The 57,671-nt window shown below is 35.9% G+C and carries 47 protein-coding genes (2 of these 47 cut by a window edge); 29 read left to right on the top strand and 18 right to left on the bottom strand.

The genetic code is table 11. From position 1 onward, the window contains the following. The 4 genes from LQV47_RS01870 to LQV47_RS01855 form a co-directional block, all read right to left on the bottom strand. On the bottom strand, window positions 1–6,970 hold the beginning of the coding sequence (locus tag LQV47_RS01870; protein WP_230033193.1) for a non-ribosomal peptide synthase/polyketide synthase. It extends 37,283 nt beyond the left edge of the window; 6,970 of the gene's 44,253 nt are visible here — the first part of the coding sequence; its start codon is at window positions 6,968–6,970; its stop codon lies beyond the left edge, outside the window. A gap of 257 nt (window positions 6,971–7,227) precedes the next feature. Next, complete coding sequence (locus tag LQV47_RS01865; protein WP_230033188.1) at window positions 7,228–8,991, bottom strand: fibrobacter succinogenes major paralogous domain-containing protein; 1,764 nt, start codon at window positions 8,989–8,991, stop codon at window positions 7,228–7,230. Window positions 8,992–9,432: 441 nt separating this feature from the next. Next, window positions 9,433–9,852 (bottom strand): hypothetical protein, encoded by a 420-nt coding sequence (locus LQV47_RS01860; RefSeq protein WP_230033187.1) that lies wholly within the window; start codon window positions 9,850–9,852, stop codon window positions 9,433–9,435. A gap of 181 nt (window positions 9,853–10,033) precedes the next feature. Beyond that, window positions 10,034–10,672 (bottom strand): 4'-phosphopantetheinyl transferase superfamily protein, encoded by a 639-nt coding sequence (locus LQV47_RS01855; RefSeq protein ID WP_230033186.1) that lies wholly within the window; start codon window positions 10,670–10,672, stop codon window positions 10,034–10,036. 213 nt (window positions 10,673–10,885) lie between these two features. Here LQV47_RS01855 and LQV47_RS01850 point away from each other — a divergent pair, with 213 nt between their 5' ends. Further along, the gene (locus LQV47_RS01850) at window positions 10,886–11,389 is read left to right on the top strand and encodes a superoxide dismutase family protein (RefSeq protein WP_230033179.1); all 504 of its coding nucleotides are present in this window, start codon (window positions 10,886–10,888) and stop codon (window positions 11,387–11,389) included. Between the two features lie 52 nt (window positions 11,390–11,441). Here the strand turns inward: LQV47_RS01850 and LQV47_RS01845 are convergent, their stop codons facing one another. After that, window positions 11,442–13,571 (bottom strand): carboxy terminal-processing peptidase, encoded by a 2,130-nt coding sequence (locus LQV47_RS01845; RefSeq protein WP_230033177.1) that lies wholly within the window; start codon window positions 13,569–13,571, stop codon window positions 11,442–11,444. 352 nt (window positions 13,572–13,923) lie between these two features. On the opposite strand from LQV47_RS01845, the gene LQV47_RS01840 reads away from it, so the two are divergent. Beyond that, window positions 13,924–14,094: a lmo0937 family membrane protein gene (locus tag LQV47_RS01840; protein ID WP_230033175.1), complete on the top strand. Its 171-nt coding sequence runs from the start codon at window positions 13,924–13,926 to the stop codon at window positions 14,092–14,094. Between the two features lie 320 nt (window positions 14,095–14,414). Further along, window positions 14,415–15,203, top strand: coding sequence for a 5'/3'-nucleotidase SurE (gene surE, locus LQV47_RS01835; RefSeq protein WP_230033173.1), 789 nt, complete (start codon window positions 14,415–14,417; stop codon window positions 15,201–15,203). Between the two features lie 81 nt (window positions 15,204–15,284). On the opposite strand, the gene LQV47_RS01830 is transcribed toward surE, so the two are convergent. From LQV47_RS01830 to LQV47_RS01820, 3 genes are read right to left on the bottom strand one after another with little or no spacing between them, the layout of a single operon-like run. After that, the gene (locus LQV47_RS01830) at window positions 15,285–16,688 is read right to left on the bottom strand and encodes a radical SAM protein (RefSeq protein ID WP_230033172.1); all 1,404 of its coding nucleotides are present in this window, start codon (window positions 16,686–16,688) and stop codon (window positions 15,285–15,287) included. Between the two features lie 9 nt (window positions 16,689–16,697). After that, complete coding sequence (locus LQV47_RS01825; protein WP_230033162.1) at window positions 16,698–16,931, bottom strand: hypothetical protein; 234 nt, start codon at window positions 16,929–16,931, stop codon at window positions 16,698–16,700. 11 nt (window positions 16,932–16,942) lie between these two features. Beyond that, entirely contained in the window at window positions 16,943–17,683 is a 741-nt protein-coding gene (locus tag LQV47_RS01820) for a prolipoprotein diacylglyceryl transferase family protein (RefSeq protein ID WP_230033159.1), read from the bottom strand. 61 nt (window positions 17,684–17,744) lie between these two features. Between LQV47_RS01820 and LQV47_RS01815 the strand changes: the two genes are divergently transcribed. After that, entirely contained in the window at window positions 17,745–18,785 is a 1,041-nt protein-coding gene (locus LQV47_RS01815) for a GMP reductase (protein WP_230033157.1), read from the top strand. 83 nt (window positions 18,786–18,868) lie between these two features. Here LQV47_RS01815 and fabG read toward each other — a convergent pair whose 3' ends face one another. The 4 genes from fabG to LQV47_RS01795 all read right to left on the bottom strand — a co-directional run bounded on the left by fabG (window position 18,869) and on the right by LQV47_RS01795 (window position 23,445). Beyond that, a complete protein-coding gene (gene fabG, locus LQV47_RS01810; RefSeq protein WP_230033155.1) occupies window positions 18,869–19,612 on the bottom strand; it encodes a 3-oxoacyl-[acyl-carrier-protein] reductase in 744 nt (247 codons plus the stop codon). Window positions 19,613–19,780: 168 nt separating this feature from the next. Further along, window positions 19,781–21,292 (bottom strand): WG repeat-containing protein, encoded by a 1,512-nt coding sequence (locus LQV47_RS01805; protein WP_230033154.1) that lies wholly within the window; start codon window positions 21,290–21,292, stop codon window positions 19,781–19,783. Then, complete coding sequence (gene rsmI, locus LQV47_RS01800) at window positions 21,293–21,967, bottom strand: 16S rRNA (cytidine(1402)-2'-O)-methyltransferase (protein ID WP_230033152.1); 675 nt, start codon at window positions 21,965–21,967, stop codon at window positions 21,293–21,295. It abuts the gene before it with no gap. Window positions 21,968–21,969: 2 nt separating this feature from the next. Continuing rightward, complete coding sequence (locus tag LQV47_RS01795; protein WP_230033150.1) at window positions 21,970–23,445, bottom strand: hypothetical protein; 1,476 nt, start codon at window positions 23,443–23,445, stop codon at window positions 21,970–21,972. Between the two features lie 61 nt (window positions 23,446–23,506). Between LQV47_RS01795 and LQV47_RS01790 the strand changes: the two genes are divergently transcribed. The 6 genes from LQV47_RS01790 (at window position 23,507) to LQV47_RS01765 (ending at window position 32,142) form a co-directional block, all read left to right on the top strand. Continuing rightward, complete coding sequence (locus LQV47_RS01790) at window positions 23,507–24,106, top strand: thymidine kinase (protein WP_230033148.1); 600 nt, start codon at window positions 23,507–23,509, stop codon at window positions 24,104–24,106. A gap of 58 nt (window positions 24,107–24,164) precedes the next feature. Further along, entirely contained in the window at window positions 24,165–26,612 is a 2,448-nt protein-coding gene (locus LQV47_RS01785) for a bifunctional UDP-N-acetylmuramoyl-tripeptide:D-alanyl-D-alanine ligase/alanine racemase (RefSeq protein WP_230033146.1), read from the top strand. 2 nt (window positions 26,613–26,614) lie between these two features. Next, window positions 26,615–28,771: a patatin-like phospholipase family protein gene (locus LQV47_RS01780; RefSeq protein ID WP_230033144.1), complete on the top strand. Its 2,157-nt coding sequence runs from the start codon at window positions 26,615–26,617 to the stop codon at window positions 28,769–28,771. Window positions 28,772–28,775: 4 nt separating this feature from the next. Then, a complete protein-coding gene (ybeY, locus tag LQV47_RS01775) occupies window positions 28,776–29,195 on the top strand; it encodes an rRNA maturation RNase YbeY (protein WP_230033142.1) in 420 nt (139 codons plus the stop codon). Between the two features lie 147 nt (window positions 29,196–29,342). After that, window positions 29,343–31,205: a tRNA uridine-5-carboxymethylaminomethyl(34) synthesis enzyme MnmG gene (mnmG, locus tag LQV47_RS01770; RefSeq protein WP_230033133.1), complete on the top strand. Its 1,863-nt coding sequence runs from the start codon at window positions 29,343–29,345 to the stop codon at window positions 31,203–31,205. Between the two features lie 115 nt (window positions 31,206–31,320). Then, window positions 31,321–32,142 carry a class I SAM-dependent methyltransferase gene (locus tag LQV47_RS01765; protein ID WP_230033131.1) on the top strand — a complete coding sequence of 274 codons (822 nt, stop codon included), beginning with the start codon at window positions 31,321–31,323 and terminating at the stop codon, window positions 32,140–32,142. 1,568 nt (window positions 32,143–33,710) lie between these two features. Here the strand turns inward: LQV47_RS01765 and LQV47_RS01760 are convergent. Next, a complete protein-coding gene (locus LQV47_RS01760; RefSeq protein WP_230033129.1) occupies window positions 33,711–34,901 on the bottom strand; it encodes a phosphoglycerate kinase in 1,191 nt (396 codons plus the stop codon). A gap of 554 nt (window positions 34,902–35,455) precedes the next feature. On the opposite strand from LQV47_RS01760, the gene rpiB reads away from it, so the two are divergent. From rpiB to tsaB, 7 genes are all read left to right on the top strand, one after another. Next, a complete protein-coding gene (gene rpiB / locus LQV47_RS01755; RefSeq protein WP_230033127.1) occupies window positions 35,456–35,890 on the top strand; it encodes a ribose 5-phosphate isomerase B in 435 nt (144 codons plus the stop codon). 334 nt (window positions 35,891–36,224) lie between these two features. Then, window positions 36,225–38,375 (top strand): ribonuclease R, encoded by a 2,151-nt coding sequence (gene rnr / locus LQV47_RS01750; RefSeq protein ID WP_230033125.1) that lies wholly within the window; start codon window positions 36,225–36,227, stop codon window positions 38,373–38,375. Window positions 38,376–38,643: 268 nt separating this feature from the next. Next, window positions 38,644–39,330, top strand: coding sequence for a LysE family transporter (locus LQV47_RS01745; protein ID WP_230033116.1), 687 nt, complete (start codon window positions 38,644–38,646; stop codon window positions 39,328–39,330). After that, window positions 39,327–40,256, top strand: coding sequence for an LD-carboxypeptidase (locus LQV47_RS01740; RefSeq protein WP_230033114.1), 930 nt, complete (start codon window positions 39,327–39,329; stop codon window positions 40,254–40,256). Before LQV47_RS01745 ends, LQV47_RS01740 begins: the two co-directional genes overlap by 4 nt. 27 nt (window positions 40,257–40,283) lie before the next feature. Then, complete coding sequence (locus tag LQV47_RS01735) at window positions 40,284–40,655, top strand: YraN family protein (protein WP_230033112.1); 372 nt, start codon at window positions 40,284–40,286, stop codon at window positions 40,653–40,655. Window positions 40,656–40,756: 101 nt separating this feature from the next. Next, window positions 40,757–41,506, top strand: a complete 750-nt coding sequence (locus tag LQV47_RS01730; protein ID WP_230033110.1) for an SDR family NAD(P)-dependent oxidoreductase — start codon at window positions 40,757–40,759, stop codon at window positions 41,504–41,506. 70 nt (window positions 41,507–41,576) lie between these two features. Beyond that, window positions 41,577–42,263: a tRNA (adenosine(37)-N6)-threonylcarbamoyltransferase complex dimerization subunit type 1 TsaB gene (gene tsaB, locus LQV47_RS01725; RefSeq protein WP_230033108.1), complete on the top strand. Its 687-nt coding sequence runs from the start codon at window positions 41,577–41,579 to the stop codon at window positions 42,261–42,263. A 58-nt stretch (window positions 42,264–42,321) separates the two neighbouring features. Here tsaB and LQV47_RS01720 read toward each other — a convergent pair whose 3' ends face one another. The 4 genes from LQV47_RS01720 to LQV47_RS01705 all read right to left on the bottom strand — a co-directional run bounded on the left by LQV47_RS01720 (window position 42,322) and on the right by LQV47_RS01705 (window position 46,811). Beyond that, window positions 42,322–44,907, bottom strand: a complete 2,586-nt coding sequence (locus LQV47_RS01720) for a tetratricopeptide repeat protein (RefSeq protein WP_230033102.1) — start codon at window positions 44,905–44,907, stop codon at window positions 42,322–42,324. A gap of 86 nt (window positions 44,908–44,993) precedes the next feature. Then, entirely contained in the window at window positions 44,994–45,548 is a 555-nt protein-coding gene (locus tag LQV47_RS01715; RefSeq protein ID WP_230033101.1) for a Maf family protein, read from the bottom strand. A 5-nt stretch (window positions 45,549–45,553) separates the two neighbouring features. Further along, window positions 45,554–46,072 carry an HAD hydrolase family protein gene (locus LQV47_RS01710; protein ID WP_230033100.1) on the bottom strand — a complete coding sequence of 173 codons (519 nt, stop codon included), beginning with the start codon at window positions 46,070–46,072 and terminating at the stop codon, window positions 45,554–45,556. Further along, window positions 46,062–46,811: a Rossmann-like and DUF2520 domain-containing protein gene (locus tag LQV47_RS01705; RefSeq protein ID WP_230033099.1), complete on the bottom strand. Its 750-nt coding sequence runs from the start codon at window positions 46,809–46,811 to the stop codon at window positions 46,062–46,064. The genes LQV47_RS01710 and LQV47_RS01705 overlap by 11 nt, the downstream gene beginning before the upstream one ends. 202 nt (window positions 46,812–47,013) lie before the next feature. On the opposite strand from LQV47_RS01705, the gene LQV47_RS01700 reads away from it, so the two are divergent. The 6 genes from LQV47_RS01700 to dinD all read left to right on the top strand — a co-directional run bounded on the left by LQV47_RS01700 (window position 47,014) and on the right by dinD (window position 52,630). Then, window positions 47,014–47,565 (top strand): sigma-70 family RNA polymerase sigma factor, encoded by a 552-nt coding sequence (locus tag LQV47_RS01700; RefSeq protein ID WP_047489920.1) that lies wholly within the window; start codon window positions 47,014–47,016, stop codon window positions 47,563–47,565. Window positions 47,566–47,582: 17 nt separating this feature from the next. After that, window positions 47,583–48,119, top strand: a complete 537-nt coding sequence (locus LQV47_RS01695; RefSeq protein ID WP_230033098.1) for a hypothetical protein — start codon at window positions 47,583–47,585, stop codon at window positions 48,117–48,119. Between the two features lie 5 nt (window positions 48,120–48,124). Continuing rightward, on the top strand, window positions 48,125–48,631 hold the full coding sequence (locus LQV47_RS01690; RefSeq protein ID WP_230033097.1) for a hypothetical protein: 507 nt from the start codon (window positions 48,125–48,127) through the stop codon (window positions 48,629–48,631). A 102-nt stretch (window positions 48,632–48,733) separates the two neighbouring features. After that, complete coding sequence (locus LQV47_RS01685; RefSeq protein ID WP_230033095.1) at window positions 48,734–49,759, top strand: hypothetical protein; 1,026 nt, start codon at window positions 48,734–48,736, stop codon at window positions 49,757–49,759. A gap of 127 nt (window positions 49,760–49,886) precedes the next feature. Further along, on the top strand, window positions 49,887–51,683 hold the full coding sequence (lepA, locus tag LQV47_RS01680) for a translation elongation factor 4 (protein WP_047489911.1): 1,797 nt from the start codon (window positions 49,887–49,889) through the stop codon (window positions 51,681–51,683). Window positions 51,684–51,787: 104 nt separating this feature from the next. After that, window positions 51,788–52,630 (top strand): DNA damage-inducible protein D, encoded by an 843-nt coding sequence (gene dinD / locus LQV47_RS01675; protein ID WP_230033093.1) that lies wholly within the window; start codon window positions 51,788–51,790, stop codon window positions 52,628–52,630. Window positions 52,631–52,664: 34 nt separating this feature from the next. Here dinD and LQV47_RS01670 read toward each other — a convergent pair whose 3' ends face one another. After that, the gene (locus LQV47_RS01670) at window positions 52,665–53,309 is read right to left on the bottom strand and encodes a DUF1579 domain-containing protein (RefSeq protein WP_230033091.1); all 645 of its coding nucleotides are present in this window, start codon (window positions 53,307–53,309) and stop codon (window positions 52,665–52,667) included. 119 nt (window positions 53,310–53,428) lie between these two features. Here LQV47_RS01670 and LQV47_RS01665 point away from each other — a divergent pair, with 119 nt between their 5' ends. The 6 genes from LQV47_RS01665 to LQV47_RS01640 form a co-directional block, all read left to right on the top strand. Further along, window positions 53,429–54,124, top strand: coding sequence for an NUDIX domain-containing protein (locus LQV47_RS01665; protein WP_230033089.1), 696 nt, complete (start codon window positions 53,429–53,431; stop codon window positions 54,122–54,124). 347 nt (window positions 54,125–54,471) lie between these two features. Then, on the top strand, window positions 54,472–55,014 hold the full coding sequence (locus tag LQV47_RS01660; RefSeq protein ID WP_230033087.1) for an NADAR family protein: 543 nt from the start codon (window positions 54,472–54,474) through the stop codon (window positions 55,012–55,014). A 31-nt stretch (window positions 55,015–55,045) separates the two neighbouring features. Then, the gene (locus LQV47_RS01655) at window positions 55,046–55,591 is read left to right on the top strand and encodes a 2OG-Fe(II) oxygenase (RefSeq protein ID WP_230033085.1); all 546 of its coding nucleotides are present in this window, start codon (window positions 55,046–55,048) and stop codon (window positions 55,589–55,591) included. Window positions 55,592–55,660: 69 nt separating this feature from the next. Further along, window positions 55,661–55,996 (top strand): hypothetical protein, encoded by a 336-nt coding sequence (locus tag LQV47_RS01650; protein WP_230033075.1) that lies wholly within the window; start codon window positions 55,661–55,663, stop codon window positions 55,994–55,996. Between the two features lie 2 nt (window positions 55,997–55,998). Beyond that, window positions 55,999–56,886 (top strand): hypothetical protein, encoded by an 888-nt coding sequence (locus LQV47_RS01645; protein ID WP_230033073.1) that lies wholly within the window; start codon window positions 55,999–56,001, stop codon window positions 56,884–56,886. A gap of 42 nt (window positions 56,887–56,928) precedes the next feature. Next, window positions 56,929–57,671, top strand: partial view of an adenylosuccinate synthetase gene (locus LQV47_RS01640; RefSeq protein WP_230033071.1) — the 5' portion only. It continues 334 nt past the right edge of the window; the window shows 743 of its 1,077 coding nt (coding positions 1–743); its start codon is at window positions 56,929–56,931; its stop codon lies beyond the right edge, outside the window.

Genomic DNA, 57,671 nt, shown 5'->3' with positions numbered 1-57,671 from the left:
GCCTTTTATGATCTAAAGGCAGATTGAGAGATTCAAAACCGTCAAGGGTATTTTTCCAGTACTTGATCTGCTTTTCCAATACCTCTCCGGCAAGATAGTTACGCTGCCATAGCGCAAAGTCTTTGTACTGAATCTTTAAGCCTGGCAATTGAGAGTCCTTACCTGCTTCAAAAGCTTCATAAGCTGCCTGTATTTCCTTTAAAAATACATCTATTGACCAGCCGTCAAAAGCAATATGATGAACAACTACAGACAGGTAATAATGCTCTTTCAGCTTGAAAACATTAATATCGACAGGGAGTTCTTGCTCCAAACGGAAAATCTTGTTGGCCGATCTGTTTATATTCTCTTCCAATGCTTCCCTGGTCTCTACTTCTGTAATTGTAAACTCAGGAATAAGGTCTGTAACCACCTGGTAGCCCATTCCTTTCTCAGTAGTCCGAATTACAGAACGAAGCACTTCGTGGCGCTTTACCACCGCTTCTATAGACTTTTGAAGAAAATCTAATTTTATTTTTTCTCCCAGGCTGAAAGCCATCGGAATATTATAGGCACTACTTCCTCCTTCAAAAGCTTCTATAAACCACAGTCTTTCCTGGGCAAATGACAGACGCTGCTCTTCGGGTGAAGAAAATACTATCGGTATAATAATTAGCTGCTCATTCACTTTGGAGTCTGATTCCAGCACCGAGCTCAAAGATGCAATGGTTTTATGGCTGAATACGGAAGCCACCTGAATCTGGAATTCCAACTGATTCCTGATTTTACTGATCAGCTTGATCGCCATGATACTGTTACCACCCAACTTGAAGAAATCATCATGAATACCAATAGTATCACTATTTAATCCCAATACCTCTCCATAAATATGACATAATTTTTCCTGCAACTCATTCTCTGGCGCTGCATATTCCATACTTGCTGTAAACTCTGGCTCAGGAAGCTGTTTTCTATCGAGTTTTCCATTTATAGTCAATGGAAGATATTCAAGATGTACATAAGCATGGGGAACCATATATTCAGGCAATGATTCTGCCAGAAATTCCGAAAGCAAAGAAGATTCTATAGGAGTATCAGATACATAATATCCGGCAAGATACTTCACGCCGGCGGTGTTTTCTTTGGCTAGTACAACTGCCTGGCGAATTCCGGGATACCCCAGCAATGCGGTTTCAATTTCTCCCAGCTCAATTCTATAGCCACGGATTTTCACCTGGAAGTCATTACGTCCCAGATATTCCAGGTCACCATTGGGAAGATAGCGAACAAGGTCCCCGGTTTTGTATACTCTATTATTCTTTCCTCTGATTTTCTGTACTTCCGTTTGGAAAGGATTCGAAATAAATCGCTCAGCAGTCAGTTCCGGTCTGTTCAGGTATCCGCGGGCAATTCCGTCTCCACCGATATAAAGCTCTCCTACGGCTCCTGGAGGAACCGGACGATACAGGTTATCCAGTACATAGACAGAGGTATTTCCAACAGGACGTCCAATCAAATGTACATCTCCATGATATACCTGTTTATAAGTAGCATAAATTGTAGCTTCGGTAGGTCCATAAAGATTGTAAAGGGTGGTGTGCTCAGACCAGTATTTTCCGGTTTCATAATCGCACGGTTCTCCTGCATAGAGCAATCCTTTTAGGTTCGGATATTGTATTTTTGGAAGTACGGATAGCATTACCGGTGGTAAATAAGCATAAGCTATCTGATGATCCAGAAGATAGCTGCTTATTAAATCTGCATCCTTTTTAGTAGCCTCATCTAGCAAATGCAGCTCATTTCCAAACAATAAAGTATTGAAAAATTCTGATACAGATACATCAAAAACATAGGAAGTATAAGCTGTTATTTTCTTTCCTTCACTGAATCCGTATGCATCTCTTACCTGGCTCATCACATTCACTACATTTCTGTGCTCTATCATTACTCCTTTAGGCATTCCGGTCGTTCCACTGGTGTAGATGACATAGGCTAGATTGTTTGCCCCGGTTGTGGTCACCGGATTTTTTGCATCTATTTTACCGATAAAGGTTTTGAATGTTTCCTCATCAATAGATATTCCTGCTACCTGGTCTAATCTTCTTACCTTTTCTAATGTTCTTTCCTGGGTAAGGACTATTTTTGCTCCGGTATCATCAAGAATATGTTTTATTCTGTCTGCAGGGTATGCCGGATCCATAGGCACATAAGCTGCACCTGCCTTTAATACGGCTAAAATTGCAATCAGCATGTCTTCTGAACGCTCTAAACAAAGAGGAACAAGATCATCTGATGTAAGCTTATAATTTTCAATAAGATAATGAGCAAGTTGGTTTGCTTTCTGATTCAGTTCACGATAAGAAAGCTTACTATCCTGATATACTAAAGCTATATGATCAGGTGTTTTTTCTACCTGATCTTCAAATAACTGATGTATTGTCTTTTCTTCAGGATATGCCACCCCAGCCGTATTCCATTCTCCCGTTATTTTTTGATGATCCTCTTTTGTTATAAGGGTCAGATTCTTTACAGTATTGTTTTCTGTTCTATTTACAATGTTAACAAGCTGCTTCAGGAAAAACAAGTACGAATCTATCATGCGCATAATCGTTTCTCTGCTGAAAAGAGATGCCGCATAATTGAAAATTCCCTGGATATTGTCTCCATGATCATCAATCATCATGGTCAGGTCAAACTTGGCCGACTGATAGTCTATATTCCCATCAAAAGGCTGGAGAACGGCTTCATGATTTTTAAAAGAGGTTCCGCCATCAAAGCTTTGAAGCCCAAACATGACCTGAAAAACAGGGTGTCGGGACATATCCTGTTCTACTCCTAATTCTTCTACCAGTTTCTCAAAAGGAAGATCCTGATGAGACTGAGCTTCTGTAACCGACTGGGCCACCTGTAGAATAAAGTCTTCAATCGTCTGGTCAGGATTAATTTTTTCTCTTAAAGCCAGCGTGTTTACAAAGAACCCTATGATGTCCTCAAGACCCACATGGTGACGGTTTGCAACAGGGCTTCCCACTACAATATCATCCTGCCCGGAATAGGCAGATAACATCAGATAGTAGCCACTTAGCATCATACTGTATAAACTCACTCCGAGATCTTTTGAAAGATTTCTCAGTTCTGATACCAGATCTGCCGGCAGGTCAAAGTATTGTGTCGCCCCTGCATAAGAAATATGGGCGGGCCTTTTAAGATCCAGAGGAATATCCAGTGTTTGGAAACCAGCAAGCTTATTTCTCCAGTAAACGATTTGTTGATCGAGTCTTTCCCCTGTCAAATAATCTCTCTGCCATAATGCAAAGTCTTTGTATTGTATTTTTAATTCAGGGAGATCAGGATTTTTCCCTTCAGAAAGAGACTGATAAATACTGCATAATTCTTTGATAAAAATATCAGTAGACCATCCGTCAAAAGCAATATGATGAATTACAACTGACAGATAATTACGGTTTTCGAGATTGAAAACATTGATACTCATTGGGAGCTCTTCTTCCAGGCGGAAAACTTTATTTGCTGCATAGTTAATGGCTTCATCAAGCTCTTCTCTGGAGTTTAATTTTCTCGTATAGATGGGAGGTTCCTGGCTGGTTATAACCTGATATCCCTCTCCGTCTTTTGTGGTACGAATAAGGCTTCGCAGCACTTCGTGGCGCTGAGTCAGTGTTTTAAAAGATTCCTGAAGAAGCTCAGTTTGAACATTTTCACCCAACATGAAGATCATGGGGATATTGTATGCATTGCTTCCTCCTTCATAGGTTTCTATAAACCAAAGTCTTTCCTGAGCAAAAGATAAGCGTTGCTCTTCGGGTGAAGATACCAGTACAGGATTGATTACAATCTCTTCAGCCTGACTGCTTTCTCCATTGAGTATATGAGACAATGATGCGACTGTTTTATGGCTGAATACCATGGCCACATTCACCTGAACATTCATCTCTTGTTTGATCTTGCTGATCAGTTTGATCGCCATGATGCTGTTTCCTCCCAATCGGAAGAAATCATCGTGGACACTGATGTTTTCAGCGGCAAGCCCCAACACTTCACCGTAGATTCGGGATAATGTTCTCTGTAACTCATTTTCTACGGCTACATATTCTCTGTCTCCGCTGAATTCCGGTTCAGGAAGCTGTTTTCTGTCCAGCTTTCCATTGATCGTTAATGGTAAAGAGGTTAAATGAACAAAAACATTCGGTACCATATATTCCGGTAAAGATTCTGACAGGTATTCCGTAAGAATTTCATTATCAATATCTTCTTCTGATACATAATATCCGGCAAGGTATTTCATCCCTGCACTGTTCTCTTTGGCTAAGACTACCGACTGTTTTACTTCAGGATATTGAGACAAACGGTTTTCGATCTCTCCCAATTCTATTCTGTAACCCCGGATCTTTACCTGGAAGTCATTTCTCCCAATGTATTCTATATTGCCATCCGGAAGCCAGCGTACTAAATCTCCTGTACTGTACAGTCTGCCATTTTCTCCCTTCCCTTTCTGTTCTTCCGTTTGGAATGGATTGACAATGAAACGTTCTTCGGTCAGATCAGGTCTGTTTAAATAGCCTCTTGCTATTCCGACTCCGCCAAGGTAAAGCTCGCCTACGGCTCCCACAGGAACTAAATGAAGATTTCCATCCAGCACATAAGCGGAACTGTTTCCTACAGGACGGCCGATCAGATGTACATCGCCATGTTCTACCTGTTTGTAAGTGGCATAGATCGTTGCTTCGGTTGGTCCGTAAAGGTTATACAACACTTTTTCTTCTGACCAGTATTTTCCCGTTTCATAATCACACGGTTCTCCTGCGTATAATAACCCTTTTAATGAAGGATAATCCACGCGGGGTAGAACCGACAGCATGACCGGTGGTAAATAGGTGTAAGCAATATCATTAGAGATTAGGTATCTGCTGATGGCATCGGCATCTTTCTTCGTTTCTTCATCCAGCAGGTGAAGTTCGTTGCCATACAGTAAACTGTTGAAAAACTCGGATACGGATACGTCAAAAACATACGACGTATAAGCCGTTATTTTCTCTCCTTCACTGAAACCATAAGCCTCTCTTACCTGAGAAACTACATTCACTACATTTCCGTGTTCCACCATCACTCCTTTTGGCAGTCCCGTGGTACCACTGGTATAAATAACATACGCCAGATTATCACCTTTAGCTTCGGTAACCGGGTTCAATATTTCCTGTGTTGCCAGAATGGTTTGGAAAACAGAATCGTTTATAGAAATTGGTGTCACTGAAGGTGTCACTTTTTCTATAGTACTTTCTTCGGCAATAACAATTTTGCTGCCTGTATCTTTAAGAATATGTTCTATTCTGTCTGAAGGATAAGAGGGATCCATAGGAACATAGGCTGCTCCGGATTTTAATACTCCTAAAATAGCAATCAGCATATGTTCTGAACGTTCCAAACATAATGGAACCAGATCATCCGGTTGAAGTGCATAAGTTTTTATCAGGTAATTTGCCAAACGGTTCGAACGCTCATTAAGCTCTTTATAGCTCAGTTTAGCATCTCCATAAACCAACGCAATCGCTTCAGGCGTCCTTGATGCCTGAGATTCAAATAACTCATGAAGGGTTTTATCAGATTCAACAGGATCTATCACATTCCAGAAAGTAACTGTATTTTGGTAAGAATCATGGTTTAACAGTTCATAGTTTGTGATCTGTTTTTCTACTTTCCCTTCCAGTAAATCTTCCAGTATTTCAATAAACAGCCCCTTATAAATGTCTACAAATCCTGTAACCAGTCTGACATCAAGTTTTTGATTGGCATAACGGACTTTAAAATTAACCTGTCCATCTCTTACCTCCTGCTCAAATGATAATTTTCCTACTAAATCAACATTCAGGTCACTATTAATAATTACATTGCTGGCTCCTTCATAATGAATAACCACATCCTTAAGACTGGTCTGAACAAATCCAAATTCCAATATATTTGATGTAGGTGCGTGGCTGATAAGCTCTTCAATAGGAAGATACCTGGCCTTACTTTTCTTCAGCAGATGGGTATACTCTAAATTTTGCTCTACAAGATCCTGAAGAGAAGATTCTTTATGAAATCTATACCCCTTCACAATAGTATTGATGTGGGCTCCAAAAATAAAATCCTGCCCCTCGGTAATACCAACAGGATAGTTGATCACCAGGTTATCTATTCCGGAAATTCTATGAAGCAAAACAGCTAACACCAATTGCCCAAATGTATAGGGCGTAAGTTTATATTTTGATGTTAGTTGTCTTACCTTAAGAAATACAGGCTCAGGAAAATTAAACCGGAGTTCACTTACCGGATTGGTAAGAACCGGAACTTTCTGTTCAAGATCTGAACGAACTAATTCTGAGGTCTGTAAAAATTTAAATCCAATATTTTCTACATCTTTCAGACTATTCTCCCAGAAATTAGACATTTCGGCTTTCCCACCTGTCAATATATCATCAAACTGACTTCTCAGTTTTTCATATAATTTTTTCTGCTCTGCAAGGCTAATCGGGTTTACATAGCTAAGATCATTGTAGAAGGTACTGAGTTCTGCATAAATACTGTTAGCACTTAGACCATCAACAAGAATATGAGAAAATATATGAATAATCCTATATCCTCCATTATCAAGTTTAATCGCATAAAATCTTGCCAGCTGGTCTTTCTCAAGATCAAACGGCTGTAGGGCAAGCTTTAGTACCTCTTCAGAGCTGGGCTCTTTGGCAATAAACGTTAATATCTGAGCATCTTCAGAGAGCAGCGGTCTGTGTTTCCAGACTAAGTTTCCCGATTCACCAATAACATTACTGTTGAGCAGTAAATTGTTGTTGACAAACCGGACTAAGCTTGAATTCAGTCTCTGAATATCTATATATCCGGACATTGACTGGTCAAAAATAATGTTGTAGTCACTTCTGGATGGATTCAGGATCCATTCATTGTAAAAGGTAGATTGGTAAGGTGTTAAATTCATGGGGATTATATCCTTTCGGATATGGTGTTAGGTTAGGATTTTTTTTCAGATTTTCTTCAAATATTTCTTGGTTTTCAAAAGTTGTCATTAGGTTTTCATGATGAGAAGTATGTGTTTTTTAATTGTCTTGCTATTTTTGTAATAACAGGGCTACTTTTATTGCTAATAATTCCAATTATAGGGAAGTATTTTAACCACGTTGGGTAGCTGTTAACAAAGTCGACAACTACCCTAGTGATTATTTAAAATTTATTTTTTTACTCTTTAATACAACGAACTGAGATGCCTTGTGCTTTACTTGGGAAAAAAGTAGCACTTGGAGCTCCAAATTGAGAAATCTGTAAAGCTGCGGCAGCTGGGCTGGATATTGATCCGGCTGTACTGCTCCAGTAAAGTCCGGAAGTTCCTGTTGTAACAGTTGAGATATTTCCTAGACCCGCATCTCTGGTTCCTGCTGCAGTAAGACCTAATTTACTTGCTGCTGCCCCATTAATACCATTGGTAATATTAGAAGCGCTTAGATAAGTTTGTATCTGTGCCTGTGTAGGAACTTTAAATCCTATAGGACACGGATTATTTGCAGAAGTGCTGGTTTGCCATAGCGTAGTACTGCCGGTTACTCTCCAGTCGCTTCCTGTAGCAATGAATCTGGTATCTGTGGGGTTATCATTCGCGGTACCGGTAATAATAGGGTTAACCGGTGTTCCTGTATTAGAAGCTGACCATTTAATCAGGTCATGGCCATCCGGTTTCCTTCCCCATTGGAATAGCGAACCATAAGCACGATAATCTGATGCAGAAGTCGGTCTTTTTCCAAGATTGAAGTTCGGATCATTTACATTCGTGTAATCTGCTCCTAAGTTATGATTCAGCCATACGTTACCATCTTCGGCCTGTATCGGAAGATAAAGGAAGTTGTGGCTAAAGTTTTTATCAATATCAGGCTGATTAAACATTCTGTCAGGAATTGCCGCTATTATACGGACATCATATCCTTTCTGAGCCCCGGCATTAGGCATAAGAAATCTTCCCAACAGCACACCAAGGTAATCATTTCCTATTCCTGCATTCACGTCCAGCTTGCGGGCATTCAATGTACCTCCTTCAGCTTTAAGGGTGGCTGTAATTGATTTAGTGGTACTGTTATAGGACTGGGAACTCCAGGAAAGTGTAATATTTCTGGAAATACCATCTTCGGTAAGATTAGCCGGAACATTTATTGTTTGACTGAAAGAGCCAATGCTTCCACTTCCTGTAGCTGTTGCAGGGATATAGACTGTTAATCCTGAAGTAGGAATCACTCCCTGAAGATCAACCAGTGTTTCATTTACTCCATCCGCAGCAACAGGTCTGGCAGTAGTAGCAGGTCCTGTAGGTGTTGTAAACGGAGAATAATCCTGATCATACACAGAAGCAATAAAGTATCTTCCTTCTAATGTAATATTTGGTGGAATTACCGGAGTTCCGGGATTTACAGGAAGACTAATAGAAGTACATGTACTTCCATTAACAGTAATACTGAATACAGCACTTCCTGAAGTGATAGGAAAGCCGGCAACAGAAAACTGTAAACTTCCGGCCCCGGTAGCAAAAGTACCTGGCGCCAATGTAGCAGTCAATCCATTAGACTGAATAGTCTGTCCCGGATATGCACTTCCATCTCCACCAGTATAAGGAATTGTTAAGGTTCCTGTGTAAGCTTGTCCCTGAGTTGCTGTAGCGGGAGCAAATACCGCAGAAGCACATGTTAAAGCAAAAGAATTGTTCTCTTGCCAGAAACATGACGACCACGCACCTCCCTGGAAAGCTTTTACACACTGTTCTGCTACATCGTATATTAACATGCCGTTAACCGGGTTAGCAATAGCTCCTGTATTGGGAACCCTGTTTAATAATAAGCTTTTGTTTGTGGATCCCAATTCCAGATCAGCACTTAAATGGGGATTTGCAGTATTAATCCCTACCTGTCCGAAGGATAAAGAACTGATACAGAAATAAATCGATAATAATAGTTTTTTCATCTTAAAATATTCGTTTTTAATAAATGAATTTGGGTTATATAAATGTGCTTATTTTTTGAAATTGTGAAAAATCAAGTAATGGTAGGCCCGGGCACCGAGATTCAGAATATGGTTGAGAGACAATGAAAACAATAGACAATCTAAATAATTAATTAACAGTAACTTAATATAATAATTAACCTTTGCGTTTTAGGCACAGTCTTCTTACAACAGTTACTATTTACATCATTATAAAGTAATTATTGAATCTAATATAATTCTCAGGAAATTTTTGCCTGAAACTCATTTTCAAGGAAGGGAAAGAATCGTACTATTCAGGTCAAAAATTGTTGTATGCCAATGAAACCCTAATTGTCAGAATATATGCTTTGGCTGAAATACTGTACTGAATAATATAAGCTTCTTTTACCTGCCGGGAAAATTATCGCGGGAATGCTATCACTAATTCATTGATCTCAATATCTCGTCTTTCACAAAAGTTCTCCTCCCTTGTGTATACGTAATGTCTTGTTCGCGATAAAATTGCCAAGCAATAAAATCGTGGGGCAGGTCTACAGAACCTTTTGATAAAGATAGTGGGTCAGAAGCCTGTTTGGCTCTTAGATTTTTGCCTAAACATTTCGACCATTTTCCAGATTGGTATGCTTTTACACATTCCTCTGAAAGATCATAAATCATCATTCCATTGGCAGGATTTGGAATTGCACTTGTGTTTGGGACTCTGTTCAAAATTAAAGCCTTGTTGTTCGAACCAAGCTCAAGATCTGTACTAAGATGGGGACTCTCTTTTTTAATACCTACTTGTGCAAATGTAAGTACGCTGAAGCAAATGCTGATTTGCAGCAATAACTTTTTTCTCATTGTGAATTTTTAGTGTTGAAATAATTTTTTTCTCTGCGTAAAGATATATGTTAATTTTGAAATCACAAAGTAAATTTTGCAAAAAAATCTTATTTTATCCCCTATAAATGATTTATTTGGTGTATTTTTTATGAAAAAAAAATAATAAAATAGGGCACACAACGCTTTTAAAAAGGGTTAATCAGTTTTGGAACAATTCAAAACAAATAGATTTATTTACGACTGTAAATTCCTCAGATGCTATGCAACAATGATATCTTTTATCTATAAAAAATTCTTTCGTGAAGAATTTTTTTCCTTCAATAAGACATTCATTATTTAAAATTTCAAATGAATCAAGAGGAATCATCATCCCACTACCTTCTGCTTTTAAGACCGCTTCTTTTTTTGTCCAATAGGTAAAAAAACTATTTATTTTGTCTTCGGATTGATGAATTTCCTCAAATTCACCCGCCGTCATCTGGAATTGAAAATCCAAATAATTGATGGAATCATCTGAAAACTCAATATCAATTCCAATAGGATAATCAGCTATAGCACAAGCCACAAGATTTTTGGAATGAGATATATTAAAATGAACGGTATGCCCTTTTAGAAAAGGTTTATTGTTGGATAATCTTCCAATTTCTGCGCCTCTGATTCCATAATGAGCATTTAACCCATGCTCTAAAAGAACTCTTCCCAACAGAGAAAGCTGGGCATCTTGCCATCTCCTGTACTTCAGAATATCTTTCTTAAAATCTTCCGGAAAAGCATTCAAATACCTGTCCATCAGAAATTTGTGTCTGTTTTCATCAATAAACGAATATAGAATAATCATCAAAAATAAATTACATTAAAAATAGTCATTTTCTTTTTCAAACCTATTTTAAAGCTTATTATTTATTTTCGATTAGGAAACTGTATCTGCTCATCAATCAATATGGATACAGGGCATCATTAAGTGGCTTTTCAGAAAAAAAGACTGGAATCATAAAGCATTTTGGAAAATGTTTTTTAATTTTAACCTATAATCACTATAAATCATTTAAAAATGAAAGTACAAACATTAGCAGTATTGGCTGGATGTGCATTTTTAGCTGCTTCTTGTGGCACTGTAAAAACGTACGAAGTAAATGCCAAGAGCGGAACACAAACAGGAGGAACGGCAAAGTTTACCCAACAGGGAAGCGATGTAATTATGAAGCTTGATGTCAATCACCTGACCCCTGGAATCCATGCAGTACACATTCATGAAAAAGGAGACTGTTCTGCAGCGGATGGAACATCTACCGGAGGACACTGGAATCCCGGTAAAGATGACCATGGAAAATGGGGTGCTGAACATTTCCATATGGGAGATATAGGCAACCTGATTGCAGACGAGAGTGGAAATGCCACTTTAACCTTTAAGACAGACAAATGGTGTCTTTCCTGTACAGATGAGTCTAAAAATATCATTGGAAAAGGTCTTATCGTACACGCTGCGGCTGATGATTTCCATACTCAGCCTACAGGGAATGCAGGAGGAAGAGTTGGATGTGTAGAAATCAAATAACCCGTTTATTTCAATAAAAAACCGCTAATTTTCATTAGCGGTTTTTTTATGATTATGATTTTGTTTCCATATCTGCTACAATATTCATTGCCTCCTGCAGGTAGAGATCTTTTTTCAGATTTTTGATCCACATTTCAGATTTTTTCTTGAATGCTTCATCTTTTTTCTCTCTTTCAACTTCACTTGGATACATAATAAACTGAAGTCCGTTCTCAAATTTAGTCAGCACCTTAAACTTCTCAATCTGAGACTTCCTATGCTTCATCAATTCATTAAATTTATTGATATTCAGCGTGATATTTTCTTCTTTATCCAATTTTTCTCTCCATTGAGCTGATTCTAATAACAATTGGTAATTGCTGTTTTTAGCCATTCTTTCAGAGCTTTCTTTTTCAAGAGCCTGAATGTTGAAATAGTTCAGCTTTTCAAATTTTGTAGGTGGAATTTTATCCCAGGCCAATGCGTAATCATCATATCTCTCTCCTACTTCAGCATAGGTAAAGAAGTCTTTCATTTGAATATCAGAAACAATTCCTTTTCTCTGAGTAGATTCACCGGTAATTTTGTAAAACTTTTGAATCGTCAGTTTTAAAGATCCGAAATCATCCTCAGTATTTAAAAATCTATTCAGGTCAACAAAAGTCTGTACGGTACCTTTTCCAAAAGACTGTGGTGATCCGATGATCATTGCTCTTCCATAATCCTGCATTACTCCTGCTAAAATTTCTGAAGCTGAAGCTGAAAGTTCATTTTGCATAATGACTAAAGGTCCCGTCCATATAGGAGCTTCATATTTGTTCTTTAAGGTCTGGATTTTCCCGTTTCCATCTTTTACCTGAACATAAGGACCAGCATCCATGAAAAGGCCCATAATATCCCCAACTTCCGTTAAAGATCCTCCACCATTATTTCTCAGATCAAGAATAATTCCTTCAATATTCTGAGCTTTAAGTTTTACAATTTCATTTTTAATATCGTCAGAAGCATTTCTTCCTTTTGCATTTTCAAAATCAGCATTAAAGCTTGGAAGGTTAATGAATCCGTATTTCTTTCCATTCGGTGTATTCACCACAATACTTCTTGCAAAAGTATCTTCAATAGCTACCTCTTCACGGATCATAGTAACGTCCTTTATAGATCCGTCCTTTTTCTGAACCGTTAGTGTTACCGGCGTTCCTTTTTCCCCTCTGATCAGCCTTACCGCTTCATCAGAAAGCATTCCCACAACGTTTACTGCATCATCTTTAGGTTTAGATTTTACTTTTAAAATCTTATCTCCTTCAGAAAGCTGCTTAGATTTCCATGCCGGGGCTCCAATAGTAAGAGCTCCCAGGAAAAGATTTCCTTTTTTCTCCTGAATAATGGCTCCGATACCGATTACTTTTCCGGTAAACTGGCTGTCAAAATCCTCTTTATCTTTTGGTGAATAATAATTCGTGTGTGGATCAAATACTTCCGTATATGCATTCATATACACTGTAAACCAATCCATTTTCTTTCTCTTTTTGAATCTTGTAAAGGTATCTTTCACAAGGTCTTTTACCTCATCTGTAGCCTTCTTAATCTTTTCATCCTGAGTAAGAACCTTAAAATTGATCGTATCCTTAAGTTTGTACTTCTGAACAGAATCTTTTTTCTCTTTCTGAGCTTCCTCTTTACTGTTCATGGATTCAATCTCCTGAAGGATATTATATTTAATGAACTTCTTCCACTCGTTATACTGTTCCTGCTTATTGGCAGGAATTTTTTTAAGCTTGGGTTCTAGAGTAAGCGCTTCATCTTCCTGAAGATTAATCGGTTTACTGAAAATATCCTGGGTAATCTTATCAATGTCATCCACTCTTTGGTAGAGTCTGTCTATCGTAAGTTTATAAAAGCTAAGATCGCCCTGGCTGATATAGTCATCAAGCTTTGTCTCATGCTTGCTGAATTCATCCATGTCAGATTGCAGGAAATATCTTTTTGCAGGGTCTACCAATTCGAAATAATGCTTATAAACGTCCTTAGAATAGGCATCATTAATAGTTTTTGGGCTATAATGAAGATAAGAAAGTGTATTTTTTACGCTCACCATTATTGTTTGCATCTTTTCATCGTCATTCTTTGGCGAGTTGAAACAAAACATTAGACTGGTTAATGGAATTAGGAGTAAAAATTTATTCAGTTTGAAATTTTTCCACATAAACTGTCTTGTATTTATTAATTTTTTTAAAAATAAGTATATCAATTAGTAACATAAAATACCCGTATTGTTACAAACGATCAAATTTAATACCTTATTTACAAATATCGTATAGTTTTAGTGTTTTTTATCAAAAGAGCTATGCAAATAATAAATCCGCTTCTCTATATTTCTACGAAAAGAAATTTTTCTTATATGGTAAAAATATCTTAAACTTCCTTTTCTATAAGTGCTTTTAAACATGGTTTTGCCTATTTAATAAAAAAAAACAGGTACCACAAAAAGTAATTTTAAGACATAAAGGCACAAATTATGCTGATATTTAATCAGATAACTTTAAAAATGTAACGTTATGAGAAGTATATTATGGTTAGTAGCAGTCATTTGTATCGTTGTTTGGCTTTTAGGAATGTTAGGAGTGGTTCCGGGAATCAGTACCGGATATTTATTTCATGTTCTCTTGGTCATTGCTATTATTGTTATTCTTTACAATATTATATCAGGGAGAAAACCTCTTGATTAAGCCTTACTCAAATTATTAAACTTTAAAAAGATGTAAATTTCGGTGAGATTGTATGGATATTATTTTCAAAGATAAAATCTGTTACAGTTTCACTGAAAGGCATCCCTTCGTACTGACCCTTTTCTGATATTTCCTGTCAGAAAACACCCCATTTTATGACTATTTTTAATTTTTTCTTAAAAATATGATGTATTTATAACTCGGCAGATATTTTATAACAGGTTATTTTTAACTACATTTGATGTGTTGAAATTTCTTTTTGTCCTGATTAAATAATTGGACAAACTGCACTTCATATTATTAAAAAATTAAAATATTTTATGGAAAGACCACTTATTCTGGTTACTAATGATGATGGAATTACAGCTCCTGGTATCAGAAATCTTGTAAATTTTATGAATGAAATCGGAGAAGTTGTTGTTGTAGCCCCTAATTCTCCCCAAAGTGGAAAAGGCCACGCTATTACCATTAATTCTACCCTAAGCTACGAAGAAGTTACCCTTGAAGGCCCACAGAAAGATTTTTCCTGTAGTGGAACTCCTGTAGACTGTGTAAAAATGGCTCTTGACAAAATTTTGATAAGAAGGCCGGACATTGTTGTTTCAGGAATTAATCACGGGGCTAATTCTTCTATTAATGTGATCTATTCGGGGACGATGTCTGCTGCTGTGGAAGCCGGAGTGGAGGGAATCCCTGCAATTGGATTTTCATTACTGGATTTCAGCTGGGAGGCAGATTTTACCCAGGCTAAAGAATTTATTCAGAATATAGTCAGAAGGACTCTTGAAAAGCCTATGCCTAAAGGAATTGTACTGAATGTCAATATTCCCAAACTGCCGGCGGAAGAAATAAAAGGCATAAAAGTCTGCAAACAGGCTCATGCGAAATGGGAAGAAAGCTTTGATGAAAGAGTAAATCCACACGGAAAAAAATATTACTGGCTTACAGGATATTTCAATAATATGGATGAATCTGAAGATGCCGATGAGACAGCTTTGGCCAACGGATATATTTCTATTGTACCGGTGAAATTTGACATGACAGCCTATGAGTATATGAATACACTCGGAGAGGTAATGACTTTTGACCCTATTCCGGAAGTTAAATAACAGTTTCTATTACGAACAGTTTTAAAAACATATAAAAGAGACGTAAAATGATTTTACGTCTCTTATTTTTTTCCGATTCAGTTAAAACAATACTTTATCCTCTTTTCTCAGCTCTTCCAGATAATTTTTCTTATCATCTCGGTAGAAAAGATTCATTGTTTCAAATGGGATCAATTTCAGATCCTTATTGACAATATGTACACAGGATTTTTTTACCGCACGGACGTCGAAATCATGGGCATCCATAAAATTCATAATGATAATTCTGAACAGGTTATCATAATCAAAATTGGGAGCACATACTTCCGGAAGGCAGCAGAGTAGCTGGTTCACTTTAGGCTTTACTTTATCTACTGAAATTCCCGTACTGAATATATCCAGCAGCTGCATCTGAAGTCCTTCATCCTGTTCGTAAACAATGGTGTTTTTAGATTCATTATTCAGAAGATCAGCAGGATTGATATATCGGGTTAAAGGGATTGTCTCTCCTTCTAATTTTAAAATATATCCCATGGCCAGAGCATCCGGATTACAGGGAACAGGGATGATATCATCAGAATTTAATAGCGGGAACTGATTGAGAATTTCCTGTCTTACCTCTGTTAAGGTAATTTTCTCATGGGAAGAATCTTCCCTGTTTCTTCCTGCAATTTCTACAGGTTGGAAAGTAATTCCTCGTACACATTTCTGTTTCAGAGCAAACTCAATGATCTTACCGATCTCATCTATATTTTTATCTTTTTGAAGTACAATAACCAGTGTGGTGGAAAGGTTAAGTGCATTGAGTTTCTCCAGGGCTTTCATTCTTACCGCCGTAAGGTCTTTTCCCCTGAAGTCCTCCAACACTTCAGGCTTAAATGAATCAAACTGAAGATATACCTCAAATTCCGGAGCATAGGTCGCCAGTTTTTCGGCAAACCCCGGATCATTGGCTATTCTTATCCCATTGGTATTTAACATTAAATGTTTTATGGGTTTCGATTTGGCAATATCCATAATTTTAAAAAACTCAGGATGTATGGTGGGTTCTCCTCCACTAATCTGAACAACATCCGGTTCGCCTTCATTTTTAACGATAATATCAAACATCGCTTCTATTTCCTCCAGACTTCTGTGGCTTCCATAGTGAGGAGAAGACATGGCATAACATGTAGGACAGGTTAAATTACACCGGTCCGTAACTTCTACTATAGAAAGACAGCTATGCTGCTCGTGATCTACACAAAGTCCGCAGTCATAAGGACATCCGTACTCCACATCTGTTCCGAAATGATGGGGCATTTCCGAAGCTTTGTTATAGTTTCTTATGTTTTTATAATACTGCACATCCGAGGCTATTTTTGTCTTAAAGAAGCCATGGTCAGGACATCTTTTCGTCATAAAAACAGTTTCATCCTCAATAATAATCTTAGCTCCTACTCTTTTAAGACATTCGGGGCAAAGGCTTATCGTATAATCGTAATACGTATAGTTTCTTACTGGCATATTTTAATGTTAAAGTCCTCCGCAGATATATCCGCTAATCAAACCGCAGATTAAAATACAGATTACCATAGTTTGTATAAATTGTTTTTTACTGAATTTCCGGTCTCCTTTCCATTCATAGATTACTTTCGTGATCAAAGTGACTACCAGAGAAATAAACAAAGCACCCAAAATAATCATTCCAATGATCATGATGACGACACCGGCCATATTGCCCACTTCTAAAATTGTTAAAGATTTCATCGTGAATATTTTTAATATAAGGATTTGGTATTTTTGATAATATAAATGTAATAAATAATTACACATACACACACAATTTGTATTGTTCCCAAATTTCCGGCAATTTCTACTCTGGGCTTAATAAAATCCAGCAGCAATCTGAAAGTAAAATAACTCAGCATAAAAACCTGAAAAACAAATCCTGAAGGGTATTTCTTCAAGCGCTGAATATAGTGTAAAGCTATCCATAAAATAAATAGAAATGCAATCTCATAAAGCGCTACAGGATGCCTTAGATATTGGTCTCCCAAATGCATTCCAAAGATTGAATCGGTAGGAATTCCATAGGTTTCTTCATGAATTCCCGTAAGGAAGCAACCGATTCTTCCGATCATTATGGCAAGCATTAAAGGAAAAACAATTAAGTCTCCGGTGCTTTCTTTATGTTTTATTATTTTTTTTGCCAGCTCCACCCCTATTAACCCAAAAGCAAGGCCACCCACAATCGTATTGTTGGACCAAAATCTTTTAAAGCTGAAATTTTCGAATAATGTATAAGGATTTTCGAGGTTTCCTATCAGCTTGGAACCTATTAAAGCTCCTGCTGTTGCCCCTATTAATACAGCAGCGGAAATATTGAAACTAAGCTTTTCTTTAGACTTTCTTTTAAGGTAAAAATAATACCGCATACCCAAAAACATCCCGGCGGTCTCAAAAAGAGGATGTGCAAGGATTGTTGTACCGAAAATATGAAAAGTTACAGGAAAATCCATTGCTTCAAAAATAATCTATTTGAGATTATTTACTACCTTTATTCTGACAAATAATTATAAAATGCGTATAGAATATGAAATAAAACTGGGGTTCAAGGATGTAATGTTCCGTCCCAAACGTTCTACCTTAAAGTCCCGGTCAGAAGTTAATCTGGAAAGAGAATTTATTTTCCGGCATTCTCAGAAAAAATGGAATGGAGTTCCCGTTATCGCAGCTAATATGGATACGGTTGGTACTTTTGAAATGGCTGTGGAACTGGCAAAAGAAAAAATAATTACAGCCATTCATAAACACTATACCACTGAAGAATGGAGTGAGTTTCTTGTAAACCAGCCTGAAAGTATTTATCAGTATATCGCATTAAGTACCGGTACGGGAAAAGCAGATGAAGAAAAAATCAGACAGATTCTTGAAAAGCATCCAAAAATTGAGTTTCTCTGCATCGATGTAGCTAATGGTTATTCGGAGCATTTCGTTGGATTTGTGAAGAAAGCAAGAGCCAATTTTCCGGACAAAATTATTATAGCGGGAAATGTGGTCACCGGAGAGATGGTGGAAGAGCTTCTTTTGGTAGGGGCAGATATCATTAAAGTAGGAATAGGCCCCGGTTCAGTTTGTACAACAAGAGTAAAAACAGGGGTAGGATATCCTCAGCTTTCAGCTATCATTGAGTGCGCAGATGCGGCTCACGGTCTGGGAGGACACATTATAGCAGACGGAGGCTGTAAGGTTCCCGGCGATGTGGCTAAAGCCTTTGGTGGCGGAGCAGATTTTGTGATGCTTGGAGGTATGTTTGCCGGACATGATGAAAGCGGTGGCGAAATGGTAGAGGAAAATGGTAAGAAATTCCGTTTGTTTTATGGTATGAGTTCAAAAACAGCTATGGATAAACATTCTGGAGGGGTTGCAGAGTATCGTGCTTCTGAAGGAAAAACGGTGAAAGTAGCCTATAAAGGTCCTGTATCAGAAACCGTAAAAGATATTTTAGGAGGGGTAAGATCTACCTGTACTTATGTGGGGGCTTCCAAACTTAAGCAGCTTTCCAAAAGAACTACTTTTATCAGAGTTCAGGAACAGGAAAACCAGGTTTTTAAAGACTGATCCTTATCATTTTTAGAGACTGCCGGATGAGCAGTGGAAGAATAAAAAAAGGCTGCACATGATGTGCAGCCTTTTTACTATTTTTAAGTTAACATACCCCCGTCAACGTTTAGCGTCTGTCCGGATATATAAGAAGCCATGTCACTTCCTAAAAATACACAGGCATTAGCAACATCTGCAGGCTGTCCTCCTCTTTTCATTGGAATACCTTCTCTCCATTCCTGGACTATTTTCTCGTCTAAAACAGCCGTCATTTCCGTTTCAATGAATCCCGGAGCAATAGCATTACATCTGATATTTCTGGATCCCAGTTCCAGAGCAACAGATTTTGTGAATCCGATTACACCCGCTTTAGAAGCGGCATAGTTTGCCTGTCCTGCATGTCCTTTTATTCCGACTACGGAAGTCATATTGATAATAGATCCTGTTCTTGCCTTCATCATTGGTTTAATCACTGCTTTTGTAAGGTTAAAAACTGAATCTAAATTTACTCTCAACACCTGATCCCAATCTTCTTTAGACATTCTCAACAGCAGGTTATCTTTTGTAATCCCGGCATTGTTTATCAAAATATCAATTTGCCCAAACTCCTTCATTACATCATCTACCAATTGCTGGGCAGCATCATAATCCGATGCATCAGACTGATATCCTTTAATTTGGGTTACAGAACTTAAAGATGCTTCTAATTCTTTAGCTTTGTCTACAGAGCCGGCGTAAGTAAATGCTACTTTTGCACCATGCTGTGCAAATACTTCAGCAATCCCTTTCCCGATTCCTCTTGTAGCTCCGGTAATTAGTGCTACTTTTCCTTCTAATAGTTTCATATTTATTGACAATTATTTTCTTTATAACTCATTCAGCTTATGAATGCTGACTCATTTTCAATCTATAATTCTTTTCCAGAATTAAACGGTTTGCAAAGATATTATAAATTGTCATGCAACGCATTCAAATCATTAAATTACTGTCTTTTTTTATCAGTTTTCAGTTTATTAAAGTTGGGTAGCCGTATTTTTGAACCTTGTAAAATAGATAAAGTCAGATTTTTTGTTTCTATCTAACCTCAATACTTCTTTTTCCCAAAAATAAGTATCATAAATAATTTCCCGGAGAGGTTCATTTTGAAAATTCAGAACACCGTATCTGCCGTCTTTCTTCACAACAATTTCATTTTCATAGTTTTCAAATACTACAATATCTTCATATATAAAAGGAACAATTTCTTTGCCTGCTTCATCTAAAATACCAAACAGATTATCTTTATTCTTGCATACAAGCGGTTTTGAATATTGATTAAGCAGATTAAAATAATCTGTAGCCAAGCCTTTGATCATGGTAATATCCTTTAATTCTGTCATCGATTGGTTGCCCAATGAAAACCTGTAATACTTATCCTGCTTTCTGATCATTAAGCTATTAGGATAAAAACCAAGGATCTGATCACCATCATGTAGCATATTCTTAAGGTCCTTATCCAGCAGTTTTTCTTCATTTCCTTTTTTAAGATAAATAAAATCATTTCCAGAGATGACAAAACTTTTGATAAAGTCATATTCCTGAGGAATAATCACATTACCTTCTACATCAACAATTCCTGATTTCTTTGATTGATCATTATACACACTGAAAAGACGATCAAATAAAGGAGCCAGATCCCTGAAACTGCTGGGATAGAGTTTCTGGTCCTTCTTAAAAAAAATAGTTGCTTTATTGCTCTTTCTAAGATAGATATATTCTTTCTTTCCAAAATATTCAGGGGTAATATCAGAGTAAATCTCTTCAGCAATGGTATTTTCATCGAGATCGATTAAACCATATTTTCCTGTATTTTTGTTCTTTGTAATAAGATAGGGATACGCGTTGATATCTGTTATATTCTTTGAAAACCGATGGAGCGTATTTCCATCTAATCCAATAATTTCACTTTGCCCCTCTTCGTTCACAATCAAAGCTTTATCCTCTTCAAAGTGGTAATCTTCTCTGAATTCTCTTTCAGTGACCTGCCTGCCATTAAAATCATAAAGCAGCCATTTCTTATTCTGTAAAACAAAAAACCTGTTCCTGGCTGCAAATCTTATTTTATCAGAATAAGGAATAATCTGTTTCCCATTATAATCATAAACAGCTTCCTTATCCTTTCCGGAAGAAATAATCCGTTCTCTGCTGAACCACGGCGTATTAAATTCCTGTTCATCCAAAGAAATCAGCTCATTCCCTTTTTCATCAATAATTCCTGATGTAGCTTTACTTCCTTCTTCAGACCGCAGAACGAATCTGTTTTTGAAAATATGATAAATACTGCCTCTGTAAGGAGATTCAAATGTAATTGTTCCCAACGAGTCTACAATTCCCTGTTTCCTGGTAGCAGCATCATATACCGTTCCGTATCCTTCCGAATAGGAGCTAACCTCTTTTCCAATCTTTTTTGATAAAAGAACTTTAGTGTACTGATGAGACTGTGCTGCACAAATAGTGGAGCACAATACGAAAACTAATTTTTTCAATTAAATAGAATTATTGACGATAAGAACGATCTCCCCTTTTAAGGTTTTACTCTTGGAAAATTCAATTAATTCATTGATAGTCCCCCGTTTAGTTTCTTCAAATTTTTTAGAGATTTCACGGCTTAAGCTTGCTTTGGTTTCTTCTCCAAAGAATTCTTTGATCTGTTCTAATGTAGTATTGATCTTGTGAGGACTCTCATACAGAACAATCGTTTTCTTTTCTTCAGCAAGCTGTTTCAGCTTTGTTTGTCTCCCTTTTTTCTGGGGCAGGAACCCTGCAAAGAGAAATTCATTATTGGGAAGTCCTGAAACCACCAAAGCAGGAATCAGAGCCGTAGCTCCCGGCAGACAGATCATTTCTATGCCATTATCTGCTCCGGCTTTTGCCAGTAAATAGCCGGGATCTGAAATTCCCGGAGTTCCTGCATCTGTAATAATGGCGATATTCTGACCGCTTTTAAGATCGGCAATCACTTTTTCAGTTGCCTGATGTTCATTATGCAAATGATAAGATTTCAAAGGTTTTGAGATCTCAAAATGTTTTAAAAGTATACCGGAAGTCCTAGTATCTTCACATAAAATATAATCAACTTCTTTCAAAACATTCACTGCCCTAAAAGTCATGTCTTCCAAATTTCCTACAGGAGTAGGAACAAAATATAAGATTCCGCTCAAAATTATAAGAATTTATTTTCCACCAATATCCAAAGTCTCTGAGCATATTCATCCACCTTACTCCATTTTCTGGCATAATAAAGATCACTCAGATATTCCTTTGCTTCTTCAATGCTTCTAAACTGGTTGAGCTGGGCTACCGTTTCATTAAGGTCTGTCTGACTTCCATCAAACAGCATCTTTGAAAAAGCAATTCTGTCATTCAAATCCAGCTTGAATTCCGGTTTTTGTTTGTCAGCTTCCATAAAATTGGTAGGAATATTGGATTTCAAAATGCTTCCTGTTTCCTCCTTCACTACCGGAGCCTGGTCTTCTTTAGGTATTTCTCTTTCTAACGGGTCATCGTCAAAAAGAGACTGAACGGCTTTTAGTCCTTTGATATTGGCTAATTTTATTTTTTTCTCCTGATGATAAGCATCTAAATTTTCAAAACTTTCATCAGAAGGATGTTTTTCTGTTTCCTCAGGGATAGGCTTGTCTATTTCAACAATTTTTCTTCTGTCATAAACTTCTGCAAGTATTTGCTCCTCCTTTTCTTCTTCAGGATGTTCGTTTTTTATCTCACTTATAATATTCTCTACATTGGAAGTTTCTGTAGCCATTTCTCCCTGTTCTATTGAAGTCTTTGAGGAAATAAACTCTTCTTCAGTTTCTTCAATCAACATTTCGTCTTCCAGGGTTTCGGTATCAAAAATACTTGGGATCCTTTCTGTAGTCCCTTTTGACTCCTCCAGAAATACTTCATCCTTTATCTCGTCTTCCTGTTGAGCATCCTCCTCTTCAGAACGTTCTATTTCATTCAGCTCATTAGTAAACCGTACTTCTTCTTCCGTAATGTTTTCATTAAAGATGCTATCATCAATATCCTCATCATAGTCCGGAATAGCATTAGCAAGTACTTTTTCTTCATCTATAAAACTTAAAACTGCCGCTTCACTTCCTGAGATCTCATTATCGTCAATTTCATTCAATTGATTGTTAAAAACAGTTTCCTCTTCTGTTACTCCATGCTGTGAGGTTTCCTGCTGATCTGCATTTTTGTATTCATAGCTTTCATCCACAAAGCTGATGATATTTTCATGGAATTCATTTTCCATGATTTCATTCAGCTGGTTATTGAATACTGCTTCTTCTTCAATTCCAGCGGCAAAGTTATCATTTTCATTTTCATCAATCTCATTCAGTTCATTATTAAAAATAGCTTCTTCTTCCGTTACCTCATTTCCGGAATCATGAGATTCCATATCTCCGGATGTAAAGGAATGATGCTTATTTTCAAAATGGTGAACAGGATCTTCAGTAATGAAATATTCTATATTTTTTTCCATTAATTTCAAAAAAGAAATCCTGTTAGCAAGCTCATCCACAAGATCTTGCTTGGAAAGTAATTCGTCTACGTTATTTATTTTGTCCAGATTATCAATGATATTCTTGGATTCAAAAAAAAATTTTTCCTTTAAATCTTGGATATTCTGCATAATAAGATTCTTATTAAAATTGCTTACTTTTGATGTTAAAAATATACGGCTAATTTAACAAATGTTTTTAGAAAATACAATTAATCATTCCAAACAAAGCGGTTGGATGGAAGTTATCTGTGGCTCTATGTTTTCCGGTAAAACTGAGGAATTAATCCGAAGATTGCGGAGAGCAGAAATGGCGGGACAGAATGTAGAAATTTTTAAACCGAAACTGGATATCCGGTATTCTGAAGATGATGTAGTATCTCATAATCAGAATAAAATACGAAGTACAGCAGTAGAAAATCCTAATGAAATTCTTTTGTTGGCTTCCAACTGTGATGTGGTAGGAATAGATGAAGCTCAGTTTTTTGATGAAAGCATTGTAGAGATTGCCAATCAGCTTGCCAATAGTGGTGTAAGAGTAGTTATTGCAGGGCTGGATATGGACTTCCTGGGACGTCCCTTCGGTCCTATGCCTAATTTGATGGCTACTGCCGAGTATGTAACAAAAGTGCATGCTATTTGTAAGAGAACAGGTAATCTTGCCAATTATTCCATGAGGATTTCTCAGGGCAATAACCTGGTGGAATTGGGTGAAACAGAAAGTTATGAAGCAGTAAGCCGCCGTGTTTTTATGGATGAAGTTCTTGCAAAGAAAAATAATATAAAAAACTAACAGGCAAATTCTAAAATAAACAGATTTGCCTTTACATAAATAAGCAGAAAGGGTACCAATGAACTATACAGTACAACAAATTGCAAAAATCACCAATGCACAGGTTATTGGAGACGGAGATGTAATGATCAAAAATATAGCTTTTGACAGCAGAATTATATATTCTACAAAGAATACTGCTTTTATTGCTATAAATACCCATAAAAACTCTGGTGAAAAATTTATTGAATCTGCTATAGACAGAGGTATCCATGTAATTATTTCTGAACATCCATATCCACAGTTTGAAAATATAACCTGGATTATTGTTGAGAATTCTGTGGATTTTCTTCAAAAACTGGCAAAGTATCATTTCGAACATTCCCATTTACAATCCATCGGAATTACAGGAAGTAATGGGAAAACTATTTTAAAAGAATGGCTGTATCAATGTCTGTGGAATGAATTTCCAACAGTAAAAAGCCCTAAAAGTTTTAATTCCCAAATTGGCCTTCCTCTTTCCCTCCTTCAAATCAATGCTTCCCATAAGCTTGGGATTTTTGAAGTGGGAATTTCCCAACCGGACGAAATGGAAAATTTAGAAAATATTTTTCATCCTCAAATCGGATTGTTAACCCATATAGGAACAGCTCATGCTGCCAACTTTTCTTCGGAAGAAGAACTTATTGATGAAAAGCTCAAACTTTTTAAAGATTCTGAGGTGATCATTTATAATGGTGACCATTCTTTGGTAAGTAAAAAAATAAAAGAGCTGTACTCAGATAAAAAATTAATCTCTTACGGGTTTAAAAAAGAAAATCAGGTCTTCATTAAAAACAATATTTCGAAGGGTGAAAACATCATTGTGGAATATTTTGGTGAAGAAATCAGTTTTCCGGCCCATCAAAGAGATGAAGCCACGTTAACCAACGCTCTGGCGCTTATCACAGTCCTAAAGGAGCTGAACATCGGAAATCAAAAGATCGTTGAAAAAATCAACACTTTAAAGGCCGTTGAAATGAGGCTTGAAGCTATTGAAGGAATTAAGGGCAATATCGTAATCAACGACTCTTTCAATCTGGATCTGGACTCACTGAAGACTGCCCTACAGTTTTTAAAAGAATACAATAAGCCTAAAAAATCTTTGGTATTAACGGATATTGTAGGGGTGAATACGAATTCACAGGAGCTGTATGAAGAAGTTTCAGAACTGGTTAATGAGCAGCATTTCGATTCTGTATTCTTAATTGGTGATGAAATATCAAAATTCAGTGAATTATTTAAATCTAAAGTATATACTTTCATAGACACAAAAGAACTTATTGAAAGTAAACGACTTACAGATTTAGAAAATCAAATCATTCTTTTAAAAGGAGCCAGAAAATTTGAAATTGAAAGGCTTAAAGATATCCTTGAACTGAGAAAGCATGATACCGTTTTGGAGATCAACCTGAACGCAATTCTTCATAATATCAATTATCATAAATCTCTGCTGAAGCCGGGAACGAAAATGATGGCCATGGTGAAAGCCAATGCTTATGGTCTGGGAAGCTATGAAATTTCAGAATTTCTACAGCACCATCATATTGATTATCTGGGGGTAGCTTTCGCCGATGAAGGTGCAGAACTCCGTAAAAAAGGAATTACCACCCCAATCGTGGTGATGAATCCTGAACAGCACAGTTATCAGACTATTATAGATTATAATCTGGAACCTGAAATTTACAGTTTCAGGGTGTTGGACCTTTTCTATGAAGCAGTTCAGAAGTCCGGGTATGATCAGAAATATCCTATTCATATCAAACTGGAAACAGGAATGCATCGTCTTGGATTTAAAGATTTTGAATTAGATCGGTTAAGTGAAACCTTACAACATAAAAATCTTAAGGTTCAAAGTATGTTCAGCCATTTATCTTCCTCTGATGTGCCGGAAGAAAAAGAATTTACCATGAGCCAATTAGAGATTTTTGAAAAAAACTCAGGCTATTTAACAGAAAAGCTTGGCTATACTCCTATCCGTCATATTTTAAATTCTTCCGGAATTACAAACTATACCCATTATCAGTATGATATGGTAAGAATTGGAATTGGAATGCTGGGAGAGTCACCATATAGTGAAATACAAAAAAAATTACAATCTGTAGTAAGTTTTAAAACAGTGATTTCACAGATATCATTGGTTGAAAACGGTGAATCTGTGGGCTACAGCAGAAAATATAAAACAGATCATCAGACAAATATTGCTACTATTCCGGTAGGATACGCTGACGGTATTCCCAGATTAATAGGAAATCAAATCGGAAAATTGGGAGTTCATAAAACTCTTGCTCCTATTGTAGGAAATATATGCATGGATATGATGATGCTCAATGTAGATAATATCCCTAATGTAAAAGAGGGGGATACAGTAACCATTTTCAACGCTCACCCCAGTTTAAAAGAATTCGCAGCTTACTGCAAAACTATTACCTATGAAGTATTAACCTCCATTTCCCCTCGGGTGAAACGGATTTATATTAAAGATTAACTATGAGAAAACTCCTGATCATTCTCTTCGTATTCCAATTACTTTTAATCCAGTCACAAGTAAAAAAGGATTTGGTAATTCCCAAAAACCCAAGAATAGGACTATCGCTGGCCGGTGGTGGTGCCAAAGGTTTTTCACATGTCGGAGTACTTAAAGTTTTAGATTCACTGGGAGTCAAAGTAGATTATATTGGCGGAACAAGTATGGGAGCCATTGTCGGCGGCCTTTATGCTGCCGGATATTCCGGAAAGGAAATAGAAAAAATTGTTATGGATACGGATTTCTATTCTCTGATTATGGATCCCAAATCCCGGCAGGAATCTACATTTTTCAATAAATCCGTGGATAAATATCTTTTATCTATCCCGTTAAAAAATGGAAAAATAACACTTCCTTCTTCTATAAGTACAGGACAAAGGAATGTCTATCTTCTTAAAGAGCTTTTCAAAAATGTTTCCAACATTGATGATTTTTCTAAACTTCCTATTCCCTTTTTTTGTGTGGCCACCAATCTGGAAAGTGGAAATATGCAGATCTTTGAAAAAGGAGACCTCGTACAGTCAATCATGGCAAGTTCAGCATTTCCTTCTTTAATGGATCCTGTGAAAATAGGTGACAGTATTTATATTGATGGAGCCATGACCGTAAATTACCCCTCAAAACCTTTAAAGGACAAAGGGATTGACATCGTCATTGGAGTGGACCTGAACCAGGACCTTTCAAAAAGAGAAGATTTAAACAATATTATTTCAATCCTGAACCAGGTGATCGACTTTGGAATAAAAAGAGATACCAGAAAACAATATAAATATACTGATATTAACATCAAGCCCAATCTAAAGGGAATGACAGCCACCAGCTATGATGAGAAAAAAAAGATTCTTGATAGCGGCTATGTAGAGGGAATGAAATATGTCAATGTCCTGGATCAATTACCCAAACGGTCCTTTGACCGCCTCAGACAACGTGTAAACCCAATATATTCCAACGTCTACAAAATAGATAGTCTTGCGATAGAAGGAGGCAAAATATATGGTAAAAACTATGTTTTAGGAAAATTGGGACTACGCCTTCCCTCTTTACAAACGTATGGAAATATTAACAAGATGATTGATAAGCTTGTTGCCACCAATAACTACAGATTCATCAACTATGATATTATTCAGCAGAATGACACTAATTATCTGAAGTTATACGTTACCGAAGATGATGCACGGCATTTTGTAAAATTTGGACTTCATTATGATGAAATTTTCAAAACAGGACTCCTATTAAATTATTCCGCAAAAAGACTTTTATTTAAAAATTCAAACCTTTCAGTAGATGTTGTTGTTGGGGATAAGCTCAGATACTACCTTAATTATTTTATTGATAACGGATATATTCCCGGATTTGGTATTTATTCTTCCGGAATGAGCTTTGATCTTAAGAATATGGATAATAACATCGTAGATAAATGGGAATGGATCAGAAACGAAGCCTACATCCAATCGATATGGAAGGATAAATTTGCAATTGGAGGTGGTATAAGCCATGATTACTTCAAGGCTGAACTTAATGGCGAAAACAGGCGTTACAGCCGTTTTTTGAACCCCTATGCTTTTTTGAAGACCGATACCCAGGATGACAAAGAATTCCCTACAAAAGGGGTCTATTTCGCTGCAGAAGGAAAGGTGGTAGATCTGTTAAAATCTGAAGTTGAGAAGAGAATTATCCAGATAAAAGCAGATCTAAGAATTAATATTCCGTTGGGTAAACAATTTACCTATCGTCTTAATCTGTTTGGTGGACTTACCATTGGTGAAAATCTTCCTCAGTATTATCAGTACAGACTTGGTGGGGTTTTTGAACAGAATATCATCAACTTTAAAAGTTTTGGAGGTTTTTATTTCGCACAGCTTCATAGCAATAATGTGATATTAGCCTCAAATGATATACAGTTTAAATTCAACAAAAGCTATTTTGTTAGTGGAAATTTCAGCTTTGCCAATCTTTCTAATGATCTTAAATTCGAAGATGCAGTGAAAGTAAATTTTAGCTCATTGGGAATAACAGCAGGATATAAATCTCCATTTGGACAAATTAAAGTAAACTTTAGCCACTCACTTAAAAATAATCAAAAAGGCATATTCAGTGTTATTTTAGGACACTGGTTTTAAAACAATGATACAATTCTTTTACGAAAACTTACCGCAAAGCGTAAGTACAGATTACAAACAATGGCTGGAAGATATTATTCTTTCAGAAGGAAAAAAACAGGGAGAAATCAATTACATTTTTTGTGACGATGAATATCTTCTTAAGATCAATCAGGACTATTTGCAACATGATTATTATACAGATATCATCACTTTTGATTATGTAAAAGGGAAAACAATAAGCGGAGAGATTTTCGTATCTTTGCAGCGCATTTCCGACAACTCCTCTACCCTATCCCGAGATTATGAAGAAGAAGTAAGAAGGGTTCTGGCCCATGGCATTCTTCATCTTTCAGGTTATAAAGATAAGACTGAGGAAGAGGAAAAAGAGATGCGGAGAATGGAAGATTTGTACTTATCCAGATATAAGGATTTAAAGAATTAAAATTAAAGAATTACTTAAAGCTATATATCTAAAGTGCTCTATTCTAGCTGTAATATACATTTACCTAGAGTGCATTCTCCAAAAATGTTTCACGTGAAACATTGGTAATAAGAACAAAGTGTAAAGCTTAAAATAAGCGAGATAAAAATGATTTCAGAAATATATGATGTAATAGTAGTAGGTGCCGGACACGCAGGTTGTGAAGCCGCAGCCGCAGCCGCGAACCTGGGTTCAAAGACCCTACTCGTTACTATGAATATGCAGACCATCGGACAGATGAGTTGCAACCCGGCAATGGGTGGAATCGCAAAAGGACAGATCGTAAGAGAGATTGATGCAATGGGAGGATACTCCGGAATTGTAGCAGATAAATCAGCTATCCAATTCAAAATGCTGAATCTTTCAAAGGGTCCCGCAATGTGGTCTCCAAGAACCCAAAATGACAGAATGCTTTTCGCAGAAGAATGGCGATTAGCATTAGAGAATACTCCCAATCTTGATTTCTTTCAGGATATGGTAAAACAACTTATTGTAGAAAACAATAAAGTAACAGGAGTGGTTACTTCTTTAGGAATAGAAGTAAAAGGAAAATCTGTAGTCTTAACGAACGGAACATTTCTTAACGGATTAATTCACGTTGGTGATAAACAATTAGGCGGAGGAAGAATGGGAGAACCGAGAGCATTTGGTATTACCGAACAACTCGTCTCTTTAGGATTTGAAGCAGGAAGAATGAAGACCGGTACTCCACCAAGAGTAGATGGAAGAAGTTTGGATTATTCCAAAATGGAAGAACAGAAAGGAGATGAAAATCCTCAAAAATTCAGCTATCTTGATACCCCAAAATTAACAAAACAACTAAGCTGTCATATTGTATATACCAACGAAACAGTACATGATATTTTGCGTGAAGGTTTTGACAGGAGCCCAATGTTCAATGGTACGATTCAAAGTTTAGGTCCAAGATACTGTCCAAGTATCGAAGATAAAATCAACCGTTTTGCAGAAAGAAACAGACATCAGCTTTTTGTAGAACCTGAAGGATGGAAAACAGTAGAAATCTATGTAAATGGATTCAGCTCTTCCCTTCCTGAAGATGTACAGATTAAAGCGATGAAACATATTCCAGGATTCGAAAACGTAAAAGTATTCCGTCCGGGTTATGCTATTGAATATGACTACTTCCCTCCTACCCAATTGAAACATACTTTAGAAACAAAATTAATTGATAATTTATATTTCGCAGGACAGATCAATGGTACTACAGGATATGAAGAGGCAGCAGGTCAAGGTTTAATGGCAGGTATTAATGCACACAATAAAGTTCACGAAAAAGATGAATTCATCCTTAACAGAGATGAAGCGTATATTGGGGTATTAATAGATGATCTGATTACAAAAGGAACTGAAGAACCATACAGAATGTTTACTTCACGTGCCGAGTACAGACTTCTTTTGAGACAGGACAATGCAGATATCAGATTGACAGAAAAAGCATATCAATTAGGACTGGCAAAAGAAGAAAGATTAAAGAAAGTAGAAGCCAAAATAACTGACAGTCAATCACTTGAAGGATTCTTACGAGAAACTTCTTTAAAACCAGGAATGATCAACCCTATTCTGGAATCTATAGAAAGTAATCCTGTAGATCAGGCTTACAGAGCAGCTCAGATCCTTACCAGACCGAATATGACGCTACATAAACTGGATGAAATTGAAGCCATCAAGGAGTTTTCTTCTCAATATAACGAAGAGGTAAGAGAGCAGGCGGAGATCAATATCAAGTACAAAGGATATATAGAAAAAGAAAAGGAAAATGTAGCGAAGCTAAACCGACTGGAAAACATTAAAATCCCAGAAGATTTTGATTATTCAAAGCTATCCAGCCTTTCTACAGAAGCCAAACAGAAGATGACCAACGTCCGCCCTAAGACTATAGCGCAAGCTGGAAGAATAAGCGGAGTATCTCCATCCGATATAAACGTTTTACTGGTGTATTTAGGACGTTAAAAAAATAAATGTTTCACGTGAAACATTTAAAAAGTTAAAGCTAAAATTAAGGTATTTAAGAGCGTATTTCAGCTTTTAGATATCTTAATTTTCAAATATAAAGATAACGACTTCAATGAAAATAAAAGATCATTTTCTTTCACAGGAAATATTTGAAATTAAAGAAACACAAACCAAGGGAGTATTTAAAACCACCCCTATTCCATCCCATATTTCCAAATATTATGAAAGCGAAGATTATATCTCCCATCATCAGGATTCCGGAAGTCTGAAAGAAAAATTATATAAATTTCTTCAGTATTTTAATCTTCAGTATAAAAAAAACATCCTCGTTGATAGAATCAAAAAAGGATCGAAAGTTTTGGATTATGGATGCGGTGCAGGAGAATTTGTAAAGTATGTAGAAAATGATTTTGAAACTTTCGGTTTCGAGCCTGATGTTGATGCAAGAAAAGCAGCGGAAAGTAAAATAACCAAAGCCAAAATTCTGGACGATATCCATGCAATTGAAGATCGAAGCCTAGATGCAATTACATTATGGCATGTATTTGAGCATATAGAGAACCAGGATGAAATGCTGGATATATTTCACGGGAAATTGAAAGAAAAAGGTCTTTTAATAATTGCTGTTCCCAACCCTACTTCTTATGATGCAAAACATTATAAAGAACATTGGGCAGCTTATGATGTACCAAGACATATCTATCATTTTTCTAAAAATGGAATGCAAAATTTAATTTCAAAGAAATCAGATTGGAAAATGAGAAAAATAAAACCACTCGTCCTGGATTCATATTATATCTCCATGCTAAGCGAAAAATACAAAAAATCTTCGCTTTTTTGGCTAAAAGCAACGATCTACGGAACGATTTCGAACGTAAAAGCCCTTTTTTCAAACGAATTTTCAAGTTTGATATACATTATCGAAAAAAAGTAGAAAATCGATTTTTAAGCTATTTATGAAGGTCGATTTTAAGCATTTTTACCTAAAAAATAAAAAACTCAGGAAATTTTCCTGAGTTTTTCAATTTATACCACTATCAGTTTATATTATGATTTTCAATTTTTAGTTCAAAAGAGATAAAAAAATTTCATACCGTAAGATTTTTTAAAAATTCTTCTCTCTACTTTTAATTTCAAAATATTCAAGTTTTCCTTAAATGATCTAAAAAAAGATACTTACCTCTCTATTCAAAAAAAGACCGAAAGATACCTATCATGTTTTATAGGATTAACAATCCAATTACTTATAAAATTTACATTTCCTTGAATAATAAAAATTGTTGTGCTGCCACGTTAAATTTCACATCTGAAACTCCACCCGCACAAAAGTATGAAAAGTTCAGGAACCTAATACATCGGCTGAATAGTATACACCCCTACTCTCTTCTAATTATTGGAAAGTACAAGGCTGATTAAAACTAATGATCCTCCATTGACAACAGGCAAAGGTATTTTTACCAGTAAAACATATTGAGCTTATGGATCCGCTAAAAATACAGATAAAGAAGTACATTCAACTTTAGGTTAATTAGAAATATACAGAACATCATAGTACTCGATTGAAAATAGTATTTTTAATACCTCACCAATTTTATCAGAAATTGAAATATTGGTGATATTTCTTTTTTCTTTTTGAACTCAGCTACAAAATTCATTCTCGTATAATTGTAAACTTGTTACTGGAGAATAAAGAATTACTCCCATGAATTATTATTTCCTCTGAACGATAAATAATTTCATCTTTTAACACTCTACTATCAATCGGAAGTAAGAAAGTTCATCAATCCATCTGCTTACTTTTTGAAAGGTGACACTCTCCACTAAAGTTATCAATAAACTAACCGAGATTATCATTATGAGCAGAATTTCCTACTGTAAAAAATTCATTTATATACATCATACTATTTCAATTTGGTACTAAAAATGTATCTCCCGCTGCCGTCAAAAATTGACGCAAATAAAAATATAGCCAGAAAAAAATAACATAACACAAACATAATTTGCTTAAAAAAGCATGTAGAATAAAGGCAAAATATTCATTTTAAGTTATAACTTTTTATTATAACTATAAGTAATATCTATTAGTCAATCCATGCAAAAAAGCTTTGATAAGAATAAAGCAAACATTGAAAAAATATAGCTTTTAAGCAGAATATTCAAACAAATATACTCACTGGACAACAGTTTATTTACTATATATTTTATTATATTCACTAATTATAACAACATTCAATATATATTTAATATCCAATCAATTCAATTAGGTATTAACATAATCATAAAAATGAATCTTCATACATAGAAATAACGTAAAAAATATAACAAGCATTAAGATTTTTTACAAGCTCAATTGTACTAAAAACACGTTAAATAAATTGTTATTTTAGTCTTTCTTTGCTCATAAAAATAGCACTACATCCTAAAATTATAGAGCCAAAAAAATAATTCGGATCCAAAAAACCTGCTAATAGAATTAGCAGGTTTAGTATTTTAAAACTTAAATTAATTGTTAATTGCAGCTACGCCTGGAAGCTCAAGACCTTCAAGACTTTCAAGCATTGCTCCACCACCGGTAGAAACATAGCTTACTTTCTCACCGTATCCGAATTGTTTAACAAAAGCAACACTGTCACCTCCTCCAACTAAAGAAAAAGCACCAAGTCTTGTTGCTTCAGCAATACTGTCACCAAGTGCAATAGTTCCTCCGGCAAAGTTTGACATTTCAAAAACTCCAATTGGACCGTTCCAAAGAATAGTTCTTGAATTTAAAAGTACATCATTAAACTGATCTCTTGATTTATGGCCTGCATCAAGTCCCATCCATCCTTCCGGAATAGCATAAATATCAGCTTCCTTTCTTTCAGCATCATTGCTAAAACTCTCAGCGATAATAGCATCCGAAGGAAGATACACTTTTACCTTATGTTCTTTTGCTTTACCTAAAATTTCTAAAGCCAATGGAAGCTTATCTTCTTCTACTAAAGAATTACCTATTTTTCCTCCAAGAGCTTTAATAAAAGTAAATGCCATACCTCCACCGATAATCAAATTATCTACTGCAGGAAGAATATTTTCTATAATGGTGATTTTAGTTGAAACTTTAGAACCTCCTAAAATAGCAGTTACAGGTCTCTCACCATTTTTTAATACCTTATCAATCGCTTTAAGCTCATTAGCCATTAAAAAACCGAAGAATTTAGTCGAATGAAAGAATTTTGCAATTACAGCAGTAGAAGCATGTGCTCTATGTGCCGTCCCAAAAGCATCATTTACAAAAGCATCCCCTAATTTTGAAAGTTGCTCAGCAAAACCTTCATCCCCTTTTTCCTCTTCATTATGAAAACGTACATTTTCTAATAATAAGATCTCCCCAGGTCTCAATTCTGAAGCTGCTTTTTCTGCTTTCTCACCAATAGATTCATCAACAAATTTAACTTCCTGCCCAAGAACATTGGAAATTTCACCTACAATATGCTTTAGAGAAAACTCATCTTTCACCTCTCCTTTAGGTCTTCCAAGATGTGTGATCAAGATGACAGATCCGCCATCGTTAAGAATCTTCTCTACTGTCGGTTTCACCGCAACAATTCTTGTGTTATCTGTTACCTGAAGCTGGTCATCCTGTGGAACATTGAAATCCACTCTTACCAGTGCCTTCTTATCTTTAAAATTGAAATCATTGATTGTTTTCATAAATATCGTTGAATTTTCGTTTCACAAATGTAAGGTTTTAAACTTTTTCAACAGATCCATTGAAATAAAAGTTTTCAAAAACTTTCCCCATCCCCATTCACTCACTAATCAACAATTTTTTCTCTTATAAAGAAAAGAATAATGTAGTTGTTGTTGAGTGTTGTTAGTTTCGGGGATAAGTTTTAGGCTAAAAGTTTATAACAAATAGCTTTTGTTAAATTCATATTTAATTCACATTATAAATCATTGTAAACCTGCTTATTCTGGTACTTATTAACAGATGTTGATAACTTCAGTAAATATCAATTATTAGTAATTTTTTTATGGAAAAAGTTTGGATTAACTGAAGAAAACAATCGGAAAGTTGTGGTTGAAATTTCCGGAAAGGTTTTCTATTACGAAATAAATTCATCTTTAAAAATAGAAAGTTGATGAAAGTTTTCCACACTTATTAACATACCTTTTCACAATTAATCCCCGGTTTACTAACACTATTTGTTATTATTCTTACCTTTGTAAGGAAATAGAATCTAATAAAGCTTAATACAAGTACTATGAAAAGAAAAATTGCTATTGCAGCAGACCATGCAGGCTATGAATATAAGGAGATTGTTAAGAACTATCTCTCAGAACGGTTTGAAGTTCAGGATTTTGGCACGTTTTCCACAAACAGTGTGGATTATCCGGACTTTGTACATCCTGCAGCCACCTCTGTAGAAAATGGGGAAAATGAATTGGGAATTTTGATCTGTGGAAGCGGAAATGGAGTTCAGATCACTGCAAACAAACACCAGAAGATCAGATGTGCACTTTGCTGGATGCCGGAGATTGCAACACTGGCAAGACAGCATAATGATGCTAATATGATATCCATGCCAGCAAGGTTTATATCCAAAGAAGTGGCTATTGATATCGTAGAAAAATTTCTTACAACAGATTTTGAAGGTGGAAGACACCAAAATAGAGTTGATAAAATAGCAGTTTGCTAAGTATACCGAGGCTTGTAAATTCATTTGCAAGCCTTATTTATTTTTTATTCGTACATTTGCAATATTCAATAGAAATTACATTCTATTATTCTTCGGAACCTTTTTTGATATATAAAAAGATATTTAACAAAAGGTTTTCTCTTTTCTTCTCCATATTTGTATTAAATTTATACAAAACTAAAAATTCCGTTATAGCTGATTTAAAAAGGAAATTACTGTTGATTGACTAAAAGAAATTGAATAGTAAAATTGGTTACCTTTATAGTAAGTATAATGGAAACTTAGAAAAAGGTTTTAATTGAATTAAAGCCAAGAACAATTAAAAAAAAATAAAATGCCAAAAAAAGGAAAATATATAAGTCATAAAAATGATTTGAAAATGATGGAAATCGGGAGACTGATCCTTCGTTTTATGAATGCTAATGCATCAAAAATTTATAATTATAAACAGATTGCTGACGGGATAGATTATAAAAACCCGAGACAGCGTGAACTTGTCATTCAGGCACTCCATAAACTTCAGGCATCGGAAAAGATTCAGGAAGTGGAAAAAGGTAAATATATTGTGAATTTGAAAATTGCAGGAACAATGTCCGGAATTATCGATTTCAACCAAAGTGGAAATGCCTATGTAAGTGTAGAAGGTGTGGATGATGATATTTTTGTTCATGCCAAAAATGTGAAAGATGCTTTGCAGGGTGATAAGGTTCTTATTATAACTTACCATTATAAAGGAAAGAAACTGGAAGGTTCTGTATTGGAAGTTCTGGAAAGAAGCAGAACAGAATTTGTAGGAACTTTTCAAAAGGTGGCCCATAAAGATTTTGGATTTGTAGTCTGTGATAAAAAATCTATCAATACCGATATTTTTATCCCGAAAACAAAATTCAATGATGCCCAGGATGGAGATAAGGTTGTTGTTAAAATGACCGAATGGAAACCTGGAGATAAAAATCCTGAGGGTGAAATCATTCAGGTATTGGGTGCTCCTGGAGAACATGAGACAGAGATCCACTCTATTCTTGCAGAATACGGACTTCCATATGAATTTGCACCGGAAGTTGAAGCCGATGCAGATAAGATTGACAGAAGTATTACGGATGAAGAGGTTTCAAAGCGTTGGGATATGCGTGATATCTGTACTTTTACTATTGACCCCAAAGATGCTAAAGACTTTGATGATGCTTTATCCATAAGAAAGTTAGAAAATGGAAATTGGGAAATTGGAGTTCATATTGCGGATGTATCCCATTATGTAGTTCCGGGAACTATTCTGGATGATGAAGCTTATAAAAGGGCGACCTCTGTTTATTTAGTAGACAGAGTTGTTCCGATGTTGCCTGAAGTATTAAGTAATGATGTTTGTTCCCTTCGTCCCAACGAAGATAAATATACATTCTCAGCCGTTTTTGAATTGAATGATCAGGCGGAAATCCAAAAGCAGTGGTTTGGAAGAACGGTTATCCATTCAGACAGGAGATTCACCTATGAAGAAGCTCAGGAACGTATAGAAACAGGCGAAGGTGATCTGGCAGAAGAGATAAATACCCTGGATAAACTTGCCAAGATTCTGCGTAATGAGCGTATCAGAAATGGAGCTATTACATTTGACAGAAGTGAAGTAAGATTCAACCTGGATGAAAATAATGAACCGGTTGGAGTTTATTTTAAAATAAGTAAAGATTCCAATCACCTGATTGAAGAATTTATGCTTTTAGCCAATAAAAAAGTATCTGAATTTGTTTCATTGACAAATAAAGGTGAAATCACCAACAATACATTTATTTACAGGATCCATGATGATCCGGATCCTGCAAAACTGGAAGCATTGAGAGATTTTGTATCTACTTTCGGGTATACAATGAATCTTGCCAATACTAAAAAAGTAGCAGAATCCTTGAATAAATTACTTCATGATGTCAAAGGAAAAGGCGAAGAAAATATGATTGAAACGCTGGCTATGAGAAGTATGACTAAGGCGGTATATTCTACAGATCCTATTGGACATTATGGTCTTGGCTTTGAGTATTACAGCCACTTCACCTCTCCTATCCGTCGTTATCCGGATTTGATTGCTCACCGTCTTCTTCAGCACTATCTGGATGGAGGAAAATCGCCAAACAGACCGGAGCTGGAAGAAAAAGCGAAACACTGCAGTTCAATGGAAAGATTGGCGGCTGATGCGGAAAGAGATTCTATCAAATTTATGCAGGTGAAGTTTATGGAAAAACACCTTGGAGAAACATTTACAGGAGTGATTTCCGGAGTTGCTGAATTTGGTTTCTGGGTTGAAATACCTGAAAACGGTGCTGAAGGTTTAATCAAACTAAGAGACCTTGTGGATGATTCTTATTCATACGATGCAAAAACACATGCTGTATATGGAGTAAGACACGGAAATCGATATCAGTTGGGAGATGAACTTCGCATTAAGGTTGTGAAAGCCAATCTTATTCAAAAACAATTAGACTTTCAGGTCGTTTAAAATAATAATAAAGGAGAGGCTGTTCTGTACAAGAGCAGCCTCTTTTTTTATACAATTTTTCAGATAGGGCTGATTTTTTTCTTGCCCCTTCTCTCCGGACTTCAGTAAGATTTTCCCTCTTGTTTCCAATTTCTTTTCTTAAAAATAGCGTGTCTTAAACTTGCCGTAATTAGAGTTGATATATAACAACTTTATTGAATAATTAAATCATAAAGTCTAACTTTGTATAAAACGGAATGAAAATCTTTTTCATTTTAAATCATATTAAATGTTTGAACTTGTACTATCTGCCGTTATATTAGGATTCATGCTGAGTCTGGTTTTTATAGGGCCTATATTTTTCCTCTTAATTGAAACCAGCTTTTCCAGAGGCCCCAAACATGCTTTGGCTTTAGATCTGGGAGTAATCAGTGCAGATCTATTATGTATTGTTGCGGCATATTATGCCAGTTCGGATATTGTCACTTTAATTGATAAACATCCCGGGTTCTACAGAATAACTTCTATCCTTATTTTTGTGTATGGAATTGTGATGCTGGTTACCAAAACCAAAATGCATATGCCCGGAGAGGAAAAAATTATCGGACAAAATTATTTTAAAACTTTTTTTAATGGTTTTTTCTTTAATCTTTTAAATGTAGGAGTCATCCTTTTCTGGCTGGTAACGGTAATTTCTGTGAGAAATCAATATCCTAACACCAGTAGTTTTATTTTATATATAGGCATTGTACTCGCAACATATCTTTCCATTGATCTGGCCAAAATATTTCTTGCCAAGCAATTTCACGATAAACTTACCCAGAAACTGGCTAATAAAATCAGAAGAGTTGTTGGGGTAATTCTTATTGTTTTCAGTTTCTTTATCTTCCTCCAAAGTTTTAAAAAGTTTAATCAGTTTGACAGACAGTTAGAGGAAGCTGAAAAGAAAGAAGTCAAATATCAAAAAACAGAATGAAAAAAAATATCTTTCCACAACCCCTTAAAAAAGGAGCTAAAATAGCCGTTATTTCCCCTGCGGGAGCTGTAGATGTATCCCAGCTGGAAAAGGGAATAAAAATGATTAAAAATAAGGGATTTGAACCTGTTTTGGGACAACATCTTTACACTAAATTTTCAAATGGGTATAATTATGCCGGAACAGAGCAGGAAAGAATACAGGATATCAACTGGGCTTTAAACAATAAAGAAGTTGGTGCTATATGGGCTTCCAGAGGAGGCTATGGCTGCCAGCATCTGATTCAGCATCTGAAATTGAAAAACTTCGCCAAAAATCCGAAATGGTATATCGGATATTCTGATAATACGGTGATCCAAAGTTACCTGCTGAAGAAAGGATTTGTTTCCATTCACGGGCAGACGATCAAAACATCAAGCTTTGGAGTAACGGAAGAAAGTTATGATATGATCTTTGATATTTTAAAGGGAAAAGCCCCAAAATACAACCTGAGTGCGCATTCATTGAATAAGAAAGGGAATATAGAAGGCGAAATTGTGGGTGGAAATTTAGCCCTGATTTATGCTCTCTTGGGAACCCGGTATTCCTTTGAATTTAAAGATAAAATTTTATTCATTGAAGATATCGGAGAAAACTTTTATGCTTTAGACCGGATGATTATGAGCCTTGAACTGGCCGGGGTTTTTAATAAAATTAAAGGGCTTATTGTAGGAGGAATGACCAATATGGGTGATGAAAAAGATAATAAAAGTTATGAGGAGAGTTTTGATGAATTTGCTTACCAACTGATTTCAGAAAGACTTTCAAAGTATAAATTCCCTATAATTTTTGGTTTCCCAAACGGACACATTAAAGACAACAGACCTCTTTTAATTGGAGGAACTGCTACAATAAAAATGGAGACTAAAGTGAAAATTGAATTCTAAAATATCCCTGATTCTCAAATCCAGACTATGGCTAACCATAATGATTTTGGCAAAATAGCAGAAGACATGGCCGCTGATTATCTTCAGAAAAACGGCTATACTATTCTTGCCAGGAATTTTCGTTTTCAAAAAGCGGAGATTGATATTATTGCTGAGAAAGAAGATGTAATCATTATTGTAGAAGTAAAAGCAAGGTCTACTGATGCTTTTATGCTTCCTCAGGAAGCCGTTACCAAAACAAAAATAAAGTCGATTGTCTCTGCAGCTAACCATTATTTAGAGGAAACAGATAAAAAGAATGAGGTAAGATTTGATATTATTTCAGTTCTTCCTGATGAAAAAAGAAAATTAAGTATTGACCATATAATCGACGCTTTTCAGGCGTTGGATGCCAATTGATCAATACGTGTTTCAGCATATAAATGAATCATCCAATATCAAAAAATCAAGTATTGAAAGACTATTATAGTTGGACACTTTTACATTAAAATTTTAATTGTATGAAAACAATAGTAATAACCGGAGCTACTTCCGGTATAGGAAAATCCACAGCACAACTTTTGGCAAAACAAGGTAACAGAATAATCATTTGCGGGAGAAGAAATGAAGCATTAGAATCTTTAAAAACAGAATTATCTGAATTTACCGAAATATTTAGTTTAATGTTTGATGTTAGAAACCTTGAAGAAGTTGAAGCAGCCATTAACTCCCTTCCTGAGAATTGGAAAGATATTGATGTTCTGATTAATAATGCCGGGAATGCGCATGGATTAGATCCTCTTTCTGCCGGTAAGACTGATGACTGGGATTCTATGATCGACGGAAATGTAAAGGGATTACTCTATGTTTCTAAAATGATCATCCCAATTATGAAAACTAAAAATTTAGGTCATATTATCAATATAAGTTCTGTGGCAGCAAGACAAACTTATGCCAATGGAGTTGTTTACTGCGCTACCAAAAAGGCTGTCGACGTGATTTCTGAAGGCATGAGATTAGAGCTTACAGAGTTTGGAATTAAAGTGACCAATATTCAGCCGGGAGCTGTGGAAACTGATTTTTCTTTAGTGAGGTTTAAAGGAGACAGTGAAAAAGCTTCAACGGTATACGCCGGATATGAACCGTTAAAAGCAGAAGATATTGCAGATGCTATCGCTTATTGTATAAATGCCCCCAAGCATGTTACTGTTTCTGATATGACCATTTATCCAAGTGCTCAGGCAGAACCAAGAACCATCTACAGAAAATAGTCTCAAAATAAAGGCGTAAATTTGCAGCATATTTAAAAAGCAATTTTGCGGTTTAGCTTAAAATAAGAAAATGAAAATTTTATATCTTGAAACCTCTTCTAAAAACTGTTCTGTAGCAATTTCAGACAATGAAAAACTATTGTGTCTTTCCGAAGAAGTTTCTGAAAACTATAAACAGTCTGAAAACCTGCACACATTTGTAGAATGGGCATTGGAGGGGGCGGGAATTTCACTGAAAGATATTGAGGCCGTTTCACTGGGAAAAGGACCGGGATCTTATACCGGCTTAAGAATTGGCGCCGCTTCGGCAAAAGGATTCTGCTACGGATTGAACATCCCATTGGTTGCCGTAAATTCTATGGAAAGCATGATAGAGCCTTTTTTGGGGCACAACTATGATTTTGTAGTGGCATTAGTCGACGCAAGAAGAATGGAGGTTTATACGGCAGTTTATGACGGCTTGACGGGAATTGAACTCAGCAATACAGAAGCTAAGATTTTAGATGAAACCTCTTTTGAAGAGTTTAAAGATAAGAAAGTGATATTTGTAGGAGACGGAGCGAAGAAAGCAAAAGAGATTCTAAATCTTCCCCAGGCGGATTTTAGAGAAGATGTCTACCCTTCTGCTCAATATCTTATCAAAAAATCATTAGAAAAAATAGAACATAAAGACTTTGAAGATATTGCTTACTTTGAGCCTTTTTATTTAAAAGATTTCCACGGAGTGAAGAAAAAGAAATCCTCAGATTCTATATGATCATAAAAAATAGGCTATTACATATAAAAAGCGAAGAGTTAATCTTCGCTTTTTTATTTTATTGAGGCCTTTTAGGAATGGTGGATTCCGTGGGCTGCTGTGTGGCTCTTTTCTTTTTTTGCTGGCTGTCACCGCCGGGCTTTTTTGTAGAAGGGGCTGTCTCTAAGCTCTCTAAATTGTTGTTGTTGAGGTCAGCTTTCTGTAACCCCTCCTGTACAGGTTCGGAGTTGTTATTAGGTTGAACGGGGGCTCCGGGCTGCTTAGGAACAGAATTTCCTTTATTATCCGTTGCCTGGAAGCTAAGGTCACTTTTCAGGTAATTCAGCATTTCTTTAGCTCTCACTCCTTCCGGAGTTTTAGAATAGTTCAGTGCAATCTGCTCAAGCTGCAGGATCATTACCTCCTTTCCACTGGATTTTCCTGCATTAAAGGCATTGAGTAAATAGAGTTTAGGCACTAAAGCATCTTTTGGAAACTTTTGGATTGTCTGGTCAATGACATTCTTACTGTCATCAAACTTCTCCGATTCAAATAAAGCATATGCCTTTTTATATTCATTCTCAACATCTTCCGTAGATTTTACAAATGAAACGTTTTTAGGGTTTCTTGCAAATTCAGCATATGAAGTATAAGGATAATCCTTTAAAAGAATCTGTTTCGCCCTGTCTGATATCTGAGGATTTTTCTCGTAATTCATTGCAAAAATCTCATATAATGCCTGAAGCATTACTTTTTCTTCGGGCTTTACATCTACAAGATCATACAGCGTTTTAGTAGCTAAAGGAGTATTAGTAAAATAATTCTGATACATAATTCCCAGGCCTAAAGAAGCTGTATCTCTGTCCTTTTTCAGCTGGGACAGTTTACCCTGGTCTGTTGGGATCTGCTCAATATAATAAGCCGGTTCAAAACGTCTTGGGTTAGGGGCAGCGGATACTCCTAAAGCTTCATTTTTCATATCTTCAATAGAAACCATCTTTTTTGAAAAACGCCAGTTATCAGCAAGAGCTCTGTCTCCCCAGACCTGTTTAAAGGATGATGTTCCTTTGCTTACAGTTCCCGTATTACTGAAATAAAAACCTTTTGTAGTAACTCCAAAGTCTTCAAAAGCATTGACGTCATTGGCGAAAATAGAATTGGCATTATAGTCTCCGGTATCAAAACCTTTGCTTCTTTCTGCACGTCTTCTCTCCTGCTCTTCTTTTTCTTCTTTAACTTTTAGCTTAGCAATATACTTGGAGAAAAAGTCGGTTTTCTGTCCCTCATCCATCTTGGCTAAAGAAAGAATACTGTCATTTTTTTTAATCAGGTAGTAATTTTTAGAGATTTTTTTAATGTACTCAGACTGATCTTTCAGCAACACCTTGGAAGGCTCATAAGTCATTACAACAAGTGCTGAATCATAGTAACTTCCGGCACCGATATAGTCGTTTTTTTCAAGATAACTCTTCCCTATTTCGTAGTATGCCAAACCTCTGATTTGAGGGTCGGAAACCTTTTCAAATAAGGATTTTCTGAAAAACTGCTGGGCTTCGTCTTTTTTTCCAGCCTTATTGGCCATTAAGCCTAAGGCATAGTAAAATTCATTCTTTCGGGAACCATAGGTCCCTTTTTTACTGATGCTTTCCAGATAATTTTTTGCACCATTGTAGTCTCCTTTTCCATTAAATGTTTTGGCAATAGCAATCTGAGATTTTACTTCAAATTCAAAATCATTGGCATATTTATAGGCTGCAGCATAGCTGTCTCTTGCCTTTTCATTTTGTCCGAGATTTTCCTGTACCTGCCCTCTGAGATAAGCAATTCTGCTCTTAAGTTTTCTGTTACCATTCAGTTCAAATGCTTCATCCAGCTCCTTAGCAGCCTCTTCTTTCTTCCCTGCATCCAGCAGAGACTCAGCATAATAAATGCTCAGGAGTTTTGCATAGGTCTTATTGAGCTTCTCCCCTTTCAGCTTGGCAAAAGTTTCATGAGCTCTGTGATAATCTTTGATGTTGTCATAAGCTAATCCCTGATAAATTCTAGCCAAAGGCAGCCTTTTATCATCTTTCATATGTGTGAAAACATAATTCAGGGCATCCAGAGCTTCCAAAGGCTTATTTTGATAAATTCTGGATTGCGCCAGGATCATATATGCCTCAAAAATTTGTTTATTCTTCTCTTCCCCATTTCTGGTCACTGAATATTTATTGATGGCCTTCAGTGCTTTAGCTTCAGCAATTTCCAAAGTTGTAGCCCCTTTATTTTGACCGTCATCCTGATTATCCTGGGTATTACCAGGCATATTTCCCTGCATTCCCGGGACATTCGGGATACCGGAACTATTTCTTCCCGATGGCTTTGAGTTCGCTACTTCAGCCATTTTCATGGAATTTTCTGCAAATGCTGCAGACTGGCCCAGATCACTCCCCAAAGGCTGTTCTTCATAAGTAAGAATAGGAATATAAGGAGCATAAAAATTATCTTTATGTCCCTTATCTCTGGTTGTAAATTCACTGTTTAATGCATCCTTCGCATTAAAAAGGGTGTTATAGTATGTGGAAAAGCCTTTCAATAGCTTAGACCGCTGCTCTGGCTTTTTTGTCTTGGTAGCACATGAAGCAACGATACACATTACTAAAAGGAACAATATATTCTTTTTCATTATTCAATATAACTAGCTAATCTGCTTTTTATTATCAGCAGTTTGATGATTTTGTAAAAATAATAAAATTTTATAATGAATAATATTTATATTTCGTTCAAAATTTTGTAAACCAAATGAGTAGGTAGCCCCATAATAGTATAAAAGCTTCCGGTCATACTTTTAATCTTAGCCATACCCAGCCATTCCTGAATACCATAGCTTCCGGCTTTATCAAAAGGTTTGTATTCCCGAACATAATAATCTATTTCCTCATCGGTAATCTCATCAAACGTTACATCAGCTACATCGGTCTCTGTAATGGATTTATCAGCGGTTTTCACCGTAATTCCCGTATAAACCTGATGTGTTTTTCCGGACAGCTGGCGAAGCATCTTCCGGGCATCGTCTTCATTGGCCGGTTTGCCTAGGATTTGATGGTCAATAGCTACTACCGTGTCAGAGGTTAATAAAACCTCGTCATCGATAAGGTTTCTGAAGGTATCTGCTTTTAACAGAGATAAATAAGCCGCGGCTTCCTCTATTTTTATATGGTCAGGAAGGATTTCTTCACAATCGGTTTTTACCACTTCAAATTCAAAGCCAAGGCTGGAAAGAAGTTCCTTTCTTCTCGGGGATTGAGATGCTAAAAGTAATTTCATAAATATTATACAGATTGAGTATTATCATCATGCCAGTTTCCCTGAACTTTCATTACCTGCTCTATGACGTCTCGCACAGCACCACTCCCCCCTTTTTGCGGGGAAATATAACTGGAAATTCCTTTTACTTCAGGAACTGCATTTTCAGGACATGCTGCTATCGCGGAGTTTTCCATGATATGAATATCCGGAAGATCATCTCCCATAGTCAGGATTTCCTCATTTTTAAGATTGTATTTCTTTTTAAAATCTTCAAAATCAGATAATTTATTATGGGATTTCGGATAATAATCCTGAATTCCAAGATAATTGATTCTATGCTTTACCATTTCATCATTTCCACCGGTGATGACCCCAATTAAATAATTGTTTTTTAAAGCTTTAACGACTGCATAACCATCCAGCACATTCATTACCCTACACATATTCCCTCCGGGAAGAAGATAAACACTGCCATCTGTAAAAACACCGTCAACATCAAATACAAATGCTTTTATATCTTTTAATTTCTCTTTATAACTCATACATTTTTTGAATAGAATGATTCATTGTTTTATAAATTTCAAGACTTTCGTCTTTTAATAGCTGTTCGTGCAGCTGTAAAATTCTTACATCATTTCTTACCGCAGGGCCTGTCTGTGCCATTTTAGGCTCTATTTCATAGATTTTTTGGACCGTTTCATCAATTAAAGGCAAGAAATAATCAAAAGGAATCTCCTGAGAATCTGAAATTTCTTTGGCTCTTGAAAAAAGATGATTCATAAAGTTACAGGCAAAAACGGCTGTCAGGTGAATATATTTTCTTTTTTCATGGGTGCTTTCCATTACATTTTTAGAGACCACAGAAGCAAGATCAGAAAGAAGTTTTTGATCCTCTTTATTTTCAGTTTCTATAAAAAAAGGAATCTTTTGATATTCCAGATTTTTAGATTTTGAAAAAGTCTGCAACGGATAAAAACTGGCCTTCCGGTATTCTCCTGAAAGGATTTCTTTAGGAAGGGATCCTGAAGTATGGGCCACCAGACTGTTTTTCTTAGTGATGATCTTGGAAACGTCTTCTACAGAATGATCACTTACACAGATCAAATACAGATCTGCATCCTTCAAATGTTCTGTAGAATAAGGAAGATTCAGTTCTTCAGCTATTTTCTTTAATTCATTTTCGTTTCTTCCAAAAATCTGGACCAAAGGAATATCTTTCAGACTGAAAGCCTTTGCCATATGATAAGCAACATTTCCGGAACCGATAATTACAATTTGCATATAACAAATATAAGATTTTAAGCCGACTACTAAAAAGAAAGGGGATGGGGAAACCGGATAGTAAGGATAGGCATACTTATTGCGTGTAGTCTAAAGCTTAGTACCCAAAAAAATTTCATATTATTTTGATTTTTAAGGTTAAAATTGAAGAAGTAATTTAACTTTCAGTTACTTTTGTAATCCAAAACAGTGAAAGCATCTTATGAAGATTAAGGACGCGGAAATTATTTCGTTGATGCAGAATCCACGGACCCAGGAAAAAGGTGTCCGTGCCTTGATGGATGCTTATCAAAGCAGATTGTATTGGCACATTCGAAGAATTATCGTGGATGGAGATCTTGCTCAGGATACTTTGCAGGAAACATTTATTAAAGCTTATCAGAATTTTCATCAGTTCAAAAATGACAGTCAGTTGTACACCTGGCTTTACAGAATTGCTACCAACGAAGCATTACAACAAGTCAACAAAATGAATAAAATGAAAAAAACTGATGAAGACGCAGAGTATCATATGCAGAATCTTGTCGCCGACAATACCGAAGGAAGTGCCGAAGAAATACAAATCCTGTTACAGAACGCTATACAAAGTCTGCCAGAAAAGCAGAAACTGGTATTTATGATGCGGTATTATGATGATTTGCCTTACGAAGAAATATCTAAGATTGTAGATATGTCTGTAGGGACGTTAAAAACAAATTATCATTATGCCAAGCAGAAAATAGAAGAATTTATTAAAGAAAATTACGAAAGATAATTTTTGAAAAAACAGAAATGAAAGAGTTCGACATAGAAAAATTAGAACGTAAAAATATTTACAAAGTCCCTGATCATTTGTTTGAAAACATTCAGGAGAATGTTATGAATGATATAAAGACAAGCAAAAAAGCGCCTATCTTTAAATTGAACTGGCTGTACGCTGCCGCGGCATCAGTAGCTTTAATTTTTGGAATGACTTATGTTTTAAATTCTGATAATGATTCCGCTGAAAAAGGGCTAACTTCAGATGCTGCCTATGCAGTTAATAAAGGAGAACTCAAAACAGAAAGTGAACTTGCTTATGAAACATTAAAATCTGATTTAACTTTTGCTGATAATAATAATCAAACAAGTGTAAATCAGGCGGATAATGTTAACTATGCTTTAAAAAACGAAAAAGAAAAAACAGAAACGTCACCAAAATCAGTGAAAGCCAAACCTAAAAAAGACGAAACCAAAATAAATGATTACCTGGATTCGTTTTCTAATTCTGAAATTGCAGAATTGGCTAGTAACTCGACACAAGACGTTTATTTGGACTTATATAATTAATAAAGATGAAAAAGATAATATTGACGTTTTTTATTATTTATGGTTTCGGCTTGAATGCTCAAAGGACGGATTATGACTGGAAAAAGATGGATCCAAAACAACGGAAGGAAGTCATTAACAATCTTTCTCCTGAAGAAAGGAAAGAACTGCTTAAGAAGTTCAGGAACAACATGATCATGGATAATCTGAATATTGACCAGGATGATAAAGCAGAATTTACCCAGCTTTATAATGAATACCTGGAAAGTCAGAAGCAGATAAAAGGACAGTTCGATCCTGGCTTTAATCCTGAAACATTATCAGATGAAGAAGCCAAAGTTAAACTTCAGCAAAGCTTTGAAATAGGGCAGAAGCTATTGGATAACAGAAAAAAATACGCAGATAAAATGCAGCAGGTAATTCCCTGTCAAAAAGTCTTAAAGCTGTTTCAGTCTGAAGGAATGATGAGAGATAAAATGAATGAAAGGAAACCTCACGGAAATAATAATCCAGGACCTAAACAGACCCCATAATAGTTTATTTTTTTAATGTTGGACGGCTCTTACAAATCTTTTTTTGTGAGAGCCGTTTAATTTATGTTTTAAAAAATTCTACTTTTACCGAAAACATCAATTATGAAAAAAACACTTTTCCTTTTATTGCTTTCAGTAGTGTTATACGGTCAGAAAAACCAGTTTATAGAACTTAGAAATAATATAAAAGATAGAAATCATGCCGCCCAATCTCTTACGTTGCTTGACAGAAGAGAAGATAAAACAATAGGTATAGTTTCACACAGGAAAGAGCCTTACGAGGTAAAATTTGAAAAAGAAGACCTGGAAAAATTATTTTCAGATTGGTTTTTAGAGAATAATAAAAAACTGGGAAAGACTGAATACTTCCTTGTACTGGAACATTTAAAAGTTAAAGATATACCAGGCGAAAGATCAGTCGCAGGACATCTTGAAATGCAGGCGTCTACCTTTTTAAAAAGAAATAATAAATATTACTTTTTAAAAAAAATTAAAATTTCGAAAGATTATCCACAGAGAGATCATGCTTATATTACAAGGGCTATAGCAGCCAAAATATCATCGGAATTAACCAATATTGTAAAAGATTCATATGCTGAAAGTGGTTTGAATATTCCTGTTTCCGAGGCCGATCTTGACAACTACGGAAAAATAATATCTGAGCAGTTACCTGTTTATAGCTCCCAGTCTTTTGCAGATGGAGTCTATAGAGATTATAAATCATTTGCAGAACAAAAACCTGATAAAGAACTTACGGTAAAGAAGAATAAAGAGGGCGTGATTAAAGGAGTGAAAAGAGTTGATGGTTATGATAATCTTAGTAAAGATGTTTTTGCAATCATCGATAACGGAATTGCTTATAAAAAAACACCCACAAGTATTATTGAGATAGAGAAAGATGATGAAGGCTATTTTATAACTGCATCCGAAGAGGAAATTTTTCCAAGGTCTAATGCTGCTATTTATGCAGGGGCTGGAGTTGGAGGTATTATTGGAGGTTTGGTCGTTGCTGTAATAGATATTACTGCCACAAAGATCCGCAAACAGAATGCAATGTATTATAGAGTAGGAATTGATACGCTTACAGGAGATTATATTTTCCCTGAAAACTTTGGTAAAACTAAATAACATATCGGAAAAGAAGAGACAATTTTGCTTCTCTTTTTACCATTATTTGTGTTTTAGTTAAAAGAAAAAATTAAGAATATAAAATTCTCTTGCATTTTCTTATCTTTGCAAATTACAAGATTCTTAAATGAAAAACATACGAAATTTTTGCATAATCGCTCATATCGACCATGGTAAAAGTACCTTGGCAGATCGTCTTTTAGAGTATACGAATACAGTTACTCAAAGAGAACTACAATCTCAGACGCTGGATGATATGGATTTGGAGAAAGAACGCGGGATTACGATTAAGTCTCACGCGATCCAGATGGATTATGAATATAAAGGAGAAAAATATATTTTAAACCTGATTGATACACCGGGACACGTAGACTTCTCTTATGAGGTTTCCCGTTCTATTGCTGCCTGTGAAGGAGCCCTTCTTATTGTGGATGCTGCCCAAAGTATTCAGGCACAAACAATCAGTAATTTATATTTAGCATTGGAAAATGACTTGGAGATTATTCCAATTCTTAATAAAATAGATCTTCCATCTGCAAACCCAGAAGAAGTTACCGACGAAATTATGGGACTTTTAGGGTGCAAATATGAAGATGTTCTTAGAGTTTCAGGGAAAACAGGAGAAGGAGTTCATGATTTGCTTGAGCAGATTGTGAATAGAATTCCTGCTCCGGTTGGAGATCCTAAAGCTCCGTTACAGGCATTGATCTTTGACTCTGTTTACAACCCGTTCAGAGGAATTGAGGCTTATTTCAAAGTGGTGAACGGAAGTATTTCTAAAAACGAAAAAATTAAATTTTTTGCTACAGGAAAAGAATATGGTGCTGATGAAGTAGGAACTTTGAAACTAAAACAAGTTCCGAAAAAAACTATTGAATGTGGTGACGTAGGATATATTATTTCCGGAATTAAAGATGCACGAGAAGTTAAAGTGGGTGATACCATTACCTCTTTTGTGAATCCTGCAGAAGCTGCCATCGATGGTTTTGAGGAAGTAAAGCCAATGGTTTTTGCCGGCATTTATCCTATTGAATCTGAAGATTTTGAGGAACTAAGATTCTCATTGGAAAAATTAAGATTAAATGATGCCTCTTTGGTTTTTGAACCTGAAAGTTCTGCAGCACTTGGTTTTGGTTTCCGTTGCGGATTCTTAGGAATGCTTCACATGGAAATTGTACAGGAACGTCTTGATAGAGAATTTGATATGAACGTTATTACTACGGTACCCAATGTTTCATACCATGGATATTCTAAAAGAGAACCTGAAACCGCAATTTTAATCAACAATCCGTCTGAAATGATTGATCCCAATCTTTTGGATAGAGTTGAAGAGCCTTATATAAAAGCTTCCATTATTACTAAATCCGATTTCGTAGGTGCGGTTATGACGCTTTGTATTGAAAAAAGAGGAGAGATTGTTAACCAAAGTTATTTAACGGCAGACAGGGTAGAATTAACATTCAATATGCCTTTGGCTGAAGTTGTTTTCGACTTCTATGACCGTCTTAAATCTATTTCTAAAGGATATGCTTCATTTGATTATTCACCAATAGGAATGCGTTCTTCCAAACTTGTTAAAATGGATATTCTGATCAATGGAGATATGGTAGATGCCCTTTCTTCACTGATTCATGAGAGTAATGCCTATTATATTGGTAAAAAGATGTGTGAAAAACTTCGTGAACTGATCCCTAGACAGCAGTTTGATATTGCAGTTCAGGCAGCATTGGGAGCGAAAGTTATTGCCAGAGAAACAATCAAGGCATTAAGAAAAGACGTTACCGCGAAATGTTATGGAGGAGATATTTCCAGAAAGAGAAAGCTTTTGGAAAAACAGAAGGAAGGTAAGAAAAAAATGAAACAGATTGGAAGGGTAGAAGTACCACAGTCTGCATTCATGGCTGTATTAAAGCTTAATGACTAAAAATATAAACCGCTTCGTTCGAAGCGGTTTTTTATTGCCTTTGATTTTAGCGCTTTAGAAAGCTACAGGATTTTTTTTGTATTTTTATAAAAACATATTGTTGAATGAAATCAGAAGAAATAAAAAACTTATTCTATAAATTTGAAGAAGCCTCCTCTGAACTAGAGGGAATAGAATGCTGGAGTGCAAGGGATTTACAAATTTTGTTAGGATATAGTAAATGGGAAAACTTTGAAAAAGTAATTATAAAAGCAAAAGATGCTTGCAAAAATGTTGGGGAGCTAATCGAGTATCATTTTCCTGATATCAGGAAAACGATACAGATGCCGAAAGGAGCTGAAAAAGAGATAGATGATATTCTATTAACAAGGTACGGATGTTATTTAATCGCACAGAATGGGGATAGTAGAAAACAAGAGATTTCTTTTGCACAAAATTATTTTGCAGTTCAAACAAGAAGAGCAGAATTAGTAGAGCAAAGATTATTGGAGTATGAAAGAATCAAAGCCCGTGAAAAATTAAGTCAAACCGAAAAACAACTTTCAGGAGTTTTATATGAGAGAGGAGTTGATAGCCAGGGATTTGCTATTATAAGAAGTAAAGGAGATCAAGCGCTTTTCCGGTTAAACACCCAAATGCTAAAGAAAAAAATGGGTATTCCTGAAAATAGGCCAGTTGCTGATTTTTTACCTACTATTAGTATTAAAGCTAAAGATTTAGCTGCAGAAATGACAGGATTGAATGTTCAAAGTAAAGATCTAAAAGGACAATCAAAAATTGAAGAAGAACATATAGATAATAATGTTGCTGTTAGGAATATGCTTACTAACAGAGGAATAATTCCTGAAAATTTACCTTCTGCGGAGGATGTCAGAAAATTGCAGAGAAAATTAGACGGAGATGAAAAGAAAGTTTTGAAACAAACTAAAAAGCCTTTTAAGAAATAAAACAAAATCTGCTTCAAACGAAGCAGATTTTGTTTTATTTCTTGCGGGTGAATTTTATTTCCATTGTTTTCATTTCCTTTCCTGTTTTAGGATTGGGACCGTACATTTCCAGTGTATGGTTATTATCATCGGTAAAGGTATAGACTTCTCTTACCTCACATTCTTTTCCGGGCTGGCTGGGATCCGTCATTTTACCTTTAAAATCAATAGATTTTTTAGCAGGATTCCAGTCTCCCTCGGCATGCATTAATCCTGTTCCCATATTGTCAATCCAGGTGCTTACGAATTTTTTCCTGGCATTATCATATCCCATAATGCTCATCCCTTCAAAAGGCATTCCCATAAAATTTCCTTTATAATTGCTTATCTGATAACGGCCTTCAAAGATCATTTTATTAGTGCATTCAGAAGTGCTGGTGGATGCTTTTCCGCTTTCATCCATCCACATGCTGGTAGCACCGGTCCAGTTTCCATCAAATTTTGCCAGCATTTTATGCATTTCTCCCGGAGTAGCAAATTCCATCCACGCTTTGGTTGCTGTAGCAGAATCTACAGGTTTCCATTCGGATTTTGCGGTGGTGGAATCCGTTTTGTCAGCATTACCGGCTGCTGTTGTTTTTCCTTTCTCACAAGCTGTCAGTAAAAAAGCCATAGAAAGAACTGTTAGTAAATTTTTCATAAATATTTAATTTTAAGTTGGTTATAGTAATAACTTAAAGATAGTAACTTTTATTATATGTAATTTTTTTATTGTTATGATAAATTGTAACTTTGTGTATTCGTAACGCAAATTAATTTATGGAATCTCCCAAAAAATTACAGGATATAAAAGTGGCTGTAGATGCTGTTATCTTTGGCTATTTTGATAAAAAAGACCTTCAGATTCTTTTAATCAAAAGAAACATAGAACCCTTTAAAGGCGGATGGGCACTTCCCGGAGGCCTTGTATTGGATGATGAGAACCTGGATGATGCGGTAAAGAGAGAACTGCACGAAGAAGCAGGTATAAAGCCCGATTTTTTGGAACAACTCTATACATTTGGTAATGTTGGGCGTGATCCGAGGAATAGAGTGGTTTCCGTGGCTTATTTGGGGCTCGTGAACCCTTCTTATCATGAGTTGTTTGCTGATTCTGATGCTGACGATGCACAATGGTTCAGTGTCCACAAGCTCCCTTCTGTAGCTTTCGATCATAAAACAATTATTGATACAGCATTAAAGAGACTTCGTACCAAAATCCAGTATCAGCCGGTTGGATTTAATCTTCTCAATGAGGAATTTCCTTTTTCAGACCTTGAAAACCTTTATAAAACCATTGTAGGACAGGAAATTGACCGCCGAAATTTTCGTAAAAAAATTATGAGCTATGGTTTGCTTAATGAAACCAATAACGTTAAAAAAGAAGGAAGCGGAAGACCTGGAAAGCTCTTTACCTTCAATCAGGAAAAATACAAAGAACTGGAGGAGCAGGGATTTTATTTTGAAATCAAATAGTTTTTTAACCACAAATCAGACAATATTTTACACTAATAATCACAAATGCACTTACTCAATATGTTATTAAAACTACACTAAAATCTATTGTATAAGCAAAGATATTCAGAAGATATTCAATTGAAACGGGCTTTAGCCCGTTTTTTTATATACCAGCATTCCATCGGCTTTAGCCTAGACCCAACAGACACCTGTCGTTTGCGTAAAATATTTGTGGCAGTAGTGTTTATTAATTAAAATTTTATCGCTGATAATCAATGTTTTATGTATGTTAGTGTAAAAATGACACAAATAAATTTGGTATATAAATTGGAATTCACTTACATTTGTGTAATAATAACGCAATCATGAAATACACTATACAAATTATTAAAGACAGATTTCAGAAAAAAGAAAGGATAAAGTTTTTGTTTTTCTGGGGACATACGGTTAAAGATGAGGTCACCAAGTCATGCTTTAGCCAATGGTTTGCAGGAAAGTTTGAAGAAAACGGTATTGCTTATAAAACAGCAGAACATTATATGATGGCTGGTAAAGCAAGGTTATTCAATGATCCCGAAACTTTAGAAAAAATAGTGCAGGCATCCACGCCCAACCAGGTTAAAAGCCTGGGAAGAAAAGTAAAGAATTTTGATCCGAAACGTTGGGATGAACATAAATACGAGATTGTAAAACAGGGAAATCTTTTAAAATTTTCACAGAACAAGAAATATAAAGACTTTCTTTTATCAACCAACGATAAGATTCTTGTAGAAGCCAGCCCTTATGATACCATTTGGGGAATCGGGATGCTGGAAACAGACTCAAGAGCAGAAAATCCTTTATTATGGAAAGGAGAAAACCTTTTAGGTTTTGTCTTGATGGAAGTACGGGATGAATTAAGAGGGTAAAAACACAATAACCAGTCACAAAATACTAACTATGGAAAAAACAGACCTACATCCACAGATATTTTTAATTGAAGACTTTCTTACGGAAGCCGAATGTGACCAATACATCGCTTTATCACAAGGAAAAGATTTTGAAGAAGCCAAAATCAATGTCGGTGGACGCCAACTGATGAGCAAAGGGATCAGAAACAATGACAGGCTGATGATTTTTGATAATAATCTGGCAGAGGATCTTTTTAAAAAAGCAGCTGAATTTCTTCCACAGGAACATGAAAACTACAAACTTCTGAATTTTAATGAGATGTTCAGGGTTTATAAGTATTCTCCAGGCCAGCAATTTAAAATGCACCGTGACGGAAGTTATATCAGAAATGAAAAAGAGAAAAGTTTCTATACCTTTTTAATCTATCTGAACGATGATTTTGAAGGGGGAGAAACAGAATTTGAAAACCTTTTCACGGTAGCTCCTAAAAAAGGGACTGCCTTAATCTTTTACCATCCCTTAAGACACGAAGGAAGAACACTGATAAGCGGATTAAAATATGTTTTAAGAACTGATATAATGTATTCCTGTTAAAATGAATGCAGGAATGAAGCATAACTATGCTCTTTTTAATTAGCGTAATAACAACACAAAAGAATGATTATGGAAGATGAGCTAAAACCAAGATTTATCGAATCATTACAAAGAAACAATGATCAGATCAGAGAAGACCGTGCGCGAACGATCGGAGAAGATTCAGAATTGATCTACAGGCGCAAGGTAGAGGATATCGAGTTAAAAATAAAGAGACTCGAGCGTGAACAGGAAGGACTTATTGATATCAGCCCTTTAGACAGGAACAGTTTAACTTTTGCAGATTTCAACACCGAAGACTTTGTTCAGAAAGACATAGAATTATCATTAACAATCAGAAATTTAAATATCCAGCTCGAAGTAAGTCAAAAGAGATTTGAATATTTATTCGGAAAAACATTTTAATTATGGGAAGTACAAGATACGATATAGATGCTCGTTACGATAGAGCCAGTAAGGCAGGATACGGAACAAAATCCGCAAGTGAGATTTTCACTCAGAATACAAAAAGACAGGCTCACCCATCTATGAATCCTCAAGGTGTTTCTTTTAGGGAATCCAGAGATTCTGAGGTTCATCCTAACTCGGTCCCGATTATTTTAGGATTAGATGTTACAGGAAGTATGGGACATATTCCTCATGAGCTAATCAAAGAAGGATTACCCAAGCTGATGGGAGGTATTATCCAGGGAGGAGTGCCGGATCCGGCCTTACTGTTCTTAGGAATCGGAGATCACGAATGCGACAGCTACCCGTTACAGGTGGGGCAGTTTGAATCCGGGGATGAAGAATTGGATATGTGGCTTACCCGTACTTATATTGAATCCGGAGGTGGCGGAAATGGAGGAGAAAGCTATCTTTTAGCATGGTATTTTGCAGCATTTCACACCAGAACAGATGCCTTTGAAAAAAGAAAGCAGAAAGGGCTGTTGTTTACCGTAGGAGATGAACCCTGTTTAAAGGTACTTCCGGGATCAGCCATCAGAGAAATTATGGGTTCAGGACAACAAACCTATACTCATGATGAACTGTTGGAGGAAGCTAAAAAACGATACGAAGTATACCACATCAGTGTTTTACATTCCGATCAGGCCATAAGAGCAGACAGAGGCTGGAAGGAGTTATTAGGCAAAAACTGTATATCCATAGAAGATCACAGAGATATTCCTGACGTAATTAAAAAAATTATCTGCGACCAATGTAAAAACAAAACTTTTGGAACAGAAGGGCAGGAAGGGTTAGGATCATATTCAAATGCTTTAAGCGAGGAAACTTACATTTTCAGAGAGGCATAGGTGACAATGGTAAATGCTCTAGAACAATAAAAAAATCTACATATGAAAAAGGCACAAATAGTGATAGGATTAGGGTTTGGTGATGAAGGAAAGGGAATAACAACAGATTTTCTGGCTTGCCAAAGCCCGGATTCAGTGGTGATCCGGTTTTCAGGAGGACAACAGGCCGCTCATACAGTGATGATTGATGACAGGAAACATGTTCATTCCAGTTTTGCAAGCGGAGCACTTCGGGGATTACCTTCTTATTTTACGGAACATTGCACGATTCATCCTCTATTTTTATTCAATGAAAGGGAAGAGTTAAAAGCAAAAAACGGAAATACAGAGCTTCATATTCATCCATTGGCAAAAGTAACGACTCCTTTTGATGTCTGGAAAAACAGAACCAATATAAAGAATCTGAAGCACGGAACCTGCGGAAAAGGAGTAGGAGCTACCATGAAAAGGAATGAAAGCCCTTATAAACTATTTGCCATTGACCTGATTGCCCCCAAAGAAATGCTGATAGAAAAGCTGAAAGGTATTGCTTATTACTATGGTCTTATGGATGAAAATGAAATAGAAGAGCAGTTGAAATTTTTTTTAGAAGCCATTGATCAGATAGACTGGAAAATAGATGATTATCATTTTTTAAAATCGTTTGATAGCCTTATTTTTGAAGGAAGCCAGGGAGTCCTGCTGGATATGAATCATGGTGTATTTCCTAATGTAACGTATGCCAATACCACCTCAAAAAACGCATATGAAATCTGTAAACTATTGAAAATAGAAAATATAGAAAT

It is taken from the genome of Chryseobacterium sp. Bi04 (assembly GCF_918698085.1).
Classification (GTDB): Bacteria; Bacteroidota; Bacteroidia; order Flavobacteriales; family Weeksellaceae; genus Chryseobacterium.
Note: the sequence above shows the minus strand (reverse complement) of the source record. Positions and strands in the feature narration are given on the sequence as shown.

What these genes read in the sequence shown, in the direction of transcription:
- dinD (WP_230033093.1), top strand. Translation starts at nt 51,788, where the DNA reads ATGAAATCAGAAGAAATAAAAAACTTATTCTATAAATTTGAAGAAGCC.
- LQV47_RS01760 (WP_230033129.1), bottom strand. Translation starts at nt 34,901, where the DNA reads ATGAAAACAATCAATGATTTCAATTTTAAAGATAAGAAGGCACTGGTA.
- fabG (WP_230033155.1), bottom strand. Translation starts at nt 19,612, where the DNA reads ATGAAACTATTAGAAGGAAAAGTAGCACTAATTACCGGAGCTACAAGA.
- LQV47_RS01740 (WP_230033114.1), top strand. Translation starts at nt 39,327, where the DNA reads ATGAAAAAAAATATCTTTCCACAACCCCTTAAAAAAGGAGCTAAAATA.
- mnmG (WP_230033133.1), top strand. Translation starts at nt 29,343, where the DNA reads ATGATTTCAGAAATATATGATGTAATAGTAGTAGGTGCCGGACACGCA.
- LQV47_RS01655 (WP_230033085.1), top strand. Translation starts at nt 55,046, where the DNA reads ATGGAAAAAACAGACCTACATCCACAGATATTTTTAATTGAAGACTTT.
- LQV47_RS01690 (WP_230033097.1), top strand. Translation starts at nt 48,125, where the DNA reads ATGAAAAAGATAATATTGACGTTTTTTATTATTTATGGTTTCGGCTTG.
- LQV47_RS01685 (WP_230033095.1), top strand. Translation starts at nt 48,734, where the DNA reads ATGAAAAAAACACTTTTCCTTTTATTGCTTTCAGTAGTGTTATACGGT.
- surE (WP_230033173.1), top strand. Translation starts at nt 14,415, where the DNA reads ATGGAAAGACCACTTATTCTGGTTACTAATGATGATGGAATTACAGCT.
- LQV47_RS01855 (WP_230033186.1), bottom strand. Translation starts at nt 10,672, where the DNA reads ATGATTATTCTATATTCGTTTATTGATGAAAACAGACACAAATTTCTG.
- LQV47_RS01860 (WP_230033187.1), bottom strand. Translation starts at nt 9,852, where the DNA reads ATGAGAAAAAAGTTATTGCTGCAAATCAGCATTTGCTTCAGCGTACTT.
- LQV47_RS01660 (WP_230033087.1), top strand. Translation starts at nt 54,472, where the DNA reads ATGAAATACACTATACAAATTATTAAAGACAGATTTCAGAAAAAAGAA.
- LQV47_RS01830 (WP_230033172.1), bottom strand. Translation starts at nt 16,688, where the DNA reads ATGCCAGTAAGAAACTATACGTATTACGATTATACGATAAGCCTTTGC.
- ybeY (WP_230033142.1), top strand. Translation starts at nt 28,776, where the DNA reads ATGATACAATTCTTTTACGAAAACTTACCGCAAAGCGTAAGTACAGAT.
- LQV47_RS01710 (WP_230033100.1), bottom strand. Translation starts at nt 46,072, where the DNA reads ATGAGTTATAAAGAGAAATTAAAAGATATAAAAGCATTTGTATTTGAT.
- LQV47_RS01780 (WP_230033144.1), top strand. Translation starts at nt 26,615, where the DNA reads ATGAGAAAACTCCTGATCATTCTCTTCGTATTCCAATTACTTTTAATC.
- LQV47_RS01705 (WP_230033099.1), bottom strand. Translation starts at nt 46,811, where the DNA reads ATGCAAATTGTAATTATCGGTTCCGGAAATGTTGCTTATCATATGGCA.
- rnr (WP_230033125.1), top strand. Translation starts at nt 36,225, where the DNA reads ATGCCAAAAAAAGGAAAATATATAAGTCATAAAAATGATTTGAAAATG.
- LQV47_RS01720 (WP_230033102.1), bottom strand. Translation starts at nt 44,907, where the DNA reads ATGAAAAAGAATATATTGTTCCTTTTAGTAATGTGTATCGTTGCTTCA.
- rpiB (WP_230033127.1), top strand. Translation starts at nt 35,456, where the DNA reads ATGAAAAGAAAAATTGCTATTGCAGCAGACCATGCAGGCTATGAATAT.
- LQV47_RS01645 (WP_230033073.1), top strand. Translation starts at nt 55,999, where the DNA reads ATGGGAAGTACAAGATACGATATAGATGCTCGTTACGATAGAGCCAGT.
- lepA (WP_047489911.1), top strand. Translation starts at nt 49,887, where the DNA reads ATGAAAAACATACGAAATTTTTGCATAATCGCTCATATCGACCATGGT.
- LQV47_RS01790 (WP_230033148.1), top strand. Translation starts at nt 23,507, where the DNA reads ATGTTTTTAGAAAATACAATTAATCATTCCAAACAAAGCGGTTGGATG.
- LQV47_RS01735 (WP_230033112.1), top strand. Translation starts at nt 40,284, where the DNA reads ATGGCTAACCATAATGATTTTGGCAAAATAGCAGAAGACATGGCCGCT.
- LQV47_RS01765 (WP_230033131.1), top strand. Translation starts at nt 31,321, where the DNA reads ATGAAAATAAAAGATCATTTTCTTTCACAGGAAATATTTGAAATTAAA.
- tsaB (WP_230033108.1), top strand. Translation starts at nt 41,577, where the DNA reads ATGAAAATTTTATATCTTGAAACCTCTTCTAAAAACTGTTCTGTAGCA.
- LQV47_RS01730 (WP_230033110.1), top strand. Translation starts at nt 40,757, where the DNA reads ATGAAAACAATAGTAATAACCGGAGCTACTTCCGGTATAGGAAAATCC.
- LQV47_RS01850 (WP_230033179.1), top strand. Translation starts at nt 10,886, where the DNA reads ATGAAAGTACAAACATTAGCAGTATTGGCTGGATGTGCATTTTTAGCT.
- LQV47_RS01865 (WP_230033188.1), bottom strand. Translation starts at nt 8,991, where the DNA reads ATGAAAAAACTATTATTATCGATTTATTTCTGTATCAGTTCTTTATCC.
- LQV47_RS01785 (WP_230033146.1), top strand. Translation starts at nt 24,165, where the DNA reads ATGAACTATACAGTACAACAAATTGCAAAAATCACCAATGCACAGGTT.
- LQV47_RS01700 (WP_047489920.1), top strand. Translation starts at nt 47,014, where the DNA reads ATGAAGATTAAGGACGCGGAAATTATTTCGTTGATGCAGAATCCACGG.
- LQV47_RS01825 (WP_230033162.1), bottom strand. Translation starts at nt 16,931, where the DNA reads ATGAAATCTTTAACAATTTTAGAAGTGGGCAATATGGCCGGTGTCGTC.
- LQV47_RS01695 (WP_230033098.1), top strand. Translation starts at nt 47,583, where the DNA reads ATGAAAGAGTTCGACATAGAAAAATTAGAACGTAAAAATATTTACAAA.
- LQV47_RS01840 (WP_230033175.1), top strand. Translation starts at nt 13,924, where the DNA reads ATGAGAAGTATATTATGGTTAGTAGCAGTCATTTGTATCGTTGTTTGG.
- LQV47_RS01845 (WP_230033177.1), bottom strand. Translation starts at nt 13,571, where the DNA reads ATGTGGAAAAATTTCAAACTGAATAAATTTTTACTCCTAATTCCATTA.
- LQV47_RS01670 (WP_230033091.1), bottom strand. Translation starts at nt 53,309, where the DNA reads ATGAAAAATTTACTAACAGTTCTTTCTATGGCTTTTTTACTGACAGCT.
- LQV47_RS01820 (WP_230033159.1), bottom strand. Translation starts at nt 17,683, where the DNA reads ATGGATTTTCCTGTAACTTTTCATATTTTCGGTACAACAATCCTTGCA.
- LQV47_RS01665 (WP_230033089.1), top strand. Translation starts at nt 53,429, where the DNA reads ATGGAATCTCCCAAAAAATTACAGGATATAAAAGTGGCTGTAGATGCT.
- LQV47_RS01795 (WP_230033150.1), bottom strand. Translation starts at nt 23,445, where the DNA reads ATGCAGAATATCCAAGATTTAAAGGAAAAATTTTTTTTTGAATCCAAG.
- LQV47_RS01815 (WP_230033157.1), top strand. Translation starts at nt 17,745, where the DNA reads ATGCGTATAGAATATGAAATAAAACTGGGGTTCAAGGATGTAATGTTC.
- LQV47_RS01745 (WP_230033116.1), top strand. Translation starts at nt 38,644, where the DNA reads ATGTTTGAACTTGTACTATCTGCCGTTATATTAGGATTCATGCTGAGT.
- LQV47_RS01715 (WP_230033101.1), bottom strand. Translation starts at nt 45,548, where the DNA reads ATGAAATTACTTTTAGCATCTCAATCCCCGAGAAGAAAGGAACTTCTT.
- LQV47_RS01650 (WP_230033075.1), top strand. Translation starts at nt 55,661, where the DNA reads ATGGAAGATGAGCTAAAACCAAGATTTATCGAATCATTACAAAGAAAC.